Consider the following 56,307-nt stretch of genomic DNA (forward strand, 5'->3'; position numbering starts at 1 on the left):
CATCTCCGGCACCACCGTGACGACCTCCGCCGACCTCGCGGAGACCGTCTCCGGTTCCCTCTCCACCGCCTCCAACCTGGCGACCAGCGTCGGCAAGTGGCTGTCGATCGCCGTCCTCGTCGCCGCGTTCCTGGTGGCCGCGCTGCTCACCTCCTCGGCCGTGTCCCGCCGGGTGCGCGAGTTCGGCACCCTGAAGGCGCTCGGCTGGCCGAGCCGCCGGGTGACCCGGCAGGTCGTCGGCGAGTCCATGGTCAACGGCCTCCTCGGCGGCGCCCTCGGCATCGGCCTGGGCCTGGCGGCCGCCTACACGGTGACCGCGATCAGCCCGAAGCTGACCGCCGAGCTCGGCAGCACCGGCGGCGGCGGTGGCGGCATGGGCGGCGGCCCCGGCGGCGGCGGTCCCGGTCAGCAGTCCGCGTCGAACACGATGGAGATCGCCCTCTCGGCCCCCGTCTCCGTCACCACGATCGCGCTCGCGGTGGGCCTGGCGGTCGCCGGCGGTCTGATCGCCGGCGCGATGGGCGGCTGGCGCGCCTCCCGGATGCGCCCGGCGGACGCCCTGCGCAGCGTCTCCTGACCCGCGTCCCGACCAGTCGTCACATCCCTCACGGAGAACACGGAGAACCCGGAGATCCCATGTACAACCTCACCGGCGTCACCAAGCGCTACACGCGCGGCAAGGAGACGGTCGAGGCGCTGCGCGGCATCGACCTCACGATCGCGGAAGGCGACCAGCTCGTCATCCAGGGCCCCACGGGCGGCGGCAAGTCGACGCTGCTCCAGATGATCGGCGGCCTCGACCGGCCGACCGAGGGCAGCGTCGAGCTGGACGGCGTCGACCTCGCGCGCATCAGCGAGGCGAAGCTGACCCGGCTGCGCGCCGAGAAGATCGGCATCATCTTCCAGTCGTTCAACCTCATCCCGACGCTGACCGCGCAGGAGAACGTCGAGACGGCGCTCGTCCCGCTCGGGGTGAAGCCCGCGGAGCGGCGCGAGCGGGCGGCGGAGGCCCTGCGCTCGGTCGGCCTGGGCGAGCGCCTCACACACGCCCCGGCGGAGCTCTCCGGCGGCCAGCAGCAGCGCGTCGCGATCGCCCGCGCGCTGGTCAAGAAGCCGAAGGTGCTGCTCGCCGACGAGCCCACCGGCAACCTCGACGAAGGCATGCGCGACGAGATCATGGAGGTCCTCGAAGGACTCTGGCACGAGTACGGGCTGACGTTCATCATGGTCACCCACGACTCGTCGATCGCCCGCCGGGCCCCGCGCCTGGCCACCATCAAGGCGGGTCAGCTCACCCTGACGGAACAGGCGACCGCCCGCTCCTGGTGAACTCCCACAGGTGAACTCCCACAGGTGAACTCCACCGACACGAGGGGCCGTTGACCGCCTGCCCGGCGGTGGACGGCCCCTCGCGGTTCACCGGAGGCCTTAGGCCTGGCCGGTCTCGAAACGGGAGATCCGGCCGTCGTCCTCGACGACGAAGCTCCACCTGGTGCGCATCTCGCCCCAGGTGTCGTTGCGGTAGTCGGCGATGAGGGCGCGCCCGCCGGCCGACTCCTTGGTGACGTCCATGTGGCCGTGGGAGGAGAAGATCTCCCGGTCGATCCACTGGGCGAGGTCCCGGTCGGAGCCGTCGTCCGCCATGGTCGCGTCGGGGGTGAGCAGGCTGCGGAAGGTCTCCTCGTCATGGGCGTTGACGGCGGCGACGAAGGCCCGCACGGCCGGGTCGCTGAGTCTGTCGATCTGGATCGCCATATGGGTCACCCTCACACCGCCGCCCGGGCCCCGCCACCCGAACGGCGCCCAGGACGGGCCGGACGGGTGTGAGGGGTGCGACGGTGGAAACGCGGAGGAGGCTGCTCGGGCTCGGGCTCCGGCTCTGTTCGTGCTCGGGTTCTGTTCCTGTTCCTGTTCCTGTTCCTGCTCGGGCTCCGGCTCCGGCTCCGGCTCTGTTCCTGCTCCTGTTTCTGCTCCTGCTCCTGCTCCTGCTCTGTTCCTGCTCCACTCCTGTCCTGTTCTCATGTGTCCGCCGTTCTCTGCTCAGGGAGTCACCGTGACCTGCTACGACCGTCGTGATCTGGGACTGCTGCTGCTCCGGCTCGGCACCGGCGGGGTGCTGGCGGCCCACGGCGCGCAGAAGCTGTTCGGCTGGTTCGGCGGACACGGCCTGGAGGGCACCGGCCAGTTCATGGAGTCCGTCGGCTACGCCCCCGGCAAGGCCAGTGCGACGGCGGCGGGCCTGGCGGAGGCCGGCGGCGGCACGCTGCTGGCGCTGGGCCTCGCCACCCCGGCGGCGGGCGCGGCGGCGGCCGGCGCGATGGCGGGCGCGTCCGCGGTGCACGTCCCCAACGGCTTCTTCGCGATGAGCGGCGGCTACGAGCACGCGGCCTCCCTGGGCCTGGCCGCCGCGGGCCTCGCCGTCACCGGCCCGGGCCGCCTCTCCCTCGACCACGCCCTCGGCCACACGGTCGACCGCGGCTGGATGGTCCCGGCGGCGCTCGGCGCGACGGCGGCGGTCACGGCGGTGATCATCGGCATGCGGAACAAGCGGCTGCGCAGGCAGGAGCAGGGCGAGCAGGAGGCGCTGTTCGAGGAGTGAGCTCCGGGGAGCTGCCGGATGCCGGGTCCGACCTGGCAGGCTTCGCTGATGAACACTCAGCCGCGCCCTTCGAAGCTCCCGTCCACGGAACCCACCGCATCGGTCGGCCCTGCCGCTCCCACCGATCTCTGGGCCACCGTCGACGCCCTGTGGAGCTGGCTGGACGCCGACGCCGCGCACGGCGGCCGCGAGGGCCTGCTGCTGCGCGTGCTGAAGCTGTCGGAGGAGGTCGGCGAGGTCGCGCAAGCGGTCATCGGCGCGACCGGCCAGAACCCCCGCAAGGGCGTCACCCACACGTGGGAGGACGTGCAGGGCGAGCTGTGCGACGTGGCCATCACGGCACTGGTGGCACTGCGCACTCTCACGCCGGAGGCGGAGGGCGTGTTCTCGGGGCATCTGGCGCGGGTGGCGGAGCGGTCGGTCGGAGCGTCGGGACGCACTGGCGGCGAGGACGGGACAGACACCGACTGACTTGCTCTGTCCCCTTGTTCGCAGAACGTCCGCCTACTCCTCACGTCCCTCTGTACGATCACCGCACGCGAGCGGGGGCTCGTGAGCGGAGGGGGCGGGGATGCACGACAACGCCGTTGAACGCAGGACGGTTTGGCCGTGGCGGGTGACGGCGGCGATGGCCGGAGCCGCGCTCATACTCGGCGGCTGCGGGTCCGGGGACGACGGCAAAGCGGCCGAGCCGAGCCCTTCGACCCCCTCGGGGTCGGCGGCCGGGACCGCGTCCGGTGCCTCCTCGGCATCACCGTCGGGTGGTGGCGCGTCGACGCTGACACCGTTCGTGGCGGACCCCGCCCAGGTACCCAAGACGCGGCGGCAGGCCGAGGTGCTGGCAGAGACGGTCGCGCTGCGACCGGCGGGGTGGGGCCCGGACTTCCGGGCCCAGCAGCCGGCCGCGAGCACCCCGGGCACCGTTGCCGTGCTCGACGAGCAGTGCCGGTGGGAGCGGCAGCCGCTGCCGGGGAGTGTTCTGGCCTCCCTGTCCCGCTACAGCAGGATCCCCGCCACCGCGGGCAAGGGCGAGCTCAAGGTGTCGGCGGCCGTCACCGTGCACGCCACGGTGCGTGACGCCGACGAGCGGCTGGCCACCACGCTGGAGGAGCCGCTGCGCTGTCGGGAGCAGCAGGTCCGTACCGATGAGCGGATCACCGAACTCATGTCGACCGCCACTCCGTACGGCCAGGGCAGCAACAACTACGCCGACGACCAGGTCGTCGAAATGGGTTCGTATCTCAGCGGGAACAGCAAGCAGGTCTACCGCTGGTATGTCACCCGGCTCGGCACGGTGACCCTGGCGGTGTCGGTGATGGGCGGCGAGGGTTACTCGAACAACGAGTTGAACAGGTTCGCGTCGAACGCCAACGTCTCGATGATCAACAGCGTGCAGTTCGAGCTCGGGGGAGACAGCTGATGGAGCCGTTGCGTTCGTCCGATCCCTCGCGTATCGCGGATCATCGACTGCTCGGCCGGCTGGGCGCCGGGGGCATGGGCGTGGTGTACCTGGCACGTACGCCGGGCGGCGCCCTGGTGGCGCTGAAGGTCCTGCTCGCCGAGTACGCCGATGAGCCGGGCTTCAAGGAGCGGTTCCGCCGCGAGGTCGAGGTCGCCCGGCGGGTCGACAGCCCCTGGGCGGTACCGCTGGTGGACGCCGACCCGGACGCCGAGGCGCCGTGGCTGGCGACGGCGTTCGTACCCGGCCCGTCGCTGGGTGAGGCGGTGGCCGCGTACGGGCCCCTCACGGAACGCGGGCTGCGGCTGCTCGGCGCCCGGCTGGCCGAGGCACTGGGCGAGGTGCACCGGGCCGGTCTGGTGCACCGGGACCTGAAGCCGGGCAATGTGCTGATCGCCCATGACGGGCCGCGGCTCATCGACTTCGGCATTGCCCGGGCGCCGGAGGACAGGACGCTCACGGCGACCGGGATGGTGGTCGGCACACCCGGCTATCTGTCGCCCGAGCAGGCCGAGGGGCGTGGCGGGGACGGGGTCGGTCCGGCGAGCGACGTGTTCTCCCTCGGGTGCGTCCTGGCGTTCGCGGCGACCGGGCGGGCGCCGTTCGGCAGCGGAGCGGTCGACGCCCTGCTGTACCGGGCCGTGCACGACCCGGCGGACCTCGACGGGGTGCCGGCGGGACTCCTCGAGGTGCTGGGCCGCTGCCTGGAGAAGGATCCGGCCCGGCGGCCGGACGCCGGCGAACTGACGCGGGAACTGACGGCCGCCCGAGCCACGCCGGGCAACGGGGCAGCGGACGACGAGGTACAGGACGCCGCAGTACGGGACGACGAGGTACGGGACGACGAGGCATCCGATTGGCTGCCCGAGCCGGTCACCCGGCTGATCGCCGAACGCTCGGCGGCCGCGCTCGCACTGCCGGACATCGAGCACACGCTGGCGCCGTCCGACGCGCCGTCCGGTCCCGGATCACCTGAGCCCGACACACACGAGGCCTCCGGGTCACCGGAGCGGGGCACGGGCGAGACGTCACGGCCCGCCGAGCCGGACACGCGTGAGACATCCGGATCACCGGAGCCACAGGACACCCGGCCGGCCGGCCGACGCCGCTTCCTGCTGCTCGCCGGCGGGGCCGTGGCACTGGCGGCGGGCGGGGGCGGGGCCTGGTGGGCTGCCGCACGGGACAGCGGCTCGGGCGGCGACAGCCCTGCCGCCACGGCGTCCTCGCGCCGCCCGGTGCACACCTTCGCACTGCACGGCGACCTCAGCGGCCCGCAGCGGGAGGCGGGCAGGGCCCAGGAACGCGGACTGCGGCTGGCCGTAGCGGAGTTCAACGCGCGAGCTGACGCGCCGTTCACCGTCAAGGTCAGGGCCGTCGACGACGGGGGCGATCCGGCGGCCTCGGCCCGGCTCGCCGCGGAGCTCACGGACGACCCGGCGGTCCTCGCCGTGGTCGGCCCGACCACCGACGCCACCGGGCAGGCGTCGCTCGCGAAATACGACGCGGGGCTGTTGCCGGTCGTCGCCGTGTCCCCCGGCACGACCGCCCTGTCCATCCAGGGCTTCCGCTCGTACCTGCAGGCACGACTGCCGGACGCGGTGCTGTCCTACTACGTCAGCAACTACCTGCGGGGCACCGCGCGTTCGCGCAAGGTCGGCATCGTCGTCGACCGCCCGGCCGGAAACTACGGGACGGATCTGAGCAGTTCCCTCAGCAACACGCTCAACAGCGTCGGACAACCGTCCGTGCCCGAAGTGGTCAGCTCGATGCGCCGCGACTTCGGCGGCGCGGTGGACACGGTGCTCTCCGCCGGCGCCGACTCCGTCTTCTTCGCCGGTCTGCCCGACCGGGGGGCGTCGATCGCCGCGACGTTGCGCGAGCGCGCCTTCCAGGGTGCGCGGGTGTCCGGCCCGGCGCTGCTCGACACGCGGTTCCTGACGGAGGCCCAAGAGGCGGCCGAGGGCTGGGTGATGGTGGCTTCGGTCATCGACGCCACCATCAAGCCCGAGGCGAAGAAGTTCGCCGCCGCCTACCGCGAGCGCTTCGACGAGGCGCCGCCCCGGTACGCGGCGGAGGCCTACGACGTGACCGGGATGCTGCTGAAGGCCCTGTCGGAACTGCCGTCCAAGAGCCGCACCCGCAAGAACCTGCTCGAGGCCGTACGCAAGGGGAAGTACCAGGGCATCACGAAGGCGTTCGCCTTCCAGGCGACCGGCATGATGGTCATCGACGGCACCGGCGGCTTCCTCTGGCGGGTGGAGAAGGGCGACTTCGTGTACGGCGGCCCCGCGCCGATCACCGTCTGATGGAGCCGCTGCGCACCGGCGACCCGTCCCGGATCGGCCGCTACCGTCTGCTGCGGCGGCTGGGCGCCGGCGGCATGGGCGTGGTGTTCCTGGCCCGCGCGCCGGGCGGGGCGATCGCCGCGGTGAAAACGGTCCGGTCCTCGTACGCCGACGAGAGCGGTTTCCGGACCCGTTTCCGCCGCGAGATCGAGGCCGCCCGGCAGGTGCGCAGCCCGTGGGTGGTCCCGCTGCTGGACGCGGACGCCGACGCGGAGACACCGTGGCTGGCGACCTCGTACGTACCGGGACCCTCGCTCGCCGAGACGGTGGACGCCTTCGGGCCGCTGTCGCTCGCCTCCGTGCAGGTGCTGGGCCTGCGGCTCGCCGAGGCGCTCGAGGCGGTGCACGAGGCCGGTCTCGTGCACCGCGACGTGAAGCCGGGGAACGTCCTGCTGGCCCCGGACGGGCCACGGCTCATCGACTTCGGTATCGCCCGCGCGCCGGAGGCCACGGCGCTGACCTCCAGCGGCGTGATCGTCGGCTCGCCCGGCTTCCTGTCGCCCGAACAGGCGCGGGCACGGGGCAGCGAGATCGGCCCGCCCAGCGATGTGTTCTCGCTGGGGTGCGTGCTCGCGTTCGCCGCGACCGGCGTCCGGCCGTTCGGCGGCGGCGGGGCGGCCGGCATGCTGCTGCGCACGGTCTACGAGGAACCGGACCCGGCGGCGCTCCCCGACGCTCTGGCCCCCGTCCTCAGAGCCTGCCTGCACAAGGATCCACCCGGTCGTCCGAGCCTCGCACGACTCCGCGAGGAGCTCGGGGAAGGCGCAGAGACCGGTTCCGCCGGGCGGTCGGACTGGCTGCCGGCGCAAGTCACCCGACTGATCAACGACCGGTCCGCAGCCGTACTCACCCTCGGCACGATCGAACCCACCCAGGTGTCCACGCCGGCGGGTACGGCGAGTACGGCCGGCAGGGCGGGTACGGCAGGCAGGGCGGGTACGGCAGGTACGAACGACAGGGCCGGCACGAACGGCACGGTGTCACCGGAGGCCGCGACGATGACGTCCGTCACGGCCACCCCGCTGCCCACCCGCGCCCTCGGCCGCCGCGGCTTCCTGCGCCTCGGTTCGACGGCGGGAGTCCTGGCGGCGGGCGGTGGCGGGGCCTGGTGGTGGACCACCCGTTCGGAACCGGGGCCGTCCGGGACCGGCGGCCCGCGCCCCGACCTGGTCGTGGCATTCCACGGCGATCTGACCGGGGCCCACAAGAAGCTCGGAAACGCCCAGCTCAACGGGGCCCGCCTGGCCGTCGAACAGATCAACGCCAAGGGTGCCCGCCCTTTCCGGCTCGAGCTGCGCACGAACGACGACGGCGGCGACCCGAAGCGGGCCGCCGAGCTGGCCACCCGGCTGGCGAAGGACGCCGACGTGCTCGCCGTGCTGGGACCGACCACCGACGCCTGCTTCGTCACGTCCGAGGCCACGTACACCAAGGCGGTGATGCCCGTCGTGTCCGTCTCGGTGGGAACCGACACCCAGACTTCGACGGTCGACATGAGCACCTTCCACTCGCATGCGGCGCTGCGCGTCGCGGACGGGTACCTCGCCGCCCCCTGCGCCGGCTACCTCAGCAACCACGTCGACGCCCGCAGGGCGTTCCTGGTGGACGACCGGGCGCAGGGCGACTTCGCCTGGAATCTGTGCGAGCAGACCGAGCGGGCGCTGCGGCAGGACGACCGCGACGTCACGGTGACCCATGTCGCCGCCGGGAAGATCGACTACGCGTCACTCGTCGCCGAGGTGATGTCAGCCCGCGCGGACGCGGTCCTCTTCAGCGGCGACGCGGCCCGGGCAGCCGGGCTCGCCTCGGCCCTGCGGACCGCCCGGTTCACCGGCACCCGCATGGCGACGGAACGCGCCTTCGACCCACTCTTCCTCAAGACGGCCGGCGCCGCCGCGACCGACTGGGTCTTCGCCACCGCCTTCACCGACCCGACGGTCCGCCCGTCGGCCCGCGCCTTCACCAAGGCCTACCGCGCCCGGTACGGCACCGCCCCCGGCTGGTACGCGGCAGAGGCCTACGACGCCGTCATGTTCCTGGCCGAGGCATGCACCAAGGACGGCGCGGCACTGACGGAACGGGGCGCGATCACCCGCCGGATGCCCGAGATCACACACCCCGGCATCACCCGGACCGTCAAGTACGAACAGGGCTACGGCTACAACCACGACGCGATGTTCGTGTTCCGAGCGACGAACGGGGCGTTCCGGTACCTGGGGCAGTACCAGGAGAAGGCGGTTTCCTGAGGGGACGCCGGGACCGCTCCCGCACCCTGCTCGGCGGAACTTGCGGTAGCGGTCACCGCCACGTTGGTGGCGGCGATGATGTCCGTCATGCCGAGGGCGCAGCCGCTGGGAGGTGGCGGCGGCGGGCCTCATCGACGAACACGATGACGGCAGCCCGCACCTGCTGTCCGCGCAGCCTCAGCCCGGCGAGTGCCTGCTCGGCCAGCAGCATGTCTCGTGTCCTGTCCGAACTCTCCCCCGTCCCCTCCACGTGATCGGCACGCTCACCTAGGATGGCGAGCACCATCTCAGCGGCCCGACGGGCTTCCTGATCCGTCTGCGTGGCGGACATCGAAGGACATGCCCCCACCCGCACGAGTCTTTTCGTGCTGCCTGGGGGCATTTTCTTGCTGTTCCGTGAGTCCGCGGCGTCCGTGGCCGTCCGCATCCTCGAAGGGTCGCTGGCGCTGCATCTGACCGAGAACTTCCGTCACCAGCACGGCCGGAAGCCCGGACCGGCGGAGATTCGGTCCTGGGAACGCAGTCTCCCGGCGCTCATCAACGCGTTGATCGAGGCCGGGCTCGACGACGTGGAAGTCCTCCTCGAGTACAGCCTGCCCCTCACCAGCAAGCGCGCGGACGCCGTACTCGCCGGCGTGCACCCGACCACGGGCGAGCCGTCGTACGTCGTCGTGGAACTCAAACAGTGGAGCACCGCCTACCCGGAGGAGGACGAGCCCCTGCTGTGCCGCATCGACGCGTACACACAGCCCGTACTCAATCCGATCGAGCAGGTGCGGGGCTACTGCGAGTATCTGCTGTCGTTCAACGGGGCGTTGGAGCGAATGCCCAACTCGCTGGCCGGCGTGGCATTCCTGCACAACGCGACCGAGACTCAGATCGCGGGGCTGAGGACGGTCGAGGAGAACCAGTACGGTCGGATGTACACCGGGGAACAACGCGGCGCGTTCCTGGACTTCCTGCGCTCACGACTCGCCTCGAAGCCCGGCGCGCAGCTGGCCGACGTATTGCTCGGCGCCAAGGTACGGCCGTCGAAGCAGCTGATGTCCGTTGCGGCAGCCGAGATCCGCGACCGCGAGCAGTTCGTGCTCATCGCCGAGCAGCGGGTCGCGTACGAGAAGGTGATGTCCGCCGTCCGCAAGGCCAAGCGGGGCAACCACAAGCAGGTGATCGTGGTGACGGGCGGTCCTGGGTCCGGCAAGAGCGTGATCGCGCTCTCGGTCCTGGGCGAGCTGTACCGCCGCGGGGTATCCGCTCTGCACGCTACCGGGTCGCAGTCGTTCACCAAGACGATGCGCAAGGTCGCAGGCCACAAGAAACGTGAAGTGCAGCAGCTGTTCAAGTACTTCAACAGCTTCATGGACGCCGAGCCCAACGACCTCGACGTACTGATCTGCGACGAAGCCCACAGGCTGCGGAAGACCTCCGCCAACCGCTACACCAAGGCGGCATTGCGTACCGGACGAGCCCAGGTGGCCGAACTGATCGACGCAGCCCGGGTTCCCGTGTTCCTGCTCGATCAGCACCAGGTGGTGCGGCCCGGCGAGATGGGGAACAGGCAAGAGATCGAACGGGCCGCCGCCGCACAGGGCCTGGACTGCACGGTGGTGGAACTGGACGGCCAGTTCCGGTGCGGAGGCAGCGACGCGTACGAGAAGTGGGTCATCGGCCTGCTCGGCCTTGACGGCGGCACTCCCAGCCAATGGGAGCCCGACGGCAAGCTGCAACTACTGACCGCCGAGACCCCTCAGGAGATGGAGGATTTCCTCGTAGCGCGCCAGGAGACGGGCTACGACGCCCGCATGTCGGCCGGCTACTGCTGGAAATGGACCACCAAGATCACCCCCGACATGGAGACACTCCCCACTGACGTCGTCATCGGCCAATGGTCCCGCCCCTGGAACGTGTACGGCGACCGATCCGTGCTCGGCGCCCCGCCCGCACCCCTCTGGGCCACCGAACCGGACGGCTTCGGCCAGGTCGGCTGCGTCTACACGGCGCAAGGCTTCGAGTACGACTGGTCAGGCGTGATCATCGGCCCCGACCTGGTCTGGCGAACGGATCGCTGGATCGTGAACCGCTCGGCCTCGAAGGACCCGTCTTTCACCAAGGCCACGCCGGACAGCGATGTCGACCGGCTCGTCCGCAACACGTACAAGGTGCTGCTGACGCGGGGAATGGTCGGAACGATCCTCTACTCGACGGACGCGGAGACCCGCGAGAAGCTGCGGTCGCTCATTCATCCGGCATCTCGGGCCGAGATGCCGGCACTTGTGTAGTGCCGCGTGCGCGCAACGCGGTCAGGCTTGTAACCGTGCATCTGGTCGAACCGGTCGGTGAGCCGGAGGAAGCACGAGCCGGAGCGGAGCGGAAGCCCTTAAGGACGCGATGAAGATTGCTCGTCCTCCGACGGATGGGGTGCTGGACCGCCCCACCGGGCCGCCGGAGTACGAGCGCCGCTCAGCGATGTGACCGTAGAGTGATCAGTTGTCGGATGCGGCCCGACGGGCTTCCCTCAGGACATGCCCCCACCCGCACGAGCCTTTCGTGCCCAGGGGGGATCTCCTCGTGCTCCTGCTGCAGCTTCCTGCGGTGGACCTTCTCAGACTTGATCAGCGGCGCCTGCTGCTGTCCCATCTTGCCGCGCGCTGGCTGTCTTTCAAAAAGAGGGAAGTCAGCGACGGGGAGAAAGCGGCCTGGAAGGAAAGCCTCATACAACTCGCCACCGACCTGGTGAGTGCGAACCGTGGCGATGTACGGATGCTCGTGGAATGCGAGCCCGAGGGTGCTGACGCACCGGTGGATGTCGTGCTGGTGGGACGGCACCCGGAAACGGATCGGGAATCGGTCCTGCTCGTGGAACTCAAACGGTGGAGTTCGGTCTCGCACAGCGCCAAGAGGCCCGACAGAGTCGACGTGCCCGGCTATGCAAAACCCAAGCCACACCCCAGCGACCAACTCCGAGCCACCTATGACTTCTTCACCGGTGACGAGGGCCCGCTCAAGGGTATGCAGATCGAATACGCAGGCCTCTCCTACCTGCACAACGCCCACGATTCCGATGTGGCCCCCTTGTTCTCCGCCCGCACCTCCACGGGACCGCACGCGCTGACCATCACGGCTGACACACGCGCCAATCTCCTCGACGAGCTGCGAGAACGCTTCGCGGAGAACGGGAGTGCTTCTGCGGCGGAGAGGGTTCTGCAGCGGCTGGCCATCCGGACCACACCACTGCTCACCGCGATGGTGTCGTCGCGAGGCGAAGACACCGTGTTCACCCTGCGAGGCGAGCAACGCCGAGTCTTCCGAGACATCCATCTGGCCGTCGAGCGTCTTCCAGTGGACGAAGAACGTGCCGTCTTCATCGTGGAGGGAGGGGCCGGGAGCGGCAAGAGCGCGATCGGCCTGGAATTGCTCCAGCGCTTCTCGGCCGCAGGAGGAAACGTCAAGTACGCCAGCGGCTCCCGTGCGTTCGACGCTGCGATGAAGAAGCACGTGGGCTACGGCGACGGAGAGTTCCAGGACAGGTTCACCTTCTTCAGCAGCTTCATCACTCCACCGCAGCCGCCGTTGGATCTGCTTATCTGCGACGAAGCGCACCGCCTGCGCGCGCGCTCGACGTCCCGCTACCTGCCGGAAGAACGGTGGGGAAAACAACCTCAGGTGGATGACCTCCTCGACGCCGCCCGCGTGACTGTCTTCCTGCTGGACGGAAGCCAAGTCGTACGTCCCAACGAGGTGGGGACGGCGGACCTGATCCGGGAAGCCGCGGAGAATCGTCACATCACGCCCAGGATGTACGAGCTCCACAAGCAGTTCCGCTGCGGAGGCAGCGACCGCTATCGCGACTGGGTCCACGATCTTCTCGGTATCTCCGATCGCGAGCCGGACAGCTGGATACCCGACGGCCTCATGCACGTCGAGGTGGCGGACAGCCCGGAGGAACTGGAGCGGATCGTTCTGGAGGAGAACGAGGCCGGAGCGAGCGCCCGTATGGTCGCGGGTTTCTGCTGGCCGTGGACTCCGCTGCGAAAGGACGGGACGCTGGAATCGGACGTGCGCATCGGGGACTGGCATCGCCCGTGGAACGTCAAGGGAGACAGGGCCGGCGCGAACGACGCCCCGCCCGCCAAGCTCTGGGGGGTACGACGCGAGGGCGTCGGCCAGATCGGGTGCGTGTACAGCGCGCAGGGACTGGAGTGGGACTGGTGCGGCGTGATCCTGGGTGACGACATGGTCTGGCGCGAGGACCACTGGGAGTACCGGCGCGCGGCATTGACCCGCGACAAGGAACGAGGGGTATGGCGGGTGCGGACGCCGGGTTCGGCGGACGAGAGCATCCGGTCCAGGAACAACGAGCGGTTCGACGAATGCGTACGCAACGCCTATCACGTGTTGATGACCCGGGCCAGCCGCGCGACGGTGCTGTATTCGACGGACGCCGAGACTCAGGCGTACCTGAAGAGGATGGTCGGCCCTGTCGAGGACGACGGCCTGCGCCCCACGTGGCAGAGCCTGCCACCTGAAGCACGCGGAGTCCGGCTTCCGCCGGTGCCGAAGCGCAAGCACAGGAAAAGGAAGCGCCCGAAGGCCGACCCGCAGGATCAGCAGCTCAGTTTCGAATCTCTGGGCTGAATATCAGGTTCGGTGGTGGGGTCCGAGGACCCCACCACCCTGCGGCTACAAACCGCAGACCCGTGCCGCCGTCTGCACAACACTCCACAGCGCCTTGGCCGCGAGGCCGGCGGCGATACGGAGCGCGAACTCGCGGTACCACGCGCGCTGCGTCTGTGCGTTCTTGTCGGAGGCGATGCTCATGCAACAGCCCTTCTGCAAAGCCGCGAGGTAGCCCCCCGCCAAGGCGGTAGAACGGGTCCTGCCCTACCGGGCGGTCCACACCACCGAAGTGGCGTCCACAGGGGATGCGCTCCACTGCCGAGCCTGTGCAGTTCCGACCGCACCTTCCGAAGAAGAGACACGGCGCGCAGCAACCGTAGCCGAACTCCGTTGATCCCGCAGAAGCTTGTAGCCCAGCGGCGAGGTAGGGGCGTTCCCGAACACGGTCCCAGCTAGGCGCGGCGAGTGTGGCCTGCGCGACCTGCCGGAGGCCGGCACAGTCCGAACTCGTAGGCCAGAACCCCAGCCGGCAGACGAGTCGGGCTGTACGCCGGGTTCTGTCGCCCGGTTGCCTCGCGGCGGCCGGGGAGACGGCCATCCATCTAGGGCCGGCGTTGCCGCCGGCCTCGTGCGGTCTACCCGCGGACTCGGGCGGGCAGCCCTCGAACGTCCGCGCAGAGCGCTTTTCACGGCGCTCCTTTTGACCTTGCTCCAGGTGGGGTTTACCTAGCTGCCCAGGTCGCCCTGGGCACTGGTGGTCTCTTACACCACCGTTTCACCCTTACCGGGGACCGAAATCCCCGGCGGTCTGTTTTCTGTGGCACTGTCCCGCGGGTCACCCCGGGTGGCCGTTAGCCATCACCTTGCCCTGTGGAGCCCGGACGTTCCTCGGGAAGTCCCGTGAGGGACTCCACGCGGCCGTCCGCCCGGCTCGTCTGCCGTGTCGACCATGCTACCGGGCGTGCGTCGCTCTTCGGTCCCGAGGCCGTGGCGAGGACCGAGCCCGCCAGGATCAGGGTGAAGGCGGCCACGACCGTCGCCGTCAGGGGTTCGTCGAGGAACAGGGCGCCCGCCGCCACCGCGACGGCCGGGTTGACGTAGGTGATGACGGTGGCGCGGGTGGGCCCCGCCTCCTTGATCAGCTCCATGAAGGCGACGAAGGCGACCGCGGTGCAGATGACGCCCAGGCCCGCGAGCGCTGCCAGCACGGACGGGGCGGGCGTCTCCGCGGGCCATGTCACGGCCGCGGCCGGCGCGTAGACCAGGGCGGCCAGGGCCAGACAGGGGGCCGTGAGGTGGAGGGACGGGACGTCCTTGAGGTGGCGGGCGGCTATCAGGGGGGCCGTCGCGTAGCCGAGGACCGTCAGCAGGACCTCGGCCAGGGAGCGGGCGTCGCCGCCCGTGAGGTGCGGGACGGTGAGGACACCGACCCCGGCCAGGCCCAGCGTCAGGCCCGCGATGCGCCGTACGCCCAGCGCCTCCGTGTCGCCGAAGAAACGGGACAGGGTCACTCCGACGATCGGCACGCCCGCGATCAGCAGTCCCGCCGTGGAGCTCGACAGGTGGCGTTCCGCGTCGGTGAGGGTGAACCAGGGGCCGATGATCTCGATGACCGCGAAGGCCAGCATGGGCTTCCAGTGCGCCCGTACCGTCCGGGTCAGGCCCCGTTGCCGCAGCGCGAAGGGAAGCAGGAGGGCCGCGCCCAGCGCACATCGGGTGAACACGACCATGGACGGGGAGAGGTCCTCCACCGCCACTTTGATCATCAGGTAGGGGATGCCCCACACCACTCCCATCAGGGAGAACAGGAACCAGCCGCGTGCAGTCATACGGGGAGTGTCGGCCGGGCCCCGGTCAGGTGTCTTGAACGCTGTTGCGGTACGCCGCCGGCGTCACGCCCAGCACGCGGCGGAACCAGCGGGTGAGATGGGCCTGGTCCGCGAAGCCGACGAGGCCGGCGACCTCCGCGGGACGCAGCCCGGACTCCAGCAGGCCTCGGGCCCGGGCCACCCGGTACTGGGCCAGCCAGGCGTACGGCGGCATCCCGGTCGTCGTACGGAAGGCGCGCAGGAGCTGGTAGCGGGACAGGCCCAGGTCGGCGGCGAGGTCGGCCAGGGAGGGTGGGGCGAGGAGTTCGTCGGCGAGGCGGGTGCGGACGGTGTCGGTGAGCTGCTCGGCGCCCAGGATCGTGTCGCACACCGGGCTGGCCGTGGAGTGGCGCCGGGCCAGGGCCGTCAGCAGCCACGGGAAGCGTGACTCGGCTTCCAGGGGGTCGGGGCAGGCGGCCAGTTCGGTGTGGGCCCGGCGCAGCGCGGTGGCGAGTTCGGGGTCGTCGATGAGGGGCTCGCGGAAGTGCGGCACACCGCCGAGGGTGCCCTCGGCGAGGAGGGCGGGGCCCGCGTACAGGGCGCGGTAGGCGTAGCCGTCGGTGTCGTTGCCGGGGCCGCCGGTGTGCGTCTCGCCGGGTGCCAGGACGACGATGGAGCCGGGGCCGGTACGGATGTGCCCGCCGCGGTAGGCGATGATCTCCGACCCGCCCACGCAGACGCCGACGGTGAACTCCTCGTGGGCGTGCGGGGCGTAGACGTGCCGGTCGAAGCGTGCGGTGAGGAGGTCGAGCGGCGGACCGCAGCGCCCCAGCCGGGCTCTGGTCCACAGTGCTTGTTCACGGCTCAACCCGGCACCCCCATGTGACCCCCGTTCGTGCTTCCACGGGTGCAACGCCCCCAGGCCCCGGTTCATGCCGCCGCGGTGCAACGCCTTCAGGCCCCGGCCATGCCCCCGCGGCGCAACGCCCTCACGCCCCGGTTCATGCCGCCGCCGTGCAACGCCTTCAGGCCCCGGTCACGCCCCCGCGGTGCGACGCCCCCAGGCCCCGGTTCATGCCGCCGCGGTGCAACGCCTTCAAGCCCCGGTTCGTGCCCCCGCGGTGCGACGCCCTCAAGCCCCGGTTCGTGCCGCCGGGTGGGTGCCGGGCGAGCTGACCGGCGAGCGGACGGCCCAGCGGAGGTCCGGCGGAGGTCCAGCGGAGGCCCAACCGATAGGCCCGGTGGGAAGGCAGGGAGCGGGTAGGTGCGGACCTCGGCGGGGGCGTCTCGTGGCACGTCGTACGCTGTCGCAGCAGAGCTCTATTGAAGGAGATTTCCCGTGCTTGTCCTGCTGCCGCCCTCCGAAGGCAAGGCGTCCTTTGGGCGTGGCACCCCGCTCAAGCCGGAGACGCTCTCCCTGCCGGGGCTCGGCGCCGCCCGCGAGGCCGTCCTGGACGAGCTGGTCGAGCTGTGCGCGGCCGACGAGGACAAGGCGCGCGAGGTGCTCGGGCTGAGCGAGGGGCTGCGCGGCGAGGTCGCGAAGAACACGGCGCTGCGCACGGCGGGCGCCCGGCCCGCGGGGGAGATCTACACGGGCGTCCTGTACGACGCTCTCGACCTGGCCTCGCTCGACGCGGCCGCCAAGAGGCGCGCGGCCAGGTCGCTGCTCGTCTTCTCGGGGCTGTGGGGCGCCGTCCGGATGACGGACCGGATCCCGTCGTACCGCTGCTCGATGGGCGTGAAGCTGCCCGGGCTGGGGGCGCTGGGCACGTACTGGCGTGCTCCGATGGCGTCCGTGCTGCCCGAGGCGGCCGGGAACGGGCTGGTGCTGGACCTGCGGTCGGCGGCGTACGCGGCGCCCTGGAAGCCGAAGGGTGAGGTCGCGGGGCGGACGGCGAGCGTGCGGGTGTTGCACGCGCCGACCCGGAAGGTCGTCAGCCACTTCAACAAGGCGACGAAGGGGCGGATCGTACGGAGTCTGCTGGCGGCCGGGATCGCCCCCGCGGGGCCCGCCGAGCTGGTGGAGGCGTTGCGGGACCTCGGTTACGTGGTGGAGGAGCAGGCGCCGGCGAAGGCGAAGGCCGGGGCGGCCGCCTGGACCCTGGACGTGCTGGTGGACGAGGTGCACTGAGGCACCACTTCAACGCCGTTGCAGCATGCGCAATGCCCTTTGCGCACACTGCATACCGGGGGCAGGATGAGGCGCATGACCTCACCCCTGCCCTCCCCTTCGGCTGCCTCGGTACTGGATCTGGCTCCGGTCGTGCCCGTGCTGGTCGTCGAGGACGCGGCGGACGCCGTTCCGCTGGCGCGGGCACTGGTGGCGGGCGGGCTGCCCGCGATCGAGGTGACCCTGCGGACGCCGGCCGCGCTCGACGCGATCCGGGAGATCTCCGGGTCCGTCCCGGAGGCGGTCGTCGGGGCCGGGACCGTGATCACGCCGGAGCAGGTGACGGCGTGCGGAGAGGCCGGAGCACGGTTCCTGGTGAGTCCCGGCTGGACGGACGCCCTGCTGACGGCGATGCGGGCGTCCGGAATGCCCTTCCTGCCCGGGGTGTCGACCACATCGGAGGTCGTGGCGCTGCTGGAGCGCGGGGTGCGGGAGATGAAGTTCTTCCCGGCACAGGCCGCAGGCGGCACGGCCTACCTCAGGTCACTGGCCGGACCCCTCCCCCAGGCCCGGTTCTGCCCGACCGGCGGGATCGGCCCGGACAACGCGCCGGAGTACCTCTCCCTGCCCAATGTCGGCTGCGTGGGCGGGAGTTGGATGGTCCCGGCGGACGCGGTCGCGGCCCGGGACTGGCAGCGGATCGAGGAGCTCGCGCGGACCGCCTCGCGGCTCAGGGCCGCAGATGGGACGTGTCGTTGAACAGCCGGACGCTGGCGTTGCCGTCCGCGAAGTAGGCCACCGCGGACAGCGAGGCCGCCGACAGCTCCATGCGGAACAGCGACTCGGGCGGGGCGCCCAGGGCGAGCCGTACGAACGTCTTGATCGGGGTCACGTGGGTGACCAGCAGGACCGTGCGGCCCGCGTACGCCGCGGCCAGCCTGTCCCGGGTGGCCGCGATCCGGGTGGCGGTCGCCGCGAAGCTCTCGCCGCCGCCGGTCGGCTCGGCCTCCGGGTCGGCCAGCCAGGCGTTCAGGTCGTCGGGGTGACGCTCGCGGACCTCGCCGAAGGTCAGCCCCTCCCAGGCGCCGAAGTCGGTCTCGATCAGTCCGTCCTCGACGGTGACCTCCAGGCCGAGGCGGGCGGCCACGGCTCCTGCCGTCTCGCGGGTGCGGGCGAGCGGGGAGGCGAGGATGTGCTGGATGGTCCCGCGCCGGGCGAGAGCGGCGGCGACCCGCTCGGCCTGCTCCCGGCCGACGTCCGAGAGCGAGGGGTCGGTGCCGCCGCTGCCGGAGAACCGCTTCTGCGGAGTCAGCGGCGTCTCGCCGTGCCGCAACAGCACGAAGGTGGCGGGCGCCCCGAGATCCGGCGCCGCCCCCCAGCCGACGGAGGGGGCGACCGCGGGCGTTACGGCGGCGGAGCCGGCGGTGGGGACAGGCGCTACGGGGGCGACGGGAGCGGCGGAAGCGGCATCCTCGTCCGGAGCAGCATCCGCATCCGGAGCCGTATCCGTAGCCGCAGCAGCAGCCGGAGCCGGGGTGGCGATCGTGTGGGCGGCGCGGAGATCGGCGTCGGTCTTCGTCGCCTGCTCCTTCGCGGTGTCCGCGATCGGAGCCTTCTCACGGGCGGTGCCCGCGGCCGGGTCGGTGGTCGGACGGGACCGGGCCAGGGCCTTGCGGGCCTTCGCCGCGCCTGCCGTGGCGTCGCCGGGCGGGCCGGAGGGCTCGGGTACGGCCGGGGTCGCGGGGACACGGGCGCCGAACCCGGCCCGTGACGCGCCGGCGTCCCACTGCTCGCCCCGCTTGCCCGCGTCCATCGCCTCGTTCGCCAGGCGGTCGGCGTGCTTGTTCCGCTCGCGCGGCATCCACTCGTAGGTGACCTGTCCGGACGGGAGGATCCGGGCCGCCTCGGCGGCCAGCGGCTTCATGTCGGGGTGCTTGATCTTCCAGCGGCCCGACATCTGCTCGACGACCAGCTTGGAGTCCATGCGCACCCGCACGGCGGCCGACGGGTCGAGCTCGCGGGCGGCGTACAGGCCGGCCACCAGCCCCCGGTACTCGGCCACGTTGTTCGTGGCGACGCCGATGTACTCGGCGCGCTCGACGAGCGTCTCCCCCGTCGCCGCGTCGATCACCACGCTGCCGTAGCCCGCGGGCCCCGGGTTGCCCCGCGACCCGCCGTCGGCCTCGACGATGAACTCCCGCACGACGTAAGCCCCTTATCGACTCCGACTACTGACTACTCACTACCGGCTACCGGCTACCGGCTACAGGCCGGACTCGGACGTACGCACGAGGATGCGACGGCAGTTCTCGCACCGTACGACCGTGTCGGACGGTGCCTTGCGGATCTCGGCCAGCTCGGTGATGGCGAGCTCCTGGCGGCAGCCCTGGCAGGTCCGCTGGTAGAGCCTGGCCGCGCCGACGCCACCCTGCTGCTCGCGCAGCTTCTCGTACAGCTTGAGCAGGTCGGCGGGCACGGTGGCCGCGATGACCTCGCGCTCCTTGGTGACGGTGGCGGACTCGCCGTCGAACTCCTCCAGGGCCGCGTCCCGGCGCGCGACGGCGTCGTCGATCTTCCCCTGGACGGAGCCGACCCGCTCGGTCAGCTCGGCGGCCCGCTCCTGCGCGCTCTCTCGGCGCTCCATGACCTCCAGGACGATGTCCTCGAGGTCGCCCTGGCGCTTGGCGAGGGAGACGATCTCCTTCTGGAGGTTCTCCAGGTCCTTGGAGGAGGTGACGGCCCCGGAGTCGAGCCGCTGCTGGTCGCGGGCGGCGCGCTGACGGACCTGGTCGACGTCCTGCTCGGCCTTGGTCTGCTCGCGGGCGGTGTCGCTCTCCTCGGTCTGCGCCGCGACGAGGAGGTCGCGCAGCTGCGTGAGGTCCTTGTTCAGCGACTCGATCTCGGCGTACTCGGGCAGGGACCTCCGCTTGTGCGCGAGCTGCTGAAGACGGGCGTCGAGGGCCTGGACGTCGAGGAGTCGGATCTGGTCGGCGGGCGCGGCGTTCAGTTGGGGGCTCCCATTGAGCTAGAGGTGGCGTTGGACGCCGCGTGGGCCGTCCAGGGGTCGGTGACCGTACGGGAGACATGGACCCGCAGGCCCCACCCCCGCCGGTCGGAGATCTCGTCGAGCTGGGTGGCGGCCAGCTCGCACCAGGGCCATTCGGTGGCCCAGTGCGCCGCGTCGAGCAGCGCGAGAGGTGAGTGGGCGGCGCCGTGGGCGCGGTCCGCGATGAACTCCGACGCCGGGTGGTGGCGCAGGTCCGCGGTGAGGAAGGCGTCGACGCCGGAGGCGCGGACGTGGTCGAACAGGCTGTCCCCGGAGCCGCCGCTGACGGCGACGGTCCGTACGAGTGCCTCAGGGTCCCCCGCCGCCCGGATGCCCTGCGCGGTGGCGGGCAGGCACTCGGCGGCGCGGGCGGCGAACTCGCGGACGGTGAGCGGGTGGTCGAGCTCGCAGACGCGCCCGAGGCCGCGTCGCCCCTCGGGGTCGCTGGGATCCGGCACGAGCGGACGTACGACCCGCAGGTCGAGAGCGCCGGCGAGGGCGTCGCTCACGCCGGGATCGGCGGTGTCGGCGTTGGTGTGCGCGACGTGCAGGGCGATGTCGTTCTTGATGAGGGTGTGCACGACGCGGCCCTTGAAGGTGGAGGCCGCGACGGTCGTCGTCCCGCGCAGATACAGCGGATGATGGGTGACGAGCAGACCGGCTCCGAGCCGCACGGCTTCCTCGACGATCTCCTGGACGGGATCGACGGCGAACAGAACCCGGGAGACCTCCTGCTCGGGGTCGCCCACGACCGTGCCGACCGCGTCCCAGGACTCGGCCCGCTCGGCGGGCCACAGGTTCTCCAGCGCGGCGATGACTTCAGACAGACGGGGCACGGGGAAAGGCTACCTGGCCGTCTCACCGGCCCGTACCCGTGCCGCCGATGCCGCCACGGCCACCGCGGTCGCCGGCCGGGAGTGGGCGGGAGGCCGATGCACACGCCACCCACCACCCTCAGGCGAATCGCTTCTGCGCCACACTTATGAGGGAAGAAGGCCGTCCGGCGGTCCCACGTCCGTGCGTACGAAAACTAGTTTCGTCGCCGGAGGTGACCGAACGATGACGATGCCGGCCTGTGCGATCGAGCCCACCGCCGCGAACGGGGACGACCCCGAGGACGGCGCCGCCGAGCCCACGCCGTACGTGGAGCAGCACGCGGAGGAACACGCGGAGGAGCACGCGAGCGGTGTGACCACGGCCGATCCCGTGATCACGGCCCATCACGCGGTCGCGGACGATCACTCGGTCGCGGCTGACCACGCGGTCGCGGCTGACCACATGATCGCGGCGGCTCCAGTGATCCCCGAGGACTGCGCGATCACGGAGAACCGTGGGATCCCGACGGACCATGGGATCGCGGTGGGCCACCGGATCACGACGGATCCCGTAGCCCCGCCGGAGCACACGATCACGGTCGGCCGCGGAACCGAGACCGACCTCGTGATCGTGGCCGGGGACGGAAGCGAGACCGACCCCGTGCTCAGGACGCACCCCGTACTCAGAGCCCACCCCGTACTCAGGGCCCACCCCGAGAGCGGGACGGATCCCGGGAGGGGGGCGGATCCCGGCAGTGGGACGGATCCCGGGAGGGGGACGGATCCCGGGGTCACGGTCGCGGACTGTGTGATCACGGCAGGCGGGGGCTACGCCGCCCGGCTCGCGCGGGCCGGTGATTCCTGGTTTCCCGAGCGCTGGACCCTGGACGGCCCCGAGCCGTATGCCGTGCCGCTGCCCGGCAACCAACCGGAGGAGCCCGGCACCGAGGTGCAGCCGATGGCCGACGGCCGGGTCCTGATCCGGCGGCCGATCGAGGGCCGGCACGCCTTCTCGCTGCTGTATCCGACCGGCCCCGGCACGGGCGAGCTGCAGCTGGGCGCCGTCGAGTGCCCGGACGAGGGCACCCGGCTGCACCTGCTCCCCCCGGCCCCCTGCGGCGAACGCGCGTACGCCCTCGCCGTCGGCCGCCGCACGACCACCGTGTGGCTGGTCGCGGGCGGCACCTTCGGCCCCGAGTACCTCGCCGAGATCCCCGGCCGCTGCTCGGGCGGCGTCTGGCTGGACCGTACGGGCCGCATGCTCGCGCTGGACCGGGAGGTCGGCGGCCGCACCAAGACGATCGTCGTGGACCTGGAGCGCGACGGCGAGGTGTCTCCCCTGTTGCAGATCGCCGCCGACAGCGACGACCGCCTGCTGCTCGCCGACCCCGACAGCGGCCTGCTGCTCATCCGCTCGGACGCGCCCTCGCCGGGCGAGGCCCGCCTGGGCTGGGGAGTCCTCGGCAGCACGCTGCCGGTCCGCTTCCCCGAGTCCCTGCACCCGCCGGACCTCGTTCTCACCCCCTTCGCGAGCCAGCCGGGCCAGGCGCTGGTCCCCGAGGCCTGCGCGGTGGCGCTCCGCATCGACAGCCCCTTCGGCACCTGGGTGGGCGTATGGCGTCCGGCCGATCGCCGACTGCATCAACTCCGGGCGCCCGACGGGTGGTTGGCGGGCAGTGGGCTGTGGACACCGGAGGGTGTTCTCCGGCTGCCGTACGCCACGGAGGCGGAGCCGTGCGGGGTGGCGCCGCTGACGGCACCGGTCACCGGACCGTCTTCGTCGACACCGTCGTCGTCGCCGCCCGAAGAAGCCTCGGCGCTCACGGAACCGCCGAGGCCGGTGCCCGCCACCCCCCGTCCGGTCCCCCTTCAGCAGGCTCCGCTCGGCCGACTTGTAACGAACTAGCAGCGGTTGGCGTGGCCGCCTGGATCAGCCCCTCGGTGGGCCGGATAAAATCGTCCGGCTGTAAAGAAAGATCATGTTGACGGGGTGAATTCTTCCGATGAGCGACGCAAGCACCAGGCAGCCGCTGTCCGCCGACTCCCAGGAGACGGCCGGACACGGCCGGCACCGGGGCCCGGTCTCGTCCCAGGACGGTGACTCGGCCCCACACGGCCGGCACCGCAAGCCGGCCGAGAACAGGGCCGACAGCTGGGCCGACAACTGGGCCGAGGCAACTGTCTGACGGTACGCCGTACACCGAAGGGGCTCCGGTCGTCGATGGACGACCGGAGCCCCTTTCTCACGCACTATGCCCCTGCCATTCCCTGCCCTTCCCTGTCCTGCTCCTGCTCCTGCTCCTGCTCCTGCTCCTGCTCCCGCCCTACTCCTGCCCTCGCCGTAGTCCCAGCACCTCCGCCGCGGCGAACGTCTCTCCCCGGGGGCGGTCCGCGAAGTGCGCGCCGAGGACGGCGTCCAGCTCCTCGAAGCCGAACACGTCCTCCTTGCTGTCGAACTTCGCGCGTACCCGCGGCCGTTCGACGACGGCGACCATGCCGCCGTGCGCGACGAGCAGCTGTCCGTTGATCAGGGCGGCGGCCGGCGAGGCCAGGTAGCCGACCAGCGGGGCCACATGCTCGGGCGCGAGCGGGTCGAGGCCGCCCTCGTCCGGCTGCGCGAACCCGGCGAAGACGTCCTCCGTCATCCGGGTACGGGCACGTGGGCAGATGGCGTTGGCCGTCACCCCGTACTTGGCGAGCGCGAGCGCCGTGGACGTCGTCAGCCCGACGACTCCCCCCTTGGCCGCCGCGTAGTTGGGCTGTCCGGCCGAGCCCGCCAGGAACGCCTCCGAGGAGGTGTTCACGATCCGCCCGTACACCGGACCGCCCGCCGCCTTGGACCGGTCGCGCCAGTGGGCGGCGGCGAAGCGGGTCGTGTTGAAGTGCCCCTTGAGGTGGACCCTGACGACCGCGTCCCACTCGTCCTCGGCCATCGAGAAGACCATGCGGTCGCGCAGGATGCCCGCGTTGTTGACCAGCACGTCCAGCTTGCCGAATTCGCTGATCGTCAACTCGACCAGTTCACGGGCCTGTTGGAAGTCGGCGACGTCTCCGGTGTGGGCGAGCGCGGTGCCGCCGGCCGACCGGATCTCCCGCGCCACCTCCTCGGCGGGGCCGGCCGACGCCTCGCCCGACCCGTCCCGGCCGGGCTGACCGTAGTCGTTGACGACGACGGCCGCGCCCAGCCTCGCCAGCTCCAGCGCCTCGGCCCGGCCGAGCCCGCGCCCGGCACCGGTGACGATCGCGGCCAGCCCCTCAAGTGGCAGTGCCATCCGGACGACCACCCCTCAGATCTCTATGCACGTACGGAGCGCGGCCCCGGTACGCATCTGGTCCAGCGCCTCGTTGATCTCGGCGAGCGGCACGCGGTGGGTGATCAGGCCGGACAGGTCGATCCGGCCCGCCCGCCACAGGGCGATCGTGCGCTCGTAGGAGCGCAGGACGTCCCCGCCGCCGTACATCGAGGGCAGGATCCGCTTCTCGTCGAAGAACAGCTCGAACATGTTGAGCTGGAGGAAGTCGTCCAGGGCGCCCGCGCCGACGACGACGAGGGTGCCGCCGCGCCGGGTGTTGTCGTACGCGGTGCGGGCGGTGGCGGAGCGGCCGACGACCTCGAAGACGTAGTCGAACCCCTCGCCGCCGGTGACCAGTTGCTTCGCGCCGGGCAGTTCCTCCGGTGAGACGGCCTTCGTGGCGCCGAACACGAGGGCGGCCTCGCGCCGCGAGGCGACCGGGTCGACGGCGACGATCTCGGCGGCGCCCTTGAGCCGCGCGCCCTGGATCGCGGAGATGCCGACGCCTCCGCAGCCGATGACGGCGACCGACGAACCGGCTTCCACGTCGGCCGTGTTGAGGGCGGCGCCCAGGCCGGTGGTCACTCCGCAGCCGATGAGCGCGGCGATGTCGAAGGGGACGTCGTCGGGGATCGGGACCGCGCAGCCCGCGTCGACCACGACCTCCTCGGCGAAGGTTCCGGTGCCGGCGAAGCCGAAGACGTCTCCGCCGGGGCGGCGGAAGTTGGGGGTGCCCGCGTTCATGAACCCGGCCAGGCACAGTTCGGTCTGGCCGCGCTTGCACGCGGGACACGCCCCGCAGGCCGGCAGCCAGCAGACGACGACGCGGTCACCGGGCTTCACCCGGGTGACGCCCTCCCCCACCTCCAGGACCTCGCCCGCACCCTCGTGACCGGGCACGAAGGGCGCGGGCTGCGGGAGCACCCCGCCCATCGCGGACAGGTCCGAGTGGCACAGACCCGTGGCCCGTACCCGGATCCTGACCCGTCCGGGGCCGAAGCCCACCGCCTCGACGTCGTCGAGGACCTCCAGCTTGTCCTGGCCGATCTCGTGCAGTACGGCTGCGCGCATGGTGCGGCTCCCCTCGGGTCCCCTCGGATGCTGGGCGGTTCTGGAGGTGAATTCAGCTGCGGTGAACGTGGTCGCGGTGACCTCCGCTGTGGTGAACCCGGCTGCGGTGCACTCAGCCGCTGCTGGAGGTGATGTGAGTGGTAGGTGATGTGGGCGGTGCGGGTGGTGGGTGGTGGGCGGTGGTTCAGGAGTGTTCGACGAGCGTGTCGGCGAGGACGGGTGCGTCGGCCCGTTGCACGGCGCTCACGGCCACCCGGACGACGCCGTCTCCGCGCCACATGCGGATGCGCAGGGTCTCTCCCGGGAACACCACCCCGGCGAACCGCGTGGAGTAGACGCGCACCCGGCTCACGTCGCCGTCGAGCAGCGTGTCGACGACCGCCTTGAGCGTGATGCCGTAGGTGCACAGGCCGTGCAGGATGGGCCGGTCGAACCCGGCGAGTTTCGCGAACTCGGGGTCGGCGTGCAGCGGGTTGTAGTCGCCGGAGAGACGGTAGAGCAGGGCCTGCTCCTCGCGGACGGTCCGCTCGACCACCTTGTCGGGCTCACCGGCGGGCGGTTCGAGCCGGGCGGAGGGGCCCCGGTCGCCGCCCCAGCCGCCTTCTCCGCGGACGAAGATCTGGGCGTCGTTGGTCCACAGCGGCCCGTCCGCGTCGGCGACCTCGGTGCGCATGACGAGGACGGCGGCCTTGCCCTTGTCGTACACGGCGGCGATGCGTCCGGTGGCGATCGCCCGGCCCGTCACCGGGAGGGGACGGTGGATCTCCAGGCGCTGACCGCCGTGCAGCACGCGGGCGAGGTCGACGTCGACACCGGGCATGGACAGTCCGCTGATCACGCCGGGCGAGCCGGAGCCCGCGACGGTGGCGAAGCTCGGCAGCACGTGGAGCCGGGACTCCAGCGTGTAGCGCAGTTCGTCGGGGTCGGTGGCCGGGACGCCCGCGCCGATGCCGAGGTGGTACAGCTGGACGTCCCGGCGGTCCCAGGTGATCTCGCCGGTCCGGGGTTCGGCGGCGAGCGCCTTGGCTGCGTCGATGGGCATGGAGCTCCTGATCGCTCGGATCGATCGGGTCGATCGCATCGTTCAGAGACCTCGGCACGGCCGTCCGCACCGATCGGCCGCACCGAGGCCGTCACGCGGCCGCGGAACCCGCCCGACCCAGAGCGGATCTAGAACGCGTTCCAGTGCGGCGACCCCCTGTATAGCCCAGGCCCCGGAAGTTGTGAAGACACCTGACGGCATGTCAGAAACGGGAGGCGATGACATTTGTCCTGCCCGACTGCGTACATCCCGCACTGCCGCGAGCGGGCCCGGAAACGTAGCGTCGAAGACAGGCACACCGCCGAGCGTGGATCGTGGACACGCAGAAACGGGGGACGGACATATGACCAGGTCATTCGAGGACCGGCGCCGCGCAGCGGCCTGCCGCCGGGCCGCCTGGCGCTCGACGTTCGGCGCGGCACGGGAGCACCTGCGGCACCGGGGAGCGGACAAGGAGTGCTCCGGGGCCGAGCACCGCGGCGCCCGCCGGGCCGGGCAGGTTCCCGAGGACCCGGGTCCGCCGGCCAACGGCTTCTCCCTGCTGCCCTGGCTGCTGATGGGGATGGGCGCGTGCTCGAACCTCTTCCAGGGCGAGGCGAACCCGTGGATCGGCGGCCTGGGCCTGCTGACGTTCAACTCGCTCTACATCTACGTCGCGTTCCGCGCCTTCGTGAAGGAGGCCCGCGAGGCGACCTCGACGCGGGTGGCGCTGGTGCTGCTGGGCCTCGTGACCTGCGGACTCGCCCTCGGCTACGGCGGCAGCTGGCTGCTCTTCCTGCCGCTGTTCGGCCTCGCGACGGGCGCGGTACTGCGCGGCTCCGAGCTACGGACCATCGGTACCGCCGTCGCCGTCCTGGCGGGCGCGGTCGCCTGTGTCCGCGACGGCTGGGGCGGCCTCACCATCGCCTACGCCACCTGGATATCGACGATGGTGACGGCCGCGATCCTCTCCCTCTCCGAAGCCGTACGGGAGCTGCGCGCCGCCCGTGAGGAACTCGCCCGCCGGGCGGTGGAGGAGGAGCGGCTGCGTTTCTCCCGCGATCTGCACGACCTGCTCGGCCACACCCTGTCGGTGATCGTGGTGAAGTCGGAGGCGGCCCGGCGGCTGGCGCCGCGCGACATGGACGCGGCCCTCTCCCAGGTCACCGACATCGAGGCGGTGGGCCGTCAGGCGCTGACCGAGATCCGTGAGGCGGTCACCGGCTACCGCGAGGGAAGCCTGGCCGGCGAGCTGGACCGGGCCCGCTCGGCACTGACGGCGGCGGGCGTCGAACCGTCGGTGAGCCGGTCGGGGCCGCCGCCGGATCCGAAGACCTCGGCCCTGTTGGGCTGGGTGGTGCGCGAGGCGGTCACCAACGTCGTCCGGCACAGCGACGCGAGCCACTGCGGAATCACGGTCTCGGGCACCCCGGAGCGGGTCCGCCTGACGGTGACGGACGACGGCGGCGGCAGCGGCAGCGGCAGCGGCAGCAGCAGCAGCAGCAGCGGAGGAGGAGGTAGTGGCAACGGAGGAGGCAGCGACTGTGGTGGCGGCGACTGCGGCAGTGACGACACGGGCGGCGACAGTCGCTGCGCGCCGGGCGGCGGCAGCGGACTCACCGGCCTGCGCGAACGCCTGGCGGCGGCGGGCGGCACCCTGACAGCGGGGCCGGGACCGCACGGCGGCTTCACGGTCACGGCGGAACTGCCGGTGGAACTCCCGCTGTCGCGGGCGGGCACCGACACCGACACCCACGCCGGCACTCGCGCCGGCACCGGACCGGAAGGGGTGCGGTCCCCCGCGGCGCAGGCGGACACCGTGCCGTCCGTGGCCGTCGGCCCTAACCTGGGCCCGTGACCGAGATGCCGGGTTGGCCCGTGAACGAGATGCCCCGCGACCACCGCCCCACCAAGTCCATCAGAGTGCTGCTCGCCGAGGACCAGGGCATGATGCGCGGGGCGCTGGCCCTGCTGCTGGGCCTGGAGGCCGACATCGAGGTCGTCGCGCAGGTGGGCACCGGGGACGCGATCGTGGACGCGGCCCTTCTCCACCGGCCGGACGTCGCGCTCCTCGACATCGAACTCCCCGGCATCAGCGGCCTGGACGCGGCCGCCGAGCTGCGCGACCAGGCGCCCGGCTGCCGGGTGCTGATCCTGACCACGTTCGGCCGGCCCGGTTATCTGCGCCGGGCCATGGAGGCCGGAGCCTCGGGATTCCTGGTCAAGGACGGCCCGGTGGAGGAGCTGGCGGCGGCGATCCGCCGGGTGCTGGCCGGCGAGACGGTCGTGGACCCGGCACTGGCCACGGCCGCGCTCAGCGCCGGCCCGAACCCGCTCACCGCCCGCGAGTGCGACGTCCTGAAGGCCTCCGTGGACGGCGCGACCGTCGCCGACATCGCCGCCAGGCTGCACCTCTCGGAGTCCACGGTCCGCAACTACCTGTCCTCCGCCATCGGCAAGACGGGTACCCGCAACCGTATGGAGGCGATGCGGGAGGCTCGGCAGCAGGGCTGGCTGTAGAGGTCTGGACCGCCGCTGGCATAGTGCCCGCATGTCCTTACCGATACGGATCCTCAGGCGTCCGGCCGCGCCGGCGGCGGGTGTCGCGGCACTGTTCGCCACCGCGCTGCTCGCCATGGCACTGTGCGCGACGGCGGTGGCGCCAGCCGCGGCCGACGACTCCGCGCAGGTCGTGATGCGGTTCGAGACCGTGAAGACCTACGTCATGTACAACGCCGACGAGGGGGCCACGGCGTCGAACGACGACTTCGCCGTCCCCGTCTTCGTCGAGTCGAGCAAGGGCCGCGAACCGGCCCGCAACGTCCGGGTCGTGGTGGACGCGTCGGGTCTGAAGGGCGTCGCCCGGCTCGGCGACAGGGAGATGTGCAAGGCCGAGGGAGCGGTCTACACGTGCGAGTACGGCAACCTGCAGAACGGCGACGGCGAGAGCTACACCCCGCTCCCCCTCCTCGGGGTGGACGGCGTCGAGCCGGGCGACAGCGGGACGGTGACGTACACCGCGACCGCCGACAACGCGCCCACCATCACCGGCACCACCCGGATGACCGTCGGCGGTCCGACACTGAGCGCGCCCGGGCAGGAGAAGGGCGTGAGCGGGCTGGCGCCGGGGAAGTCCGCGAACCTGATCGCACGGCTGGCCAACAACACCCGCTTCCCCACGAAGCAGGGCGTCGCCCTTCAGGTCAACGTGTCGGAGGGACTGACGCTGTCCGCCCTGCACAGCAACTGCTACTACGCGGGGCCCGCGCCCACCTCCGCCTGGTGCACGTTCCCCACGAAGGCCGCGGCGGGCGCCGCCTACCGCGCCAGTGCCCCGCTGGTCTCCACGGTCACCGCGCCGAAGACGCTGACCGGCGAGGTGACCTACACCTGGTCGTCGCCCCCGGCCCGCCCCGCCGACCACACCGTACGAGGCACCGGCGCCCCGCTGACCCTGGTCCGCACGGCGGCCCAGGACTTCGACGACAGTCACGGCAGGCTCGGGATCACCACCACCGTGCAGGTCGACTACCGACCGGTCACCGCCACCGTGCGGGGCCGGGTCGGCGACACCGTGAAGGTGCTGCTCGGGCTGGAGGACCTCGGCCCCGGCCGGGTGTCGGGCGACGAGGAGCAGGGCCGTTTCGAGGTGGTCCCGCCGGAGGGCACCACGGTCACCTCGATCCCGTACGTCTTCGAGGGAGACGGCAGCAACTGGGCCTGCCTGCGACCTGAGAAGCCCGGCGGGGCGTTCGTCTGCGAGATCGGCTACGACAGCTTCTACGAGGCGCGGCACGAAGGGGGCACGACCGCGATCGACTTCCACATCCGCATCGACCGGCAGGTCCCGGGCGCGAAGGGCACCATCCGCACGTACAACCCGTTCGACCGGACGCCGGCCAACGACATCGCCGTCATCCCGCTCGACGCCTCGCCCGCCCCGCCCTACCGCTTCTCCAGTCACCCCTGGGCGTGGACCGCGGGAGTCCTGGCCGTCGTGCTGCTGCTCCTGGCCGCTGTGTACCGCCGTCGCCGTCGGAACGCGAATCCGTCGTGAACGCCGCTTCCTCGTGAGCGCGCCGCCGTGGTCGGTGCGCCCGCCGTGAGCGCGCCCCCGCCGTGAGACGCGTTCCCGCCCCGAACGCGTCCGCGTCCGCGTCCGCTTCCTAGATGCCCGCGCCCGTCCGGCGCAGCACCCGCAGCGAGCCGGTGTCCGAGACCTCGGTGAAGGCCCCGGAGTCCAGGGCGCGCAGGTAGACGCGGTAGGGGGCCTGGCCGGTGAACTCGTCGACCGGGTCGGGGAACACGTCGTGGATGACGAGGAGACCGCCCTCGGCGACGTGCGGCGCCCAGCCCTCGTAGTCGGAGGTGGCGTGCTCGTCGGTGTGCCCGCCGTCGACGAAGACGAGGCCGAGGGGCGAGTTCCAGAACGCGGCGATGCGCGGCGAACGCCCGACCAGCGCGACCACGTGCTCCTCCAGGCCGGCGCGGTGCAGGGTCCGGCGGAAGGTGGGCAGGGTGTCCATCAGACCGACTTCGGGGTCGACGGTCTCCGGGTCGTGGTACTCCCAGCCCGGCTGCTGCTCCTCGCTGCCCCGGTGGTGGTCGAGCGTGAGTGCGCTGACCCCGGCCTGCCGGGCCGCGTCCGCGAGCAGGATCGTGGAGCGCCCGCAGTAGGTGCCGACCTCGAGCAGCGGCAGCCCGAGCGCACCCGCCTCGACCGCGACCGCGTACAGCGCGAGTCCCTCGTCGACCGGCATGAACCCCTTCGCCGCCTCGAACGCGGCCAGGATCTCGGGCTTGGGTGCCGCGGGCATGGGGGTCCTCCGGTGGTACGTGCCTATGGGTGCTCCGTGCGTACGGCCGCCCATGCTGCCGCACCCCCCGCCGCCGAGGCGACAGGGGGTGCGGTAACGACGGGCCGGGGGCACCCGCAGTGCGCGGGGCCGGGCCCGGCGGGGTTGGCCCGGGACAGGCGGAGTGGGCCCGAGGCAGGCGGGTCAAACGGGTCAAGCAGGTCAGGCGGGTCAGGCGGGTCAGGCGGGTCAGGCGTTGACCGTCTCGCCCGGCAGGGCCAGGTCCAGGTCGACCGGACGCTCGTCGCCCGCGTGGGTCGCGGAGCTCGCCAGCGGGCCGTGGCCGGCCGCCTTGGCGGCGAGGACGTAGGCCCCCTGGGCGGGCACGGCGAGGGCGTAACTGCCGTCCTCCTGGGACAGCGTGGCGCCGGCCTGACGGCCCCGGCGGTCGATGAGCGTGACCTTGGCGCGGGCGACCGGGCCGCCGTCGGCGTCCAGGACCCGGCCGCGGAAGCCCCGCAGGACCTCCTCGGCGTGCTTCAGGTTGGCGTCCTCCTCGCTGCTGGCGCGCAGCTGCGGCACGGCCGACGGGCGCTGCTGCCTGGGCAGGAAGAGGGCGAGGAGCAGGCCGACCGCGACGGCGGCCGTGGCGATCAGGAAGGAGACGCGGAAGCCGTGCATGGTCGGTACGGCGACGCCGCCGACGTTGTTCGCGGTGTTGGCCAGCACCATGCCGATGACGGCGCTGGACACCGAGGTGCCGATGGACCGCATCAGGGTGTTGAGGCCGTTGGCCGCACCGGTCTCGGAGGCCGGGACCGCGCCGACGATCAGCGCGGGCAGGGAGGAGTACGCGAGGCCGATGCCGGCGCCGAGGACGACGGCGATGACGAGGCTCTGCCAGGCGGCGCTCATCAGACCGAGGCCGGCGCCGTAGCCGATCGCGATGATCAGCATGCCGAGGATCAGGGTGAACTTGGGGCCGTACTTGGCGGACAGCCTGGCGTAGACGGGCGCCGTGAACATCATCGTCAGGCCGAGCGGCGCGACGAGCAGACCGGCGACGACCATCGACTGGCCGAGGCCGTAGCCGGTGGCCTTCGGCAGCTGGAGCAGCTGCGGCAGGACCAGGGAGACGACGTAGAACGAGACGCCGACCATGATCGAGGCGAGGTTGGTGAAGAGGACGGCGGGGCGGGCCGTGGTGCGCAGGTCGACGAGCGGGGCCTTCAGCCGCAGCTCCAGCACGCCCCACAGGACGAGGACGACGGCCGCGGCGGCGAAGAGGCCGAGGGTCGTGCCGGAGGTCCAGCCCCAGTCGCTGCCCTTGGTGATCGGCAGCAGGAAGAGCACCAGACCGGTGGAGAGGCCGATCGCGCCCACGACGTCGAAGGTGCCCTCGGCACGCGCCGGGGACTCGGGGACGACGAGGAGGGTGAGGGCGATGGCGAGGACACCCAGGGCGGCGGCGCCGTAGAACAGGGCGTGCCAGTCGGCGTGCTGGGCGATCAGGGCCGCGAGCGGCAGGGCGAGGCCGCCGCCGACGCCGATCGAGGAGCTCATCAGGGCCATGGCCGAGCCGAGCTTCTCGCGCGGCAGCATGTCCCGCATCAGGCCGATGCCGAGCGGGATCGCGCCCATCGCGAAGCCCTGGAGGGCGCGGCCGGCGATCATCGTGATCAGGTCGCTGGTGAGGGCGCTGACCAGCGCGCCGGCGACCATCACCGCGAGGCTGACTATCAGCATGCGCCGCTTGCCGTACAGGTCGCCCAGGCGGCCCATGATGGGGGTGGCCACGGCGCCCGACAGCAGCGTCGAGGTCAGGACCCAGGTGGCGTTGCTGGGCGCGGTGCCCAGCAGCTGGGGCAGGTCCTTGATGACCGGGACGAGCAGGGTCTGCATCACCGCGACCACGATGCCCGCGAAGGCGAGCACCGGGACGACGGCTCCGCTCGCTTCGCGGGTGGGCCGGTCGGTCGTCGTGTGCGTCATGGGGTGGGGCCTCCGGGGCGGGTTGTTCGAGGGTTACGTGGGGGCTGAACCTGTATGCATGGGCAACTATTCCGATGCTTTGGCGTACTAACGATTTCTTTATCTTCTCTTGAAGAAAGCGGCCGCGGGACGGCCCGCCCGGCCCCGGCGGGCGCGGGTAGGCCCGCGAGGCCCCCGGCCCGCCAGCGGGGCGCTTCAGCGGTGCGCGCGTAGCGGGGCGCGTCAGCGGGGCGTGTAGCGGGGCGCGTCAGTGGGCGGGGGTCTGGAGGATGCCGCTGAGCAGCACGTCCAGGCCCCAGGTGTCGCGGTCGCCGGGCGAGAACAGGGCCGGCCGCAGCGCGGTGATCATCGGATAGCGGTCGGCGGGCAGGGCCGCGTAGTGGCGGTCGGCGTCCGCCACCACGGCCTCCTCCTTGCCGCCCCTGGTGAGGTAGGCGCTCTGCTCGGCGGCGGCCGCGGCGCTGTAAAGGTGAAGCAGGTCGACGGCCCAGGCGGCGGTGATGTCGTCGAGGCCGCCCTGCTTGAGCAGCGCGAGCATGCGGTCGAGGACGAGCAGGGCGTTGGCGCCGGTCGGGATCGCGCCGAGGGCGACGGCCGCCAGCCCCTCGTGCCTGCTCATGGCCTCGACGCTCGCCGCGACCAGGGCGTGCAGCTGCTCCCGCCAGGTGCCCTCCGCGGTGAGCGGGACCCGGGCGAGCGCCTCGTCCAGCATCGCGGCCATCAGGTCGTCGCGGTTGGCGACATAGACGTAGAGCGAGGCCGGTCCGGTGTCGAGCTCCTTGGCCACGCGGCGCATGGTCAGCGCGTCCAGCCCGTCGCGGTCGAGGATGGCCAGCCCGGCACGCACGATCGCCTCGCGGCTGAGGGGGGCCTTGGCGGGGCGCGCGCGGCGGCTGATCGGCTCGGGGGTCACGGGGAGAGGGTAACCGGGAACGAACGCCGGTCGACACGAACGCCGGACGGCACGAACGCCAGTCCACACGAACGCCGGTCGGCACGAACAACGGCCGTGACAAACAACGGGCGTGACGAACAACGTTTGACACGAACAGTGTTCGTTCCCTAGGGTCACGACCAGAGTCTGACGAACAGTGTTCGCCACGAACATCGTTCGCAGCCCAGGACCAACGAAGGAACCGTCATGATCCTGATCACCGGCGGCCGCGGCGCGGTCGCCACCCGTCTGGTCGCCCTCCTGCACGCCGACGGCACACCCGTGCGCGTCGGCTCCGCCGCTCGCGCCGACCTCACCCCGCCGCCCGGCGTCGAGGCGGTCGCCCTCGACCTCACCGACCCCTCGACCTTCCCCGCAGCCCTGGCCGGCGTCACCTCCGTCTTCCTCTACGCGAACCCCGCCCGCGTCACCGAGTTCGTCGACCACGCCCACCGGGCCGGCGTCACCCATGTCGTGGTGCTGTCCAGCTCGAGCGTCCTGGGCGCGCTCGGATCGGAGCCGAAGGACGACCCCCTGGCCGGCTCCCATCTGGCCGTGGAGCGGGCGCTGCTCGCCTCCCCGATCCCCACCACCCTCCTGCGGCCGGGCTCCTTCGCCTCCAACGCCGCGTCCTGGGCCTGGTCCGTCAGGGCCGGACGGCCCGTCAGCCTGCCCTTCCCCGGCGCCCACACCGACCCTCTCCACGAGACGGACCTGGCCGAGGCCGCCCACGCCGCCCTCACCGACCCCCGGCACCGCGGCGGCCGCTTCACCCTCACCGGGCCCGAGTCGCTGACGTTCGCCGAGCAGATCGACCGGCTGGCCGCCGTCACCGGGCGCGCCATCGCGTTCGAGCACGTCACCGCCGAGGAGTGGAGGAAGGAGACGGACGGGCACATCCCCGCCGTCTACGCCGACGCCCTCCTCGCGTGGTGGGCGTCCACGGACGGCAGGCCCGTCGCCCTCACCCGCACCGTCGAGGAACTCACCGGCCACCCCGCCCGGCCCTTCACGGTCTGGGCCACCGACCACCTCACCGACTTCACCGCCCCCTGAGCCGCAGACGGCCCGGGACGACCCCGCACCCGCCCCGCGCCCTAGGTCGAAATCCCGATGCAAGGGGCGCAACCGGGTTGAGACCATGACGCCCATGCTGGAAACCGCCGACACCACCCGCGCCCGGAGATCCCGCCGTACCACCGCTCCCGCCTGGCTGCTCGTGGCACTCGCCTGCGCCGGGCAGTTCCTCGTCGTGCTCGACATGTCCGTGGTGAACGTGGCGCTGCCGTCCATCCGGGCGGATCTCGCGATGAGCGCGCCCGGCCTGCACTGGGTGGTGAACGCGTACTCGATCGCCTTCGCCGGGTTCATGCTGCTCGGCGGCCGGGCGGGCGACCTCTACGGCCGCAAGCGGATGTTCCTCGCCGGCCTCGCCCTGTTCACGCTGGCCTCGCTGGCCGGCGGTCTGGCGCAGGACGGCCTGCAACTGCTGCTCGCGCGGGCCGTGCAGGGTCTGGGCGCGGCGATCCTCGCGCCCGCGACGCTGACGATCGTCACCTCCGCCGTGCCGGAGGGCGCCGCGCGGGCCCGGGCCATCGCCACCTGGACGGCGGTCGGCGCGGGTGGCGGGGCCGCGGGCGGACTCGTCGGCGGGGCGCTGGTGGACCTCATGTCCTGGCGCTGGGTCCTGTTGATCAACGTCCCGGTCGGTGTGCTGCTGCTGGCCGGCTCGCTGTGGTGGCTGTCCGAGAGCCGGGCCGGCGACGGCCGCCGCCCGGACCTGCCGGGCGCACTGCTGGTCACGGCCGGCCTCGCCACGCTGGCGTACGGCATCTCACGGACGGAGGCCGAGGGCTGGACGGCGCCGGCCACGCTCGTCCCGTTGGCCGCCGGGCTCGCGTCGATCGGTCTGTTCGTCGCCGTCGAGGCCCGGACGGCGGACCCGTTGATGCCGCTCGGGCTGTTCCGGCTGCGGGCGGTGTCGGCGGCGAACGCGGCGATGTTCGTGAGCGGCTCGGCCATGTTCTCCATGTGGTTCTTCATGACGCTGTACGCGCAGAACGTGCTGGGCTACACCCCGCTGAAGGCGGGCCTGGCGCTGATGCCGAGCTCGCTGGCCGTCGTCGTCGCCTCGAAACTCGCCCCCCGTTTCATGCGCGCGGCCGGGGCCCGCACGGTGGCCACGCTGGGCACGCTGCTCGCGGCGGCCGGGTTCGCCTGGCAGTCGACGATGAGCGCGGACGCCGGGTACGTCACCGGGATCATGCTGCCGGGCGTCCTGATGATGCTGGGCGCGGGCGTGGCCTCGACCCCGCTCGCCTCGCTGGCCATCTCGGGCGCGGGGCCGGGCGAGGCGGGTCTGGTGTCCGGCCTGGTCAACACCTCCCGCACGATGGGCGGCGCGCTGGGCCTGGCGGTGCTGTCGACGATCGCCTCCGCGCGCACGGCGGGCCGCGGGACACCTGAGGCGCTGACGGAGGGATACGCACTGGCCTTCCGCACCGGCACGGGCGTACTGCTGGCGGGCGCGGCCCTGATGCTCCTGTGGCTGCCCCGCCGGACCCCCACCCCCTGACGCCCGAACGGAACCTGCCGAACGGAGCCGGCAGAACGGAACCCGCCGAACGGCGCCGGCAGAGCGGAGCCGGCCGAGCGGAACCCCGGCGAGCCGCCCGGAGCAGGGCCCGCCGAGCTCCGGGACCGTCCGAGCGAACCACGCGGGCGGGACCGGCCGAGGGGACCCGGCCCGGCGGGACCGCCGTCCGTCATCCGTCCGTCATCCGTCCGTCATCCGTCCGGCCGCCGTCCCCGTGAGACCTCGCCGGGGTGGCCGTTAGGGTGGCAGGCGTGTCGTACGCAGGCTCGAACCCCGGTCCCTTCGATCCCTCCGACCCCTTCGGCCCCTCGCGGCCGCGCCGCTCGCCGCTGCGCCGCCCGCTGACCGTGGCGCTCGCCGCGCTCGTGCCCGGGGCGCTGCTGGGCTGGGTGGCGTACGAGGCGCTGGGCGGGACCGGGAGCGGCGGGACGAACGGACCCGGGGCAGGCGCGGGGGCGGCACCGAGCGTCCTCAGCTCCCCGGCGAACGGCGCGGACAGTGCGGGCGGCGCGAGCGGCACGGGCGGTGACGGGAAGACGGGTGCCGGTACGAGCACCGCGTCCGCCTCCGCCTCCGCCCCGGCCGGTTCCGGCGCGGCCTCGCTCCAGGGCAAGGTCGTCGTCATCGACCCCGGCCACAACCCCACCAACTACCTGCACACCGCCGACATCAACCGCAAGGTGGACATCGGCACCAACCGGAAGGAGTGCGACACGACGGGCACGTCCACGAACTCCGGTTACAGCGAGGCGCAGTTCACGCTGGACGTGGCCCACCGGCTGCGCGCGCTGCTCCAGCAGCAGGGCGCCACGGTGCGGCTGACCCAGGACGCGGACCGGCCGTACGGCCCGTGCGTCGACGAGCGCGCCCGGATCGGGAACGCGGCGCACGCCGACGCGGTCGTCTCGATCCACGCCGACGGCGCCGGAGCCGGGCAGCGCGGCTTCCATGTGATCCTGCCGGGCGCGGTGCACGCGGGGGACGCCGACACCCGCGCCATCGTCGCCCCGTCGAAGGACCTCGGGAAGCTGATCGCGGGCGACTTCACCCGGGCGACGGGCACTTCACCGTCCAACTACGTCGGCGACGGCACCGGTCTCGTCACGCGTGAGGACCTGGGCGGTCTCAATCTGTCAACGGTTCCCAAGGTGTTCATCGAGTGCGGCAACATGCGCGATACCAAGGACGCGGCGCTGCTGACCAGTGGCGCCTGGCGGCAGAAGGCGGCGCAGGGGATCTCTGAGGGAATCGTGAGTTTCCTGCACGGGTAGTGATCAGGGCGTACATCCCGGCGGACAGCGCGATCGAGGTGACGATAGTGTCGTCCCCACGATGAGGGGCCACCCCCGCGCTTCACAAAGGGGCCTGACGGCGACATGGTGACAGCGACGCCTCTACCGATATGTGTATGCGTGTACCGATGACGAGACGACTGACGAAGGACCTGAAGTGAATATCCGCTCCCTCACTCGAGGCGACGGCGTGGTGATCGGAGCAGCGGTATTGCTGTTCATCGCGTCGTTCCTGGACACGTTCGACGGCTCCGGCAGTGACGTCCCGAACGCCTGGGACAACCTCGGCCTCGTAATGAGCATGTATCTCGGCGGAATCATCGGTGCCGCCCTGATCGTCGTGGCCCGCGCGCTTCCGCAGCCGCGCAAGGTCGTCGGCCTCGACCTGGGTCAGTTCGGTGTCGCGCTGACGGTCTTCTCCGCGTGGACGGCGTTCTGGACGATCGTCGACCCGCTCGGCGCGTTCAGCGACTCCTTCGGCAGCACCGGGATCGACACGGGCTCCGGTCTGATCCTGGGCCTGATCGCCGCGCTGCTGCTGGCCGCCGGCGCGATCGCCACCCCGCTGGTGCCGGCCCTCCAGGCCGCCCTCGTCCCGGCGCCCAGGCCGGCCGCCCCGCAGCCCTACGGCGCGCAGCCGCCCGCCGGTTACGGCTACCCGGGCGCGCCGCAGCAGCCGTCGGCGTTCGGCGCCCCGCCGCAGCAGGGCCAGCCGGGTCCGGCGCCGTTCGGCGCCCAGCCGGGTCCGGCGCAGCCGTCGGGCGGGGACTTCTCCCCGTTCTGGTTCGCCGTGCCGGTGCCGCGTCCGCTGTACGCGGAGGACGGCGCGCCGACGCCGATCGCCGAACTGGCGCCGGGCACCTGGTACCTCGCGGTCGAGCAGGGCGCCCAGGGTCTGGTCGCCCAGACCCAGGACGGCCGCCGCGGTGTCCTGCGGGACGCCTCCGGCATCCAGCGCGGCTGAGTCCGCGCCACCGGGGACCGCACACCGATCCTGCGCTCCGCACAGCGTCACGCACGGCCCCTCGCCCTTCCGGGCGGGGGGCCGTTGTCGTACAGTCGCAGCCTTCCCATGTCTGACACACCGTCAGGAGGCGGGCATGCGGCTCGGTCTGGCACTCGGCTACTGGGGCCGCGGCCCCTCCCCCGACCACGTGGAACTGGCGCGTGAGGCGGAACGGCTCGGTTACGACTCCGTGTGGACGGCGGAGTCCTGGGGCTCCGACGCCTTCACCCCCCTCACCTGGATCGCCGCCCGCACGTCGACGATCGGACTGGGCACGGCCGTCGCGCAGATGGCGGCCCGCTCCCCCACCACGACCGCGATGCACGCCCTGACCCTGGACCATCTCTCCGGCGGCCGGATGATGCTCGGGCTCGGCCTGTCGGGCCCCCAGGTGGTGGAGGGGTGGTACGGCCGGCCGTTCCCCAAGTCCCCCCTGACCGCGACCCGGGAGTACGTGGACGTGGTGCGCCAGGTGCTGCGCCGCGAAGCGCCGGTGGAACTGGACGGCCGCTTCCACTCCCACCCCTACCGCGGCCCGGACGCGACCGGCCTCGGCAGACCGCTCAGGTCCATCACCCACCCCCTGCGCCCCGAACTGCCGTTGCTGCTGGGCGCGGAGGGTCCGCGCAACGTCGCCCAGACGATCCGTATCGCCGACGGCTGGCTGCCCCTGTACTGGTCGCCGAACCGGCCGGACGCGTACGGCCCGGCGGTGGCGGAACTGCCCGAGGGCTTCCGGGTCGCGCCCCTCGCCCAGGCGCGGATCTGTGACGACGTCACCGAGGGTCTGCTCCCCGTGAAGGCGATGCTCGGCTTCTACATCGGCGGCATGGGCCACGCCACCCGCAACTTCCACGCCGACCTGATGGCCCGCATGGGGTACGAGGAGGAGGCCCTGCGCATCCAGGAGCTCTTCCTGGCGGGGCGGCGCGAGGAGGCGGTGCTGGCCGTCCCGGACGCCTTCGCCGACGAGATCTCCCTGGTCGGCCCGCGCGAACGCGTCGCCGAGCGGCTGGAGTCCTGGCGCAAGGGGCCGGTGACGGACCTGCTGGTCGTCGCCCCGGACCGGACGACCCTTCGGGTGCTGGCGGAACTCAACTCATAGCCACCGGCGCACGGAGCGCGAACACGCCACGTTTCAACCGGGATTCCGGGGCCAGACGGAAGTCATGTCTCGATATCGCAGTGGTTCCAACTCCGCCGGAACGGTCGTAGCGGTCGTCGCGGACGTCATGGCCGTCATCCTCGGGCTCTGGATCCTCATGTACCTGCTGGACGCCAACCGGGGAAACGACCTGGTCCAGTTCGTGCACCACATGGCCAACTGGCTGGCCGGCTGGTCACGTGACCTGTTCACGTTCGACGAGGCCTGGGCGCGCGTGGTGGCAGGGTACGGCCTGGCAGCGGTCGTCTACCTGTTCATCGGTCACGCCATCGCCAACCGGGTCCACCGCCACTGAGGCGGGTCCCGGGGCGGGTCCTGAAACCCGCCCCGGGAACGCGTCAGGCGCAGCAGTCCGCCTCGAGCCCGGACAGCCCGGTCGGCAGCAGCTCCCCGCCGAACACGGCGCAGGTGGCCTCATGACCGCCGAGGGCCGCCACGGCGAGCAGCAGCGAACCGGCGGTCCAGGTGGTCAGCTCCCGGGGCCAGATCGCCTCGTCCTCGAACACGAATCCCGTCCAGTACAGGCCCGACTCCTCGTCGCGCAGATGCTGGATCGACTGAAGAATCTCCAGCGCCCGGTCGGACTCGCCCATCGCCCACAGGGCCAGGGCGAGTTCGGCCGACTCGCCGCCCGTCACCCACGGGTTGGGGACGACGCAGCGCACTCCCAGTCCCGGGACCACGAACCGCTCCCAGTCGGCCTCGATCCGGGCCTTGGCCTCCGTGCCGGTCAACGCGCCGCCCAGCACCGGGTAGTACCAGTCCATCGAGTAGCGGTCCTTGTCGAGGAACCGCTCGGGATGGCGCCGTATGGCGTGCCGCAGCGCGCCCACCGCCAACTCCCAGTCGGGCTGGGGCTCTTCGCGCTGCTCGGCGATGGCCAGCGCGCAGCGCAGCGCCTGGTGGATGGAGGAGGAGCCGGTGAGCAGCGCGTCGGCGGTCGGGGTGCCGTCGTCGTCGCGGCGCCAGCCGATCTGCCCGCCGGGCTGCTGGAGCCGCAGCACGTACTCGACGGCCGCGTAGACGGCCGGCCACATGCGGTCCAGGAAGGTGTCGTCGCCGGTGGACAGGTAGTGGTGCCAGACGCCCACGGCGATGTAGGCGACGAAGTTCGTCTCGCGCCCTCGGTCGGTGACGTCGTCGAAGGCGCCGTCCGCGTACGCGGCGAACCAGGAGCCGTCGTCGTTCTGGTGCCGGGCCAGCCAGCGGTACGCCCGCTCGGCGGCGTCGTGTTCGCCCGCCGCGTCCAGCGCCATCGCCGCCTCGGTGTGGTCCCACGGGTCGAGGTGGTGGCCCCGGAACCACGGGATCGCGCCGTCCTCACGCTGCGCGGCGAGGATGCCGGTGACGGTCACGGCGGCCTGCTCGGCGGTGAGGACCCCGGGCAGGACGAGGTGTTCTGTCCGGGGGGTCGTCACTTGGCGTCCGCCCCGGTCTTCTCGGCCTGCTCGGTCTTCGCGCTCTGCCCGGTCTTCGCGGTCTGCCTGGCCTTCGCGGCCTTCGGCGTCTTCGCGGCCTGCTCGGTCTTCTCTGCCTGCTCTGCCTGCTCGGAGAGGCGGGGCAGGTGCGGCTTGGTCGCGTACGCCACGAAGCTCTTGCCGATGAGCGGGTTCAGCGCCTGCTCGGCGACCCGGGTGGCGAGGGGCTTCTTCATGATGTCCCAGACCAGCAGCTTGTGGTACGCCCGCACCGGCAGCGCCTTGTCGTTGTCGACGCCGAACGCGCACTTCAGCCACCAGTACGGCGAGTGCAGCGCGTGGGCGTGGTGGGTGCCGTACGGCTTCAGGCCCGCCTCGCGGATCTTCGTGAGCAGTTCGTCCGCCCGGTAGATGCGGATGTGGCCGCCCTCGACCTCGTGGTAGGCGTCGGAGAGGGTCCAGCAGACCTTCTCGGGGCCGTAGCGCGGGACGGTGATCGCGATCCGGCCGCCCGGCTTGAGCACGCGCACCATCTCCGCGAGGACGCCCTTGTCGTCCGGGATGTGCTCCATGACCTCGGAGATGATCACGACGTCGAAGGACTCGTCGGGGAAGGGCAGGGCGAGGGCGTCGCCCTCCATGGCGGTGGCGGTGGCGCCCTCGGGGGCCTCGTCGGCCTCCTTCATCGCCGCGAACCACTTGGCGACCTCGCGTATCTCCTCGGTGTTCTGGTCGAGGGCCACGACCTGCGCGCCGCGCCGGTAGCACTCGAACGCGTGCCGGCCGGCACCGCAGCCCAGGTCCAGGACCCGGTCGCCCGGGGCGAGCGGGAACCGGGAGAAGTCGACGGTCAGCACGTGGCCCTGCTTTCGCGATCGCGATCGGATGCTTCGGTTACGGCGTCGATGTCGGCCCCGGCGCCGACGGCCTCGGCGGCTGCGGAGGCGGCGGCTGCGGAGGCGGCGGGAGCCGCGCCGCCCCGCGGGCGGCCGCCGTCGGCGATCGCCTCGCGGTACCGGGCCACGGTCCCCTCGGCGGCGCGCGCCCAGGTGAACCGCTCGAGCACCCGTTGCCGTCCGGCCGCGCCGAGGCGGGCCCGCAGCTCCGGATCGCCCAGCAGCCGTCCGAGACCCGTGGCGAGCGCACCGGAGTCGCCCGGCGGCACGGCCAGACAGGTCTCGCCGTCGCGCCCGGCGACCTCGGGGATCGCCCCGCCGGTCGTGGCGAGCAGCGGGGTGCCCGTGGCCATGGCCTCGGCGGCCGGCAGGGAGAAGCCCTCGTACAGCGAGGGCACGCAGGCGACCTCCGCCGAGCGGACCAGGTCGACCAGCTCGGCGTCGGAGATGCCCTTGACGAACTCGACGGCGCCTTCGAGGCCGTACCGCTCGATCGCCTGGGCGACCGGCCCCTCCTGCGGGCGCTTGCCGACGACGACGAGATGGGCGTGCGGGTGCTCGGTGCGCACCTTGGCCAGTGCCTCGACGAGGAAGACCAGGCCCTTGAGCGGGACGTCCGCGCTGGACGTCGTCACGATCCGGCCCGGCACGACGGCCACGCTGGGGTCCGGCGAGAACAGGTCGGTGTCGGCGCCGATGTGGACGACGTGGATGCGGTCGTCGCGGACGCCGAGGTGGTCGATGATCTCCTGGCGGGAGGTGCCGGAGACGGTGAGCACGGACGGCAGCCTGCGCGCGACCCGCTTCTGCATCCGGGTGAACGCGTACCAGCGGCGCACGGAGTACCGCCGCCGCCGCCCCTCGGCGGCGTCCAGCTCCAACTGCCGGTCGACGGTGATGGGGTGGTGGATGGTGGTGACGAGGGGCGCGCCGACGTCTCCCAACAGCCCGTATCCCAGGGTCTGGTTGTCGTGCACGATGTCGAACTCGCCGCTGCGCGCGCGCAGGTGGCGGCGGGCCCGCAGCGAGAACGTCAGCGGCTCGGGAAAGCCGCCGGTCCACATCGTGCCGACCTCGAGGGCGTCCACCCAGTCGCGGTACTCGCCACGCTTCGGGGTCCGGAAGGGGTCCGGCTGACGGTAGAGGTCGAGACTGGGCAGCTCGGTGAGGGAGAGGCGGTCGTCGTGACCGGGATCCAGCACCGGATAGGGCTGGGAGCCGATCACCTCGACGCGGTGCCCGAGACGGGCCAGCTCGCGCGAGAGGTGCCGTACGTAGACACCCTGGCCCCCGCAGAACGGGTTCCCCTTATACGTGAGGAGCGCGATGGTGAGCGGTCGCCCGCCGTCGGCGGCGAGGTCGTGCCGGGGCCCTGCCTGACTGGCCTCAGCGGTCACTCCGGGCCCCCTTCTGCCTGCATTGTCCCGCGAGACTACGACGGGACGCTAATCTAGAACAAGTTTCAGACTTGATCGTTCGGGAGGCTCTGAATCTACCGGCAGGTAGGAGAGCTGTGAGCAGTGGATCAGGTGATTCACGCCACGGCCCACCGCCCCGTCGAGCTGTGTGCCCACTGAGCCTCACCGACTGTCACGGAACGGGACCCATGCCTGCGGAAGCCAGCACCCAGCGCCCTGCGCACTCCCCACTCACCGAGCGGCAGGAGGCGCGCCGTCGCCGCATCCTGCACGCGAGCGCGCAGTTGGCCAGCCGGGGCGGTTTCGACGCGGTGCAGATGCGGGAGGTCGCGGAGTCCTCGCAGGTCGCCCTGGGCACGCTCTACCGCTACTTCCCCTCCAAGGTGCATCTGCTGGTCGCCACGATGCAGGACCAGCTGGAGCACATGCACGGCACACTGAGGAAGAAGCCCCCGACGGGCGAACGGGCGGCGGACCGCGTCGCGGAGACCCTGATGCGCGCCTTCCGCGCCCTCCAGCGCGAGCCGCACCTCGCGGACGCGATGGTCCGCGCGCTGACCTTCGCCGACCGCAGCGTCTCGCCGGAGGTCGACCAGGTCTCCCGTCAGACGACGGCGATCATCCTCGACTCGATGGGCCTGACCGATCCCACCCCGGAGCAGCTCTCGGCGGTCCGCGTCATCGAGCACACCTGGCACTCGGCGCTCATCACCTGGCTGTCGGGCCGCGCGTCCATCGCCCAGGTGCGCATCGACATCGAGACGGTGTGCCGGCTGATCGACGTGACGGACCCCCGGCCGCACGAATAGAACGCACGCGCAGAGTCAGGAACAGCACGTACGAACGGGACCTACGAGACGACGAGGGTTTCCTTCAGATCCTGTCCCGCGACCTTCAGGTCCCTCGGTCCGTCCGTCGACGTCGGCCTCGGCGGATGCCTTCGCGTCGCGCAGAAGTCGGCTACTCCGGTCGGACCCCCTCATTCGCCTCGTAGGCCACTACCAGGATAAAACGTCCGAAAGGTGACGCAATACCCTGTCGGGAGATTTCTTCACTCCTCCGGCGGGAACACCGCCTCCCCGCTGCCCGCCAGCGTGATCATGATCGCCTCCACCGGGCAGCTCTCCGCCGCCGCCAGCACCCGCTCGTTGGCGTCCGTGTCCGGGGCGACCGGATGCGACTGGCGCGCGGTGTCGAGCCGGAAGCCGTCGGGCGCGTGATGGATGCACTGGGCGGAACCGATGCACAGGGACCGGTCCACCTCGACGTGCCACCGGTCCCCCGCCCCCACGCCCGAACGCGCCGGCGCGGGAGGTGTCCCCACCCTGCTCACCCCTCCCATCCCGCGGGCAGGTGGATCATCTTGTGCTCGAGGTACTCGCCGAAGCCCTCGGGCCCGAACTCCCGCCCCAGCCCGGAGTTCTTGTAGCCGCCGAACGGTCCGAGCATGTCGAGGCTGAAGGTGTTCACCGAGTACGTCCCGGTACGGACCTGCCGGGCGACCTCGATGCCGCGCTCGACGTCGGCCGTCCACACGCTGCCGCTGAGCCCGTAGTCCGAGTCGTTCGCGATCCTCAGCGCCTCGGACTCGTCGCCGTAGGGCAGCAGGCAGATCACCGGCCCGAAGATCTCCTCGCGGGCGATCCGCATGGAGTTGTCGACGTCGCCGAACAGGGTCGGCTCCACGTACCAGCCGCGGTCGAGTCCCGCCGGACGTCCGCCGCCCGTGAGGATCTTCGCGCCCTCCTCCTGCCCGATCCGGATGTAGTCGAGGTTGCGGCGCTGCTGCCGCCGCGCCACCAGCGGGCCGACCTGGGTCGCCGGGTCCAGCGGATCGCCCACGACCAGCGCGGCCGCCGCGGCGGCGAAGGCGTCGGCGAACTCGTCGTAGCGCGAGCGCGGCAGGAGGATGCGGGTCTGGGCCACACAGGCCTGCCCGTTGTTCATGAAGGCGGCCGAGACGATCCCGGGGACGGCCGTGGCGATGTCCGCGTCCGGCAGGACGACCGCCGCCGACTTCCCGCCGAGCTCCAGGGTCACCCGCGTCAGGTTCCTGGACGCCACCTCCATGACCCGCTTGCCGGCCGCGACCGAGCCGGTGAACGACACCTTGTCGACGCCAGGGTGCCCCACCAGGTACTCGCTGACCTCGCGGTCCGCCGGCAGGATCGACAGCACGCCCTCCGGCAGCCCGGCGTCCCGCGCGATCTCGGCCAGCAGATACGCGTCCAGCGGCGACTCGGGCGACGGCTTCAGCACCACCGTGCAGCCGGTGAGCAGCGCGGGCGCGAGCTTGGCCGCGGCGACGAACTGCGGCACGTTCCAGGGGACGACGGCGGCGACCACCCCCACGGGCTCGCGCCGCACGAGGATCTTCCCCAGCACGCCGTCGCGCCGCTCCTCGTAGGTGAAGCCGCGCGCGACGGTGATCGCCGCGTCCCACACCATCATCGCGCCGAGGGCCTGCGCGAGGACGCTCCAGGAGTACGGGGAGCCGTTCTCGGAGGAGATCACCCGGGCGATCTCCTCGTGCCGCAGCGCGATGCCGTCCTTGATGCGGGTGACGACGGCGATCCGCTCGTCGAGCGACAACCGGGGCCAGGGCCCCTCGTCGAAGGCCCGCCGCGCCGCGGCGACCGCCCGGTCCACGTCGCCCGTCGACGCGTGCGGCACCCGCCCGATGACCTCCTCGGTGTGCGGCGAGACCACCTCGATGACGTCCTTGCCCAGGGGATCGGTCAGTTCCCCGCCGATGAACAGCTGTCCGTGTTCCACGAGCTCGGCCATAACCACTGCCTTCGTCTACGTTTCTGACGGTGTTTCAGGAACTGATACCAGTTCCAGTTGAACTAAGCCAGGCCTGCCACCAAACCGGCCCCCACCAGCAGGTTTACCGCCGACCGGAGACCCCGTCACGCCACGTGGGCCGCCTGTAGGACGTCGCGCCTTCACCGGCCACCCGGTATGTGCCGTCGACCGCCCGTCGACGGATCCTGTCGGACGCTCGCGGCGCTCGGTTCCCACCACCACGGCCCACCACCACGATCCACCGCAGCCGATCGGGCGACCGTCGGGCGAGTTCGTCGTCATGTGACGCAGAGTCACGGCGATGATCATGTGCGTGCGCTCCGGTCGGAGCACCGCACCGACGACTTTCCCCTCCCGAGGAGACAACTGTCATGGCACCGATCCCCAACGGCCCCTACGGAATCACCAAGCGCGGCGAGCAGCACCTGACGCTCCAGGACGAGAAGGCCCCCGCGATCGTCCTGCCGCCGACCGGTCAGCCCGGGGAGCAGGAGTGGCACGTCGAAGGCCTCTCCAACGGCAACGTCACCATCAAGAACCTGCGGCACGAGACGTACCTCAGCTTCGACGGCGTCCCCGAGATCAACAAAATGCTCCGCGGGTCCTCGCAGGCCACCGAGTGGCGGCTCCAGCAGTCCGCCGAGCCGCACTTGTTCCACATCGTCGTCCCCGGCGGCCCGGTCGACGGCGTCGAACTGGCGGCGGACCTCAGCCTGCTGCGGATCTTCCCGCCGATGACGGCGCTGCGCCCGTTGGAGCCTGCGGGTCCGAGCCAGGCATGGCGCTTCGAGTTCCACGAGTAGGCCTCACCTGACGGCACCGCTGCCCGCCTCGCTTCCCGCAGGGTGGCACTTACCGGCCTGGCCGGTGGTGCCACCCTGCGGTGCTTACCGGGGTGTTCGCGCTCCGGGCCGGGTCGACATCGCCGACGGGCCGAGGGTGAGGACCGACGACCACCGGGCCTGAAGCATTCCCGCGGAAGGACCCTCGGTGACCACCGGCAACGGCAGCCGGCGACCGCTCCCGGCTGCCCGGACCGAGCCTCGAAGAGGTTCCCCACGGCCGATCCGACTGCCCATCAGCGTCAGTCGACTTGGGCACCCATTGAAACCAGTTCTAGTTATAGTGGGCAACGGCCGTGTGACGGAGGGCAGATGAAGAGCAGTCAGGGTGAACCCGGCACGTGCGACCAGTACGACCACGGGGGTGGCGTCCGTTCCCTCCGTGTCCCCATCCCGGACAACCCCCTGGGCCACACCCTGGTGTACGTCGTCGACACCGACCGCGGGCCGGTCCTGATCGACACGGGCTGGGACGACCCGGCGTCCTGGGAGGCGCTGACCGGCGGGCTGGCCGCGTGCGGCACCTCCGTCGGCGAACTGGTCGGAGTCGTGATCACCCACCACCACCCCGACCACCACGGCCTGTCCGGTCAGGTGCGGGAGGCCTCCGGGGCGTGGGTGGCGATGCACGCGGCGGACACCTCGATCGTGCGGCGGACCCGGGAGACGCGCCCCGAGCGCTGGTACACCTACATGGCGGCCAAGCTCACCGCCGCCGGCGCCCCGGAGGAGCACATCGCCCCGCTCCGAACGCCCCCCACCCGCCGCCGCCCCTTCCCCGGCCTCGCGCCCGCCCTCCCCGACCGCGAGATCGTCCCCGGCGACTTCCTCGACCTGCCCGGCCGCCGGCTGCGCGCGATCTGGACGCCGGGCCACACCCCCGGCCATGTCTGCCTCCATCTGGAGGAGGACCATCCCGCCGGACTCCCGGGCCACGGGCGCCTGTTCTCCGGCGACCATCTGCTGCCGGAGATCACCCCGCACATCGGCCTGTACGAGGACCCCGACGACGCCACCGTCACCGACCCCCTCGGCGACTACCTCGACTCCCTCGAACGCGTCGGCCGGCTCGCCCCCTCCGAGATCCTCCCGGCCCACCAGTACGCCTTCGCCGACGCGCCTTCCCGCGTGCGGGAGTTGCTCGCCCACCACGAGGACCGCCTCACCGGCCTCCTCGCCCTCCTCGCCACCCCCCTCACCCCCTGGCAGGTCGCGGAGCGCATGGAGTGGAACCGCCCCTGGCCACAAATCCCCTACGGGTCGAGGAACATCGCGGTCTCGGAGGCCGAGGCCCATCTGCGGCGACTGGTGAAGCAGGGGCGCGCGGAGGCGGTCACCGGGAGCGATCCGGTGACGTACGTGGCGGTGTAAATCGCTCGCGCGGGGTGAGGGCCCCTTGATACCAACACCCCATGTACTTCGGTCCACCCCCGGCGACTCCTCCCGGCGGCCCCTCTCGGCAACCCCTCCCGACGGCCCCTCCCGGTGACCTCCCCCGGTGGGCCAACACCCGACGTAAGCTGCCGACTTGATCGGATCGTCGGATCACAGGGCCAGGGGATCAGGGGGCCAGGGGATCCGAGGGCCAGGGGATCCGAGGGCCAGGGGATCCGGGAGATCGCGAGATCCGGGGGAGCACGGGGGATGAGGGCCGATGAATCATGCGACTGAGGCGTTCGAGCCACTGCAGGCGGACGATCCGCCCCTGGTGGCCGGCTACCGTCTCGCCGCCCGGCTCGGCGCGGGCGGCATGGGCCGGGTCTACCTGTCGCACACGCAGGGCGGCCGCCCGCTGGCGATCAAGGTGGTACGCCCGGAGCTGGCCGACGACCCCGCCTTCCGGCGGCGGTTCCGCAGGGAGATCAAGGCCGCCCGGCGGGTCCGCGGCGCCTACACCGCCGAGCTGATCGACGCCGACGCGGACGGCGTACCGCCCTGGCTGGCCACGCTGTACGTGCCCGGGCCCTCGCTGGCGGAGGCCGTCGCCCGGCGCGGGCCGCTGCCGGTGCCCGCCGTGCTGTGGCTGATGGCGGGGGTGGCGGAGGCGCTCCAGGCGATCCACGGTGCGGGCATCGTGCACCGGGACCTGAAGCCGTCGAACGTGCTGCTGGCCGCCGACGGACCGCGCGTGATCGACTTCGGCATCTCGCTGGCCTCCGACATCACCTCGAACACCGCCACCGGCCTCGCCGTCGGCACACCGCAGTTCATGGCCCCCGAGCAGGCGACCGCGGGCGCGGTCACCGCGGCGACCGATGTGTTCGCGCTCGGCCAGACGGCGGCGTTCGCGGCCCTGGGCGAGCCGCTGTACGGGGACGGCCCCTCGGTCAGCGTGCTGTACCGGATCGTGCACTCGGACCCCGACCTGTCGCTGCTGCCCGAAGCGCTCCGTCCGCTGATCGCCCGGTGTCTCGCCGCCGATCCGGAGGAGCGGGCCACCCCGGCGGAGGTCGTCGAGTGGTGCCGGCGACGTCTGGACGGGGACGCGGCCGACGGCGCCGGTCCGTCCGTCTGGCGGGAGGTCACCGGGCCGGAGGTGACGGTCCCGTCTCCGGTTCCCGATCCCACCCCGGTGCACACGCTGCCCTTGATCCCGCGGCCCTCGCACAGGACGCCGCAGCACGACACGCCCCGACACGTTGTGCCCACCGACGCGATGGCCCCGCACGCGATGCCCTTGATCGCGCCGGTGCGGTCGCAGCTCACGCGGCCGGACGGGCGGCCGGCCCGGCGTCGGCGCACCGCGCTGGTCACGGCCGCCGCCGTCACCGCGGGCGCGCTGGTGCTGACCGGTCTGACATGGACGGTCGTGGAGGCGGCGGACCGACTCCGCCACCGGGACGACACGACCGGGGCCTCCTCGACGCCCGGCCCTTCCGGGTCCGCGGGGTCGTCGGCGTCCGCGTCCGCGTCGACGGCCGCGCCGGACTCGGTGGCCGGTGACCGGACATCGCAGGGGTCGGGCTCCTCCCCGACCGTGCCCAAGACGCCGCAGGCCACCGCCTATCCCCTTCAGTGGCTGGACGCGAAGACCTCACTGGACATCAGGGAGCCGGTCCGGCGCGAGGACAGCAAGGGGGACATCCGCTTCACCTGCGAGACGACCGGCTGCGCGCTGGAGAGCGACACCAGCGTGCTCAACATGGTGTTCGGCGACCCCGGCGGCGGCCTCGACGCGTGCCGCATCGTCCTCACCGGCGTCAAGAGCCACCGGCTTCCCCTCGCCGCGGCGGCGGCCGGCAGCGAGATCTGCGTCAAGCACCCCTCCGGGGACATCGCGCTGCTCGTGATCCAGGTGAAGTCGACCGCGCTGCCGGACATCGCCTTCGTGACCGCGGACATGACGGTATGGCGGGCTGCCTAGTCAGCGGCCCGCCGACGCCCTGATCAACTCGGCGGCCGGTACGAGGAGTCGCGTCTCCTCGCGGCTCATCGTCGGGTTGGCCGCACGTCTGCGCAGGGCCTCCGCCAGGCCTTCCTCGGTGAGGTCGCGGGGGTCGGCGAGCAGGGCGGTCAGCATCGCCCGGGCCGGGTCGGCGATCGGCTGGGCGGAGACGGCCACCTGGGCGAGGATCACCGCGGACATGCCCCAGTCGAGCCCCGGGCGGCCTTCCTCCGCGTTGGCCCAGTCGATGACCCGGGGGCCGTCGGGCGTGAGGATCACGTTGTCCGGGTGGAGGTCCAGGTGCAGTACGCGGGCGTCGGCCGAGACCCGGCCCGGCAGGGCGTGCAGCTCACGCAGCAGCCGGGCGAGGACGGCCCCCGCCTCCTCGGGGCCCAGCGTCCCCGCCGCGAACGCGTGGAGCATCGTCGGCCCGTCCAGCCGTTCCATCACCAGGTCGGCGCGTGAGCCGGAGGGCCGTACGGCGGGCACGGGGTAGCCGTGCCGGCGCACGTGTGTCATCACCGCCGCGAGGGCGGCCGAGTCCTCCCGGCCCTCCCGGTCGCGGCGCAGCACCCACGCCTCGTCGATCTCGTACACGTCGGCCGTGCGGCCCGAGCCGAGCAGCCGGCCCGGCAGCCCACGCCACGGCCCACCCGGCACCCCACCCGGCGCCCTCCCCGTATGCGTCATGGTCAGAACATATCGGGAGCTCGAGCCCCGCCCCGGGCGCTTTCACAGCCGCCCCTCAGGCGCCCGGCTACCTGCCGGTAGAGTGGCCGCGTCGTCATCACGCCCGTACAGGGGAAAGCCGGTGCAATTCCGGCGCTGACCCGCAACCGTGACAGCCGGATCGCCCGGTACGGACGTGACCGGCTCACGTGCGTCGGCAGCCCCGCCGTCGCACGGCACCGTCGAGGTATACGGAGCCGAGCCGCCGGGATGTCCCGTGCTGCCCGGCTGCGTGACCTCACCGACCGGGAGAGGCACCCGCCGATCATGAACATCCGCCGCAGCGCCGCCGCTCTGGCCGCCGCCACCGTCGTGCTGGGTGCCGCCGTCCCCGCCGTCGCCGCCACCCCGTCCCCCACCCCGTCGGTGGCGATACCCGACGGGCTGTACGGGACCGCCGACCCGACGTACGACGGCGTCTGGCGCCAGTCGCTGGCCCTGCTCGCGCAGCGGACCACGGGCGTCACCCCCGCCGACCGGGCCGTGGCCTGGCTGACCGGACAGCAGTGCGCCAACGGCGCCTTCGCCGCGTACCGCGCGGACACCGCCAAGGCGTGCGACGCCAAGCTGATGGTCGACACCAACAGCACGGCGGCTGCCGTCCAGGCGCTGGCCGCGCTGGGCGGCCACCGCGCCGAGACCGAGAAGGCCGTCACCTGGCTGAAGTCGGTCCAGAACGCCGACGGCGGCTGGGGCTACACCCCCGGCGGCGCGAGCGACGCGAACTCGACCTCCGTCGTGGCGGGGGCGATGGCGGCGGCCGGGCAGCAGCCCTCGGAGGTGAAGAAGGCCGGCAAGTCGTCGTACGACGCTCTCGCCAAGCTCTCCATCCCGTGCGACAACGACGCCGAGGGCGGCGCGTTCGCGTACCAGCCGGACAAGAAGGGCGGCCTCGCGGCCAACGCCGACGCGACGGCGGCGGGTGTGCTCGGCGCCCTCGGCAAGGGGTTCGTGACGACGGCAGGCAAGACGTCGGCTGCCCCCGCCTGCGACTCCGCGGACGCGGCCAGCCCGAACGGACTCGCCCGCAACGGTGCGGAGTACCTCGCCGGAGCGGTCGTCGCCGACGGCTATCTGAAGTCCGCCCTCCCCGGCGCCGAGGACCAGCCCGACTACGGCAACACCGCCGACGCCGTCGTCGCCCTCGCCGCGCAGGGTGCGGTCGAGCAGGCGAAGAAGCCCCTCGCCTGGCTCGAGCAGAACTCCGCGGCCTGGGCGAAGCAGAGCGGCCCCGCCGCCTACGCCCAGCTCGTCTTCGCGGCCCACGCCACGGGCGCCGACCCCCACCGCTTCGGCGGCGCCGACCTGGTCGCCCAGCTCAACGCGACGGGCCCGGCCCCGCAGGCCGCGACGAAGGCCACCGGGGCCGACACCGACGCCGACGCCGACGCCGACAAGAAGGACGACTCGGATTCCGGTTACGGCGTCTGGTGGATCGTCGGCGTCTTCCTCGTCGCCGGCATCGGCATCGGCTTCCTGATCAGCGTCCGCGGCAGGAAGCGGCAGCCGTGACGCGCCGGTGGGCCACCCTCGTCCTCGCCGCGCTGCTGCTGTCCCTGACCGGCACGGTCCCGTCGGCCCAGGCCGCCGGCTACCGCTACTGGTCGTTCTGGGACCGCTCCGGCGACGGCTGGACGTACGCCACCCAGGGCCCGTCCACCGCCCGCCCCGCCGACGGCGACGTCCAGGGCTTCCGGTTCGCGGTGAGCGCGGACTCCCAGGACGCGTCGCAGCCGCGCGGCGCGGCCTCCTTCGCGGCGATCTGCGCGAAGACGCCCGCGCGGGACGACACGAAGCGGGTGGCCCTGGTCATCGACTTCGGCACGGCGGCCGACGCCCCGAGCGGCGAGACCCCGCCGTCGCCGCGCACGGCCTGCGCCCGGGTCTCGCCCGACGCGACGACGGCCGAGGCGCTCGCCTCGGTCGCCGAACCCCTGCGCTACGACACGAACGCCCTGCTGTGCGCGATCACCGGGTATCCGCGGACGGGCTGCGGCGAGCAGGTGTCCGGACAGGCGCCGGGAACGGACGAGCCGACGTCCACCGCGCGGCCGGACACGACGAAGGAGACGGAGGGGAAGGCAGCCGAGGAAGCGGGCGGCGGGCCGTCCGTGGGCCTGTACGCAGGTGCGGCGGCGGTGGCGGTACTGGGCGCGGCGGCGGTCTGGCAGGCCCGGCGGCGAGGATCCCGCCGGAATGGCTGACGGCAGCCCCCGGCGCGCCCCGCTCCACCCCGCCGCCTGGTGGCTGTGGGCCCTCGGTCTGGGCACCGCCGCCACCCGCACCACCAATCCGCTCCTGCTCGGTCTCCTCCTCGCCGTCTCCGCCTACGTCGTCACCACGTGCCGTCCCGACACCCCCTGGTCCCGCTCCTACTCCGCGTTCCTGAAGCTCGCCCTCGCCGTCCTCGTCATCCGGCTCGTCTTCGTCATCGCCCTGGGCTCCCCGATCCCGGGCACGCGGGTGCTCGTCACGCTCCCCGAAGTCCCGCTCCCCGACTGGGCGCAGGGCATCCGGCTGGGTGGCGCGGTCACGGCCGAGGGCCTGCTCTTCGCGTTCTACGACGGTCTGAAGCTGGCGGCGCTCCTCGTCTGCGTGGGTGCCGCCAACGCCCTGGCGAGCCCCTCCCGCCTCCTCAAGACGCTGCCCGGCGCCCTGTACGAGACGGGCGTGGCGGTGGTCGTGGCCCTCACCTTCGCCCCGAACCTCATCGCGGACGTCCACCGCCTGCGCGCCGCCCGCCGCCTCCGGGGCCGCCCCGACACGGGTCTGCGCGGGCTGCTCCAGGTGGGCCTGCCGGTCCTGGAGGGCGCTCTGGAGCGTTCCGTCGCCCTCGCCGCCGCGATGGACGCCCGCGGTTACGGCCGTACCGCCGACGTGCCCGCCCCCGTGCGCCGGACGACCGCCGCCCTCACCCTCGGCGGTCTGCTCGGCGTCTGCGCGGGAACGTACGGCCTGCTCACCGCGGCGGGCGGGAGCTACGGCCTCCCGGTGCTGTTCACCGGAGTCGTCGCGGCCCTCGCCGGGCTGCGGCTGGGCGGCCGGCGCTCACCGCGCACCCGCTACCGGCCGGACCGCTGGACCCCGCGGGCGTGTCTGACCGCCGCCTCCGGTGCCGCGGTGGCGGCCCTCCTCACCGTCGCCGCGTCCGCCGACCCGGCCGCGCTGCACCCCGGGGTGGTCCCGCTGACCGCTCCCGCCCTCCCCCTGTGGCCGGCGGCGGCCGTACTCCTCGGCCTGCTCCCCGCCTTCCTCGCCCCCGAAAGCCCACCGCCAGACCCAGCACATCCAGCAGATCCGGCAGATCCGGCAGATCCGGCAGATCCAACAGTCCGAGCAGTCCGAGCAGTGACCGAGGAGCCGTCGTGATCCGCTTCGAGAACGTCTCCGTGACGTACGACGGCGCCACCGAACCCACCATCCAGGACGTCGACCTGACCGTCCCCGAGGGCGAACTCGTGCTTCTGGCGGGGCCGTCGGGCGTGGGCAAGTCGACGCTCCTCGGCACGGTGTCCGGCCTCGTCCCGCACTTCACCGGCGGCACCCTGCGCGGCCGGGTAACGGTCGCCGGCCGCGACACCCGCACCCACAAGCCGCGCGAACTCGCCGACGTCGTGGGGACGGTGGGGCAGGACCCGCTCTCGCACTTCGTGACGGACACCGTCGAGGAGGAACTCGCCTACGGCATGGAGTCGTTGGGCCTCGCGCCGGAGGTGATGCGCCGCCGTGTCGAGGAGACCCTCGACCTGCTCGGCCTGGCCGCCCTGCGCGACCGGCCCATCGCCACCCTCTCCGGCGGCCAGCAGCAGCGGGTCGCGATCGGCTCGGTCCTCACCCCGCACCCGCGCGTCCTCGTCCTGGACGAGCCGACCTCCGCGCTCGACCCGGCGGCCGCCGAGGAGGTCCTCGCCGTCCTCCTCCGCCTCGTCCACGACCTCGGTACGACGGTGCTGCTGGCGGAGCACCGCCTGGAACGCGTCCTCCAGTACGCCGACCAGGTCGCCCTGCTGCCCGCCCCGGGCGCGGCCCCGCTCCTCGGTACCCCTGCGGACGTCATGGCCGTGTCCCCGGTGTTCCCGCCGGTGGTGGGCCTGGGCCGACTGGCGGACTGGTCCCCTCTCCCCCTGACCGTGCGGGACGCCCGCCGCCGCGCCGGTGACCTGCGGGAACGGCTTGCGGGACAGTCCGGTCGACGGACAGCCGACGCCGAGCCTCCGCCACCCGCCACACCCCTGCCCGGCGCGGGGCCCGCCGCATCCCTGCCCGGCCCGGGGCCCGCCGCACCCCTACCCGGCCCGGCACCCGCCGCGCCCCCGCCCGGCCGGCCCGCCGGGCCCCGGCAGCCGCCTCTCGCCACGGCCGCGGATGCCCCGGCCTCGCCCGGCCTCCCGCCCGGAGCGACGGCGCCCCCGGCGCTCACGCCCGGGCAGGACGCCCGGCGACACCCCGCCGGACGGGAACCGGACCGCTCGGGCCGCCCCCTTCCTCCGGCTCCCGAGCCGCCCCGACCGCGCTTCGCCGGCCTCCGCAGGAACCGCCGCCCGTCCGCCCCCACGACTCCCGCGGCCCCCGTCGAGGCCCGCTCCCTCTCCGTGCGCCG

General features: G+C 72.3%; 49 protein-coding genes, 1 other RNA gene, 1 pseudogene and 1 riboswitch (2 of these 52 running past the window's edge). Of the genes and pseudogenes, 30 read left to right on the forward strand and 21 right to left on the reverse strand.

The genetic code is table 11. The features are described 5' to 3' along the window. Both ABT070_RS01530 and ABT070_RS01535 read left to right on the forward strand, forming a co-directional pair. On the forward strand, positions 1 to 577 hold the end of the coding sequence (locus tag ABT070_RS01530; RefSeq protein ID WP_351753077.1) for an ABC transporter permease. It extends 905 nt beyond the left edge of the window; the window shows 577 of its 1,482 coding nt (coding positions 906–1,482); its start codon lies beyond the left edge, outside the window; its stop codon occupies positions 575 to 577. A 59-nt stretch (positions 578 to 636) separates the two neighbouring features. Next, positions 637 to 1,329: an ABC transporter ATP-binding protein gene (locus tag ABT070_RS01535; protein WP_351753080.1), complete on the forward strand. Its 693-nt coding sequence runs from the start codon at positions 637 to 639 to the stop codon at positions 1,327 to 1,329. A 99-nt stretch (positions 1,330 to 1,428) separates the two neighbouring features. Here the strand turns inward: ABT070_RS01535 and ABT070_RS01540 are convergent, their stop codons facing one another. Next, positions 1,429 to 1,755, reverse strand: a complete 327-nt coding sequence (locus tag ABT070_RS01540) for a nuclear transport factor 2 family protein (protein ID WP_351753082.1) — start codon at positions 1,753 to 1,755, stop codon at positions 1,429 to 1,431. 298 nt (positions 1,756 to 2,053) lie between these two features. Between ABT070_RS01540 and ABT070_RS01545 the strand changes: the two genes are divergently transcribed. From ABT070_RS01545 to ABT070_RS01565, 5 genes are all read left to right on the forward strand, one after another. After that, entirely contained in the window at positions 2,054 to 2,599 is a 546-nt protein-coding gene (locus ABT070_RS01545) for a DoxX family membrane protein (RefSeq protein WP_351753085.1), read from the forward strand. 48 nt (positions 2,600 to 2,647) lie between these two features. Next, positions 2,648 to 3,070: a MazG-like family protein gene (locus tag ABT070_RS01550; protein ID WP_351753087.1), complete on the forward strand. Its 423-nt coding sequence runs from the start codon at positions 2,648 to 2,650 to the stop codon at positions 3,068 to 3,070. Between the two features lie 100 nt (positions 3,071 to 3,170). Next, positions 3,171 to 4,019 carry a hypothetical protein gene (locus ABT070_RS01555; protein ID WP_351753090.1) on the forward strand — a complete coding sequence of 283 codons (849 nt, stop codon included), beginning with the start codon at positions 3,171 to 3,173 and terminating at the stop codon, positions 4,017 to 4,019. Beyond that, on the forward strand, positions 4,019 to 6,364 hold the full coding sequence (locus ABT070_RS01560) for a bifunctional serine/threonine-protein kinase/ABC transporter substrate-binding protein (RefSeq protein WP_351753092.1): 2,346 nt from the start codon (positions 4,019 to 4,021) through the stop codon (positions 6,362 to 6,364). Before ABT070_RS01555 ends, ABT070_RS01560 begins: the two co-directional genes overlap by 1 nt. Further along, positions 6,364 to 8,649: a bifunctional serine/threonine-protein kinase/ABC transporter substrate-binding protein gene (locus ABT070_RS01565; RefSeq protein ID WP_351753095.1), complete on the forward strand. Its 2,286-nt coding sequence runs from the start codon at positions 6,364 to 6,366 to the stop codon at positions 8,647 to 8,649. Before ABT070_RS01560 ends, ABT070_RS01565 begins: the two co-directional genes overlap by 1 nt. Positions 8,650 to 8,734: 85 nt before the next feature. On the opposite strand, the gene ABT070_RS01570 is transcribed toward ABT070_RS01565, so the two are convergent. After that, positions 8,735 to 8,860 carry a hypothetical protein gene (locus tag ABT070_RS01570; protein WP_351753098.1) on the reverse strand — a complete coding sequence of 42 codons (126 nt, stop codon included), beginning with the start codon at positions 8,858 to 8,860 and terminating at the stop codon, positions 8,735 to 8,737. Positions 8,861 to 9,035: 175 nt separating this feature from the next. On the opposite strand from ABT070_RS01570, the gene ABT070_RS01575 reads away from it, so the two are divergent. Next, positions 9,036 to 10,928, forward strand: coding sequence for a DNA/RNA helicase domain-containing protein (locus tag ABT070_RS01575; RefSeq protein ID WP_351753101.1), 1,893 nt, complete (start codon positions 9,036 to 9,038; stop codon positions 10,926 to 10,928). A gap of 289 nt (positions 10,929 to 11,217) precedes the next feature. Continuing rightward, complete coding sequence (locus ABT070_RS01580) at positions 11,218 to 13,284, forward strand: DUF2075 domain-containing protein (RefSeq protein ID WP_351753103.1); 2,067 nt, start codon at positions 11,218 to 11,220, stop codon at positions 13,282 to 13,284. 45 nt (positions 13,285 to 13,329) lie between these two features. Here ABT070_RS01580 and ABT070_RS01585 read toward each other — a convergent pair whose 3' ends face one another. The 4 genes and pseudogenes from ABT070_RS01585 to ABT070_RS01600 all read right to left on the reverse strand — a co-directional run bounded on the left by ABT070_RS01585 (position 13,330) and on the right by ABT070_RS01600 (position 15,942). Next, the gene (locus ABT070_RS01585) at positions 13,330 to 13,467 is read right to left on the reverse strand and encodes a hypothetical protein (RefSeq protein ID WP_351753106.1); all 138 of its coding nucleotides are present in this window, start codon (positions 13,465 to 13,467) and stop codon (positions 13,330 to 13,332) included. A 329-nt stretch (positions 13,468 to 13,796) separates the two neighbouring features. After that, positions 13,797 to 14,200: RNase P RNA component class A (gene rnpB / locus ABT070_RS01590), an RNA gene on the reverse strand. Positions 14,201 to 14,315: 115 nt separating this feature from the next. Further along, positions 14,316 to 15,095, reverse strand: a pseudogene (locus ABT070_RS01595) (DMT family transporter); the annotation flags it as partial. Between the two features lie 25 nt (positions 15,096 to 15,120). Further along, positions 15,121 to 15,942, reverse strand: a complete 822-nt coding sequence (locus ABT070_RS01600; RefSeq protein ID WP_351753109.1) for a helix-turn-helix domain-containing protein — start codon at positions 15,940 to 15,942, stop codon at positions 15,121 to 15,123. Positions 15,943 to 16,413: 471 nt separating this feature from the next. Here ABT070_RS01600 and yaaA point away from each other — a divergent pair, with 471 nt between their 5' ends. Together yaaA and eda are read left to right on the forward strand one after the other, a co-directional pair. Then, on the forward strand, positions 16,414 to 17,205 hold the full coding sequence (gene yaaA, locus ABT070_RS01605) for a peroxide stress protein YaaA (protein ID WP_351753112.1): 792 nt from the start codon (positions 16,414 to 16,416) through the stop codon (positions 17,203 to 17,205). 75 nt (positions 17,206 to 17,280) lie between these two features. Continuing rightward, complete coding sequence (gene eda, locus ABT070_RS01610; protein ID WP_351753115.1) at positions 17,281 to 17,943, forward strand: bifunctional 4-hydroxy-2-oxoglutarate aldolase/2-dehydro-3-deoxy-phosphogluconate aldolase; 663 nt, start codon at positions 17,281 to 17,283, stop codon at positions 17,941 to 17,943. On the opposite strand, the gene ABT070_RS01615 is transcribed toward eda, so the two are convergent. Genes ABT070_RS01615 through ABT070_RS01625 form a run of 3 tightly spaced genes read right to left on the reverse strand, consistent with a single transcriptional unit; the run spans position 17,915 to position 21,066 of the window. After that, entirely contained in the window at positions 17,915 to 19,387 is a 1,473-nt protein-coding gene (locus ABT070_RS01615; RefSeq protein WP_351753118.1) for a bifunctional RNase H/acid phosphatase, read from the reverse strand. The two genes, eda and ABT070_RS01615, sit on opposite strands and share 29 nt — an antisense overlap. A 60-nt stretch (positions 19,388 to 19,447) precedes the next feature. Further along, positions 19,448 to 20,191, reverse strand: a complete 744-nt coding sequence (locus tag ABT070_RS01620) for a zinc ribbon domain-containing protein (RefSeq protein ID WP_351754388.1) — start codon at positions 20,189 to 20,191, stop codon at positions 19,448 to 19,450. Then, positions 20,188 to 21,066: a Nif3-like dinuclear metal center hexameric protein gene (locus ABT070_RS01625; protein WP_351753121.1), complete on the reverse strand. Its 879-nt coding sequence runs from the start codon at positions 21,064 to 21,066 to the stop codon at positions 20,188 to 20,190. Before ABT070_RS01625 ends, ABT070_RS01620 begins: the two co-directional genes overlap by 4 nt. 640 nt (positions 21,067 to 21,706) lie before the next feature. Here ABT070_RS01625 and ABT070_RS01630 point away from each other — a divergent pair. Beyond that, entirely contained in the window at positions 21,707 to 22,951 is a 1,245-nt protein-coding gene (locus ABT070_RS01630) for a hypothetical protein (protein ID WP_451099406.1), read from the forward strand. Between the two features lie 97 nt (positions 22,952 to 23,048). Next, complete coding sequence (locus ABT070_RS01635; protein ID WP_351753124.1) at positions 23,049 to 23,231, forward strand: hypothetical protein; 183 nt, start codon at positions 23,049 to 23,051, stop codon at positions 23,229 to 23,231. Between the two features lie 138 nt (positions 23,232 to 23,369). Here the strand turns inward: ABT070_RS01635 and ABT070_RS01640 are convergent, their stop codons facing one another. The 3 genes from ABT070_RS01640 to chsH3 all read right to left on the reverse strand — a co-directional run bounded on the left by ABT070_RS01640 (position 23,370) and on the right by chsH3 (position 26,451). Continuing rightward, positions 23,370 to 24,317 carry a 3-oxoacyl-ACP reductase gene (locus tag ABT070_RS01640; protein ID WP_351753127.1) on the reverse strand — a complete coding sequence of 316 codons (948 nt, stop codon included), beginning with the start codon at positions 24,315 to 24,317 and terminating at the stop codon, positions 23,370 to 23,372. 15 nt (positions 24,318 to 24,332) lie between these two features. Further along, a complete protein-coding gene (locus ABT070_RS01645; protein ID WP_351753130.1) occupies positions 24,333 to 25,409 on the reverse strand; it encodes a Zn-dependent alcohol dehydrogenase in 1,077 nt (358 codons plus the stop codon). A gap of 184 nt (positions 25,410 to 25,593) precedes the next feature. Beyond that, positions 25,594 to 26,451 carry an enoyl-CoA hydratase ChsH3 gene (gene chsH3 / locus ABT070_RS01650; protein WP_351753133.1) on the reverse strand — a complete coding sequence of 286 codons (858 nt, stop codon included), beginning with the start codon at positions 26,449 to 26,451 and terminating at the stop codon, positions 25,594 to 25,596. A 343-nt stretch (positions 26,452 to 26,794) separates the two neighbouring features. On the opposite strand from chsH3, the gene ABT070_RS01655 reads away from it, so the two are divergent. Genes ABT070_RS01655 through ABT070_RS01665 form a run of 3 tightly spaced genes read left to right on the forward strand, consistent with a single transcriptional unit; the run spans position 26,795 to position 30,487 of the window. After that, entirely contained in the window at positions 26,795 to 28,288 is a 1,494-nt protein-coding gene (locus tag ABT070_RS01655) for a sensor histidine kinase (protein WP_351753136.1), read from the forward strand. A gap of 29 nt (positions 28,289 to 28,317) precedes the next feature. Further along, a complete protein-coding gene (locus ABT070_RS01660) occupies positions 28,318 to 28,950 on the forward strand; it encodes a response regulator (protein WP_351754391.1) in 633 nt (210 codons plus the stop codon). Positions 28,951 to 28,981: 31 nt separating this feature from the next. Beyond that, entirely contained in the window at positions 28,982 to 30,487 is a 1,506-nt protein-coding gene (locus ABT070_RS01665; RefSeq protein WP_351753140.1) for a hypothetical protein, read from the forward strand. Positions 30,488 to 30,596: 109 nt separating this feature from the next. On the opposite strand, the gene ABT070_RS01670 is transcribed toward ABT070_RS01665, so the two are convergent. The 3 genes from ABT070_RS01670 to ABT070_RS01680 all read right to left on the reverse strand — a co-directional run bounded on the left by ABT070_RS01670 (position 30,597) and on the right by ABT070_RS01680 (position 34,131). After that, positions 30,597 to 31,247 carry a class I SAM-dependent methyltransferase gene (locus ABT070_RS01670; RefSeq protein WP_351753142.1) on the reverse strand — a complete coding sequence of 217 codons (651 nt, stop codon included), beginning with the start codon at positions 31,245 to 31,247 and terminating at the stop codon, positions 30,597 to 30,599. Positions 31,248 to 31,475: 228 nt separating this feature from the next. Next, entirely contained in the window at positions 31,476 to 33,218 is a 1,743-nt protein-coding gene (locus ABT070_RS01675) for an MFS transporter (RefSeq protein WP_351753145.1), read from the reverse strand. Positions 33,219 to 33,465: 247 nt separating this feature from the next. Continuing rightward, positions 33,466 to 34,131, reverse strand: coding sequence for a TetR/AcrR family transcriptional regulator (locus tag ABT070_RS01680; protein ID WP_351753148.1), 666 nt, complete (start codon positions 34,129 to 34,131; stop codon positions 33,466 to 33,468). A gap of 228 nt (positions 34,132 to 34,359) precedes the next feature. Between ABT070_RS01680 and ABT070_RS01685 the strand changes: the two genes are divergently transcribed. The 6 genes from ABT070_RS01685 to ABT070_RS01710 all read left to right on the forward strand — a co-directional run bounded on the left by ABT070_RS01685 (position 34,360) and on the right by ABT070_RS01710 (position 40,506). Then, a complete protein-coding gene (locus tag ABT070_RS01685) occupies positions 34,360 to 35,208 on the forward strand; it encodes an NmrA family NAD(P)-binding protein (protein WP_351753150.1) in 849 nt (282 codons plus the stop codon). An 85-nt stretch (positions 35,209 to 35,293) separates the two neighbouring features. Further along, positions 35,294 to 36,727: a DHA2 family efflux MFS transporter permease subunit gene (locus tag ABT070_RS01690; RefSeq protein WP_351753153.1), complete on the forward strand. Its 1,434-nt coding sequence runs from the start codon at positions 35,294 to 35,296 to the stop codon at positions 36,725 to 36,727. A gap of 272 nt (positions 36,728 to 36,999) precedes the next feature. Next, complete coding sequence (locus ABT070_RS01695) at positions 37,000 to 38,019, forward strand: N-acetylmuramoyl-L-alanine amidase (protein WP_351753155.1); 1,020 nt, start codon at positions 37,000 to 37,002, stop codon at positions 38,017 to 38,019. A gap of 178 nt (positions 38,020 to 38,197) precedes the next feature. Next, on the forward strand, positions 38,198 to 39,004 hold the full coding sequence (locus ABT070_RS01700) for a hypothetical protein (RefSeq protein ID WP_351753158.1): 807 nt from the start codon (positions 38,198 to 38,200) through the stop codon (positions 39,002 to 39,004). A gap of 136 nt (positions 39,005 to 39,140) precedes the next feature. Next, the gene (locus ABT070_RS01705; RefSeq protein WP_351753161.1) at positions 39,141 to 40,151 is read left to right on the forward strand and encodes an LLM class F420-dependent oxidoreductase; all 1,011 of its coding nucleotides are present in this window, start codon (positions 39,141 to 39,143) and stop codon (positions 40,149 to 40,151) included. Between the two features lie 64 nt (positions 40,152 to 40,215). After that, on the forward strand, positions 40,216 to 40,506 hold the full coding sequence (locus tag ABT070_RS01710) for a hypothetical protein (protein WP_028806333.1): 291 nt from the start codon (positions 40,216 to 40,218) through the stop codon (positions 40,504 to 40,506). Between the two features lie 43 nt (positions 40,507 to 40,549). Here the strand turns inward: ABT070_RS01710 and ABT070_RS01715 are convergent, their stop codons facing one another. Genes ABT070_RS01715 through ABT070_RS01725 form a run of 3 tightly spaced genes read right to left on the reverse strand, consistent with a single transcriptional unit; the run spans position 40,550 to position 43,922 of the window. After that, the gene (locus tag ABT070_RS01715) at positions 40,550 to 41,629 is read right to left on the reverse strand and encodes a prenyltransferase/squalene oxidase repeat-containing protein (protein WP_351753164.1); all 1,080 of its coding nucleotides are present in this window, start codon (positions 41,627 to 41,629) and stop codon (positions 40,550 to 40,552) included. Continuing rightward, entirely contained in the window at positions 41,626 to 42,486 is an 861-nt protein-coding gene (locus tag ABT070_RS01720) for a class I SAM-dependent methyltransferase (RefSeq protein WP_351753166.1), read from the reverse strand. Before ABT070_RS01720 ends, ABT070_RS01715 begins: the two co-directional genes overlap by 4 nt. Continuing rightward, positions 42,480 to 43,922, reverse strand: a complete 1,443-nt coding sequence (locus ABT070_RS01725) for a glycosyltransferase family 4 protein (protein WP_351753169.1) — start codon at positions 43,920 to 43,922, stop codon at positions 42,480 to 42,482. Before ABT070_RS01725 ends, ABT070_RS01720 begins: the two co-directional genes overlap by 7 nt. 209 nt (positions 43,923 to 44,131) lie before the next feature. Here ABT070_RS01725 and ABT070_RS01730 point away from each other — a divergent pair, with 209 nt between their 5' ends. Continuing rightward, positions 44,132 to 44,752, forward strand: coding sequence for a TetR family transcriptional regulator (locus ABT070_RS01730; RefSeq protein WP_351753172.1), 621 nt, complete (start codon positions 44,132 to 44,134; stop codon positions 44,750 to 44,752). Positions 44,753 to 44,994: 242 nt separating this feature from the next. Here the strand turns inward: ABT070_RS01730 and ABT070_RS01735 are convergent, their stop codons facing one another. After that, complete coding sequence (locus ABT070_RS01735; RefSeq protein WP_351753174.1) at positions 44,995 to 45,267, reverse strand: ferredoxin; 273 nt, start codon at positions 45,265 to 45,267, stop codon at positions 44,995 to 44,997. Between the two features lie 5 nt (positions 45,268 to 45,272). Next, positions 45,273 to 46,730 carry an aldehyde dehydrogenase gene (locus tag ABT070_RS01740; RefSeq protein ID WP_351753177.1) on the reverse strand — a complete coding sequence of 486 codons (1,458 nt, stop codon included), beginning with the start codon at positions 46,728 to 46,730 and terminating at the stop codon, positions 45,273 to 45,275. A 392-nt stretch (positions 46,731 to 47,122) separates the two neighbouring features. Here ABT070_RS01740 and ABT070_RS01745 point away from each other — a divergent pair, with 392 nt between their 5' ends. From ABT070_RS01745 to ABT070_RS01755, 3 genes are all read left to right on the forward strand, one after another. Then, positions 47,123 to 47,554, forward strand: coding sequence for a ricin-type beta-trefoil lectin domain protein (locus tag ABT070_RS01745; RefSeq protein ID WP_351753179.1), 432 nt, complete (start codon positions 47,123 to 47,125; stop codon positions 47,552 to 47,554). A gap of 351 nt (positions 47,555 to 47,905) precedes the next feature. Beyond that, positions 47,906 to 48,964 carry a Strvi_7410 family MBL fold metallo-hydrolase gene (locus tag ABT070_RS01750; protein WP_351753181.1) on the forward strand — a complete coding sequence of 353 codons (1,059 nt, stop codon included), beginning with the start codon at positions 47,906 to 47,908 and terminating at the stop codon, positions 48,962 to 48,964. Positions 48,965 to 49,247: 283 nt separating this feature from the next. Then, positions 49,248 to 50,957, forward strand: coding sequence for a serine/threonine-protein kinase (locus ABT070_RS01755; protein WP_351753184.1), 1,710 nt, complete (start codon positions 49,248 to 49,250; stop codon positions 50,955 to 50,957). Here the strand turns inward: ABT070_RS01755 and ABT070_RS01760 are convergent, their stop codons facing one another. Further along, a complete protein-coding gene (locus ABT070_RS01760) occupies positions 50,958 to 51,668 on the reverse strand; it encodes a phosphotransferase (RefSeq protein WP_351753187.1) in 711 nt (236 codons plus the stop codon). It lies immediately after the preceding gene. Positions 51,669 to 51,770: 102 nt separating this feature from the next. Next, a riboswitch (adenosylcobalamin-variant (AdoCbl-variant) riboswitch) is annotated at positions 51,771 to 51,842 on the forward strand. A gap of 132 nt (positions 51,843 to 51,974) precedes the next feature. Between ABT070_RS01760 and ABT070_RS01765 the strand changes: the two genes are divergently transcribed. The 4 genes in view from ABT070_RS01765 to ABT070_RS01780 are tightly spaced (each overlapping or abutting the next) and all read left to right on the forward strand, a layout consistent with a single transcriptional unit that may run on beyond the window. Beyond that, complete coding sequence (locus ABT070_RS01765) at positions 51,975 to 53,219, forward strand: SCO2321 family membrane protein (RefSeq protein ID WP_351754394.1); 1,245 nt, start codon at positions 51,975 to 51,977, stop codon at positions 53,217 to 53,219. Further along, positions 53,216 to 53,911: an SCO2322 family protein gene (locus tag ABT070_RS01770; protein WP_351753190.1), complete on the forward strand. Its 696-nt coding sequence runs from the start codon at positions 53,216 to 53,218 to the stop codon at positions 53,909 to 53,911. The genes ABT070_RS01765 and ABT070_RS01770 overlap by 4 nt, the downstream gene beginning before the upstream one ends. Next, positions 53,904 to 55,076: an energy-coupling factor transporter transmembrane component T gene (locus ABT070_RS01775; RefSeq protein ID WP_351753193.1), complete on the forward strand. Its 1,173-nt coding sequence runs from the start codon at positions 53,904 to 53,906 to the stop codon at positions 55,074 to 55,076. Before ABT070_RS01770 ends, ABT070_RS01775 begins: the two co-directional genes overlap by 8 nt. Beyond that, positions 55,073 to 56,307: the 5' portion of an ABC transporter ATP-binding protein gene (locus tag ABT070_RS01780; protein ID WP_351753196.1), read on the forward strand. 727 nt of this gene lie beyond the right edge of the window; only the first 1,235 of its 1,962 coding nucleotides appear in the window; the start codon lies at positions 55,073 to 55,075; its stop codon lies off the right edge, out of view. Before ABT070_RS01775 ends, ABT070_RS01780 begins: the two co-directional genes overlap by 4 nt.

The organism is Streptomyces sp. NPDC002884 (genome assembly GCF_040295245.1).
Taxonomy (GTDB): Bacteria; Actinomycetota; Actinomycetes; order Streptomycetales; family Streptomycetaceae; genus Streptomyces.

What these genes read in the sequence shown, in the direction of transcription:
- ABT070_RS01585 (WP_351753106.1), bottom strand. Translation starts at nt 13,467, where the DNA reads ATGAGCATCGCCTCCGACAAGAACGCACAGACGCAGCGCGCGTGGTAC.
- ABT070_RS01685 (WP_351753150.1), top strand. Translation starts at nt 34,360, where the DNA reads ATGATCCTGATCACCGGCGGCCGCGGCGCGGTCGCCACCCGTCTGGTC.
- ABT070_RS01535 (WP_351753080.1), top strand. Translation starts at nt 637, where the DNA reads ATGTACAACCTCACCGGCGTCACCAAGCGCTACACGCGCGGCAAGGAG.
- ABT070_RS01775 (WP_351753193.1), top strand. Translation starts at nt 53,904, where the DNA reads ATGGCTGACGGCAGCCCCCGGCGCGCCCCGCTCCACCCCGCCGCCTGG.
- ABT070_RS01555 (WP_351753090.1), top strand. Translation starts at nt 3,171, where the DNA reads ATGCACGACAACGCCGTTGAACGCAGGACGGTTTGGCCGTGGCGGGTG.
- ABT070_RS01645 (WP_351753130.1), bottom strand. Translation starts at nt 25,409, where the DNA reads ATGCGCGCAGCCGTACTGCACGAGATCGGCCAGGACAAGCTGGAGGTC.
- ABT070_RS01565 (WP_351753095.1), top strand. Translation starts at nt 6,364, where the DNA reads ATGGAGCCGCTGCGCACCGGCGACCCGTCCCGGATCGGCCGCTACCGT.
- ABT070_RS01560 (WP_351753092.1), top strand. Translation starts at nt 4,019, where the DNA reads ATGGAGCCGTTGCGTTCGTCCGATCCCTCGCGTATCGCGGATCATCGA.
- ABT070_RS01760 (WP_351753187.1), bottom strand. Translation starts at nt 51,668, where the DNA reads ATGACGCATACGGGGAGGGCGCCGGGTGGGGTGCCGGGTGGGCCGTGG.
- ABT070_RS01660 (WP_351754391.1), top strand. Translation starts at nt 28,318, where the DNA reads ATGCCCCGCGACCACCGCCCCACCAAGTCCATCAGAGTGCTGCTCGCC.
- ABT070_RS01655 (WP_351753136.1), top strand. Translation starts at nt 26,795, where the DNA reads ATGACCAGGTCATTCGAGGACCGGCGCCGCGCAGCGGCCTGCCGCCGG.
- ABT070_RS01670 (WP_351753142.1), bottom strand. Translation starts at nt 31,247, where the DNA reads ATGCCCGCGGCACCCAAGCCCGAGATCCTGGCCGCGTTCGAGGCGGCG.
- ABT070_RS01765 (WP_351754394.1), top strand. Translation starts at nt 51,975, where the DNA reads ATGAACATCCGCCGCAGCGCCGCCGCTCTGGCCGCCGCCACCGTCGTG.
- ABT070_RS01640 (WP_351753127.1), bottom strand. Translation starts at nt 24,317, where the DNA reads ATGGCACTGCCACTTGAGGGGCTGGCCGCGATCGTCACCGGTGCCGGG.
- ABT070_RS01750 (WP_351753181.1), top strand. Translation starts at nt 47,906, where the DNA reads ATGAAGAGCAGTCAGGGTGAACCCGGCACGTGCGACCAGTACGACCAC.
- ABT070_RS01675 (WP_351753145.1), bottom strand. Translation starts at nt 33,218, where the DNA reads ATGACGCACACGACGACCGACCGGCCCACCCGCGAAGCGAGCGGAGCC.
- ABT070_RS01665 (WP_351753140.1), top strand. Translation starts at nt 28,982, where the DNA reads ATGTCCTTACCGATACGGATCCTCAGGCGTCCGGCCGCGCCGGCGGCG.
- ABT070_RS01730 (WP_351753172.1), top strand. Translation starts at nt 44,132, where the DNA reads ATGCCTGCGGAAGCCAGCACCCAGCGCCCTGCGCACTCCCCACTCACC.
- ABT070_RS01740 (WP_351753177.1), bottom strand. Translation starts at nt 46,730, where the DNA reads ATGGCCGAGCTCGTGGAACACGGACAGCTGTTCATCGGCGGGGAACTG.
- ABT070_RS01635 (WP_351753124.1), top strand. Translation starts at nt 23,049, where the DNA reads ATGAGCGACGCAAGCACCAGGCAGCCGCTGTCCGCCGACTCCCAGGAG.
- ABT070_RS01540 (WP_351753082.1), bottom strand. Translation starts at nt 1,755, where the DNA reads ATGGCGATCCAGATCGACAGACTCAGCGACCCGGCCGTGCGGGCCTTC.
- ABT070_RS01755 (WP_351753184.1), top strand. Translation starts at nt 49,248, where the DNA reads ATGAATCATGCGACTGAGGCGTTCGAGCCACTGCAGGCGGACGATCCG.
- chsH3 (WP_351753133.1), bottom strand. Translation starts at nt 26,451, where the DNA reads ATGCCCATCGACGCAGCCAAGGCGCTCGCCGCCGAACCCCGGACCGGC.
- ABT070_RS01745 (WP_351753179.1), top strand. Translation starts at nt 47,123, where the DNA reads ATGGCACCGATCCCCAACGGCCCCTACGGAATCACCAAGCGCGGCGAG.
- ABT070_RS01570 (WP_351753098.1), bottom strand. Translation starts at nt 8,860, where the DNA reads ATGCTGCTGGCCGAGCAGGCACTCGCCGGGCTGAGGCTGCGCGGACAG.
- ABT070_RS01705 (WP_351753161.1), top strand. Translation starts at nt 39,141, where the DNA reads ATGCGGCTCGGTCTGGCACTCGGCTACTGGGGCCGCGGCCCCTCCCCC.
- ABT070_RS01710 (WP_028806333.1), top strand. Translation starts at nt 40,216, where the DNA reads ATGTCTCGATATCGCAGTGGTTCCAACTCCGCCGGAACGGTCGTAGCG.
- eda (WP_351753115.1), top strand. Translation starts at nt 17,281, where the DNA reads ATGACCTCACCCCTGCCCTCCCCTTCGGCTGCCTCGGTACTGGATCTG.
- ABT070_RS01550 (WP_351753087.1), top strand. Translation starts at nt 2,648, where the DNA reads ATGAACACTCAGCCGCGCCCTTCGAAGCTCCCGTCCACGGAACCCACC.
- ABT070_RS01690 (WP_351753153.1), top strand. Translation starts at nt 35,294, where the DNA reads ATGACGCCCATGCTGGAAACCGCCGACACCACCCGCGCCCGGAGATCC.